At 67.2% G+C, this 56,181-nt stretch carries 53 protein-coding genes (2 of these 53 cut by a window edge); 19 read left to right on the plus strand and 34 right to left on the minus strand.

Annotation, left to right across the window (positions count from 1 at the left end; translation table 11 throughout):
• The 4 genes in view from LDO14_RS16775 to LDO14_RS16790 are tightly spaced (at most 10 nt apart) and all read right to left on the minus strand, a layout consistent with a single transcriptional unit that may run on beyond the window.
• Window positions 1-83, minus strand: partial view of a mandelate racemase/muconate lactonizing enzyme family protein gene (locus LDO14_RS16775; protein WP_018768934.1) — the 5' portion only. The gene continues 1,027 nt to the left of window position 1, outside the view; the window shows 83 of its 1,110 coding nt (coding positions 1-83); the start codon lies at window positions 81-83; its stop codon lies beyond the left edge, outside the window.
• On the minus strand, window positions 83-988 hold the full coding sequence (locus tag LDO14_RS16780) for a 5-dehydro-4-deoxyglucarate dehydratase (RefSeq protein ID WP_018768935.1): 906 nt from the start codon (window positions 986-988) through the stop codon (window positions 83-85). Before LDO14_RS16780 ends, LDO14_RS16775 begins: the two co-directional genes overlap by 1 nt.
• Complete coding sequence (locus tag LDO14_RS16785; protein ID WP_018768936.1) at window positions 985-1,950, minus strand: NAD(P)-dependent oxidoreductase; 966 nt, start codon at window positions 1,948-1,950, stop codon at window positions 985-987. The genes LDO14_RS16780 and LDO14_RS16785 overlap by 4 nt, the downstream gene beginning before the upstream one ends.
• Before the next feature lie 10 nt (window positions 1,951-1,960).
• Window positions 1,961-3,376, minus strand: a complete 1,416-nt coding sequence (locus LDO14_RS16790; RefSeq protein ID WP_223992635.1) for a Gfo/Idh/MocA family oxidoreductase — start codon at window positions 3,374-3,376, stop codon at window positions 1,961-1,963.
• 359 nt (window positions 3,377-3,735) lie between these two features.
• Between LDO14_RS16790 and LDO14_RS16795 the strand changes: the two genes are divergently transcribed.
• On the plus strand, window positions 3,736-4,770 hold the full coding sequence (locus tag LDO14_RS16795; RefSeq protein WP_018768938.1) for a LacI family DNA-binding transcriptional regulator: 1,035 nt from the start codon (window positions 3,736-3,738) through the stop codon (window positions 4,768-4,770).
• A 25-nt stretch (window positions 4,771-4,795) separates the two neighbouring features.
• Here the strand turns inward: LDO14_RS16795 and LDO14_RS16800 are convergent, their stop codons facing one another.
• The gene (locus LDO14_RS16800) at window positions 4,796-5,488 is read right to left on the minus strand and encodes an FCD domain-containing protein (RefSeq protein ID WP_026265711.1); all 693 of its coding nucleotides are present in this window, start codon (window positions 5,486-5,488) and stop codon (window positions 4,796-4,798) included.
• A 66-nt stretch (window positions 5,489-5,554) separates the two neighbouring features.
• Here LDO14_RS16800 and LDO14_RS16805 point away from each other — a divergent pair, with 66 nt between their 5' ends.
• The gene (locus tag LDO14_RS16805) at window positions 5,555-6,892 is read left to right on the plus strand and encodes an alpha-hydroxy acid oxidase (RefSeq protein ID WP_018768940.1); all 1,338 of its coding nucleotides are present in this window, start codon (window positions 5,555-5,557) and stop codon (window positions 6,890-6,892) included.
• 29 nt (window positions 6,893-6,921) lie between these two features.
• Here the strand turns inward: LDO14_RS16805 and LDO14_RS16810 are convergent, their stop codons facing one another.
• Both LDO14_RS16810 and LDO14_RS16815 read right to left on the minus strand, forming a co-directional pair.
• Window positions 6,922-7,566 (minus strand): metalloregulator ArsR/SmtB family transcription factor, encoded by a 645-nt coding sequence (locus LDO14_RS16810; protein WP_018768941.1) that lies wholly within the window; start codon window positions 7,564-7,566, stop codon window positions 6,922-6,924.
• Window positions 7,567-7,626: 60 nt separating this feature from the next.
• Window positions 7,627-8,838 carry an acetoin utilization protein AcuC gene (locus tag LDO14_RS16815; protein WP_026265712.1) on the minus strand — a complete coding sequence of 404 codons (1,212 nt, stop codon included), beginning with the start codon at window positions 8,836-8,838 and terminating at the stop codon, window positions 7,627-7,629.
• A 104-nt stretch (window positions 8,839-8,942) separates the two neighbouring features.
• Between LDO14_RS16815 and LDO14_RS16820 the strand changes: the two genes are divergently transcribed.
• Window positions 8,943-10,376, plus strand: coding sequence for a potassium transporter TrkG (locus tag LDO14_RS16820; RefSeq protein WP_018768943.1), 1,434 nt, complete (start codon window positions 8,943-8,945; stop codon window positions 10,374-10,376).
• Window positions 10,369-11,055, plus strand: coding sequence for a TrkA family potassium uptake protein (locus LDO14_RS16825; protein ID WP_026265713.1), 687 nt, complete (start codon window positions 10,369-10,371; stop codon window positions 11,053-11,055). Before LDO14_RS16820 ends, LDO14_RS16825 begins: the two co-directional genes overlap by 8 nt.
• Here LDO14_RS16825 and proC read toward each other — a convergent pair.
• The 5 genes from proC to LDO14_RS16850 all read right to left on the minus strand — a co-directional run bounded on the left by proC (window position 11,052) and on the right by LDO14_RS16850 (window position 18,112).
• On the minus strand, window positions 11,052-11,885 hold the full coding sequence (gene proC, locus LDO14_RS16830; RefSeq protein ID WP_018768945.1) for a pyrroline-5-carboxylate reductase: 834 nt from the start codon (window positions 11,883-11,885) through the stop codon (window positions 11,052-11,054). The genes LDO14_RS16825 and proC overlap by 4 nt on opposite strands.
• A gap of 235 nt (window positions 11,886-12,120) precedes the next feature.
• Entirely contained in the window at window positions 12,121-13,110 is a 990-nt protein-coding gene (locus LDO14_RS16835) for a Ppx/GppA phosphatase family protein (RefSeq protein ID WP_018768946.1), read from the minus strand.
• Between the two features lie 7 nt (window positions 13,111-13,117).
• Entirely contained in the window at window positions 13,118-13,537 is a 420-nt protein-coding gene (locus LDO14_RS16840; protein ID WP_018768947.1) for an SseB family protein, read from the minus strand.
• Between the two features lie 51 nt (window positions 13,538-13,588).
• Window positions 13,589-16,315, minus strand: a complete 2,727-nt coding sequence (gene topA / locus LDO14_RS16845; protein ID WP_018768948.1) for a type I DNA topoisomerase — start codon at window positions 16,313-16,315, stop codon at window positions 13,589-13,591.
• Window positions 16,316-16,444: 129 nt separating this feature from the next.
• Window positions 16,445-18,112, minus strand: coding sequence for a methyltransferase (locus LDO14_RS16850; RefSeq protein ID WP_018768949.1), 1,668 nt, complete (start codon window positions 18,110-18,112; stop codon window positions 16,445-16,447).
• A 43-nt stretch (window positions 18,113-18,155) separates the two neighbouring features.
• Between LDO14_RS16850 and LDO14_RS16855 the strand changes: the two genes are divergently transcribed.
• Window positions 18,156-18,632: a hypothetical protein gene (locus LDO14_RS16855; protein ID WP_018768950.1), complete on the plus strand. Its 477-nt coding sequence runs from the start codon at window positions 18,156-18,158 to the stop codon at window positions 18,630-18,632.
• A gap of 50 nt (window positions 18,633-18,682) precedes the next feature.
• Entirely contained in the window at window positions 18,683-19,246 is a 564-nt protein-coding gene (locus tag LDO14_RS16860) for a hypothetical protein (RefSeq protein WP_026265714.1), read from the plus strand.
• A 66-nt stretch (window positions 19,247-19,312) separates the two neighbouring features.
• Here the strand turns inward: LDO14_RS16860 and LDO14_RS16865 are convergent, their stop codons facing one another.
• Window positions 19,313-20,209: a rhodanese-related sulfurtransferase gene (locus LDO14_RS16865; protein WP_026265715.1), complete on the minus strand. Its 897-nt coding sequence runs from the start codon at window positions 20,207-20,209 to the stop codon at window positions 19,313-19,315.
• Between the two features lie 132 nt (window positions 20,210-20,341).
• On the opposite strand from LDO14_RS16865, the gene LDO14_RS16870 reads away from it, so the two are divergent.
• Both LDO14_RS16870 and LDO14_RS16875 read left to right on the plus strand, forming a co-directional pair.
• Window positions 20,342-21,034 carry a GNAT family N-acetyltransferase gene (locus LDO14_RS16870; RefSeq protein ID WP_018768953.1) on the plus strand — a complete coding sequence of 231 codons (693 nt, stop codon included), beginning with the start codon at window positions 20,342-20,344 and terminating at the stop codon, window positions 21,032-21,034.
• A gap of 86 nt (window positions 21,035-21,120) precedes the next feature.
• Window positions 21,121-23,496, plus strand: a complete 2,376-nt coding sequence (locus tag LDO14_RS16875) for a DEAD/DEAH box helicase (protein ID WP_018768954.1) — start codon at window positions 21,121-21,123, stop codon at window positions 23,494-23,496.
• A 21-nt stretch (window positions 23,497-23,517) separates the two neighbouring features.
• On the opposite strand, the gene LDO14_RS16880 is transcribed toward LDO14_RS16875, so the two are convergent.
• The 7 genes from LDO14_RS16880 to ssd form a co-directional block, all read right to left on the minus strand.
• Window positions 23,518-23,940, minus strand: coding sequence for an Rv3654c family TadE-like protein (locus LDO14_RS16880; protein WP_018768955.1), 423 nt, complete (start codon window positions 23,938-23,940; stop codon window positions 23,518-23,520).
• Window positions 23,937-24,440: a TadE family type IV pilus minor pilin gene (locus LDO14_RS16885; RefSeq protein ID WP_018768956.1), complete on the minus strand. Its 504-nt coding sequence runs from the start codon at window positions 24,438-24,440 to the stop codon at window positions 23,937-23,939. Before LDO14_RS16885 ends, LDO14_RS16880 begins: the two co-directional genes overlap by 4 nt.
• Window positions 24,437-24,817, minus strand: a complete 381-nt coding sequence (locus LDO14_RS16890; RefSeq protein WP_018768957.1) for a DUF4244 domain-containing protein — start codon at window positions 24,815-24,817, stop codon at window positions 24,437-24,439. Before LDO14_RS16890 ends, LDO14_RS16885 begins: the two co-directional genes overlap by 4 nt.
• A 164-nt stretch (window positions 24,818-24,981) precedes the next feature.
• Window positions 24,982-25,587 carry a type II secretion system F family protein gene (locus LDO14_RS16895; RefSeq protein ID WP_018768958.1) on the minus strand — a complete coding sequence of 202 codons (606 nt, stop codon included), beginning with the start codon at window positions 25,585-25,587 and terminating at the stop codon, window positions 24,982-24,984.
• A complete protein-coding gene (locus LDO14_RS16900; RefSeq protein WP_018768959.1) occupies window positions 25,584-26,381 on the minus strand; it encodes a hypothetical protein in 798 nt (265 codons plus the stop codon). Before LDO14_RS16900 ends, LDO14_RS16895 begins: the two co-directional genes overlap by 4 nt.
• Window positions 26,378-27,682, minus strand: coding sequence for a TadA family conjugal transfer-associated ATPase (locus LDO14_RS16905; protein WP_018768960.1), 1,305 nt, complete (start codon window positions 27,680-27,682; stop codon window positions 26,378-26,380). Before LDO14_RS16905 ends, LDO14_RS16900 begins: the two co-directional genes overlap by 4 nt.
• Window positions 27,679-28,713, minus strand: a complete 1,035-nt coding sequence (ssd, locus tag LDO14_RS16910) for a septum site-determining protein Ssd (protein ID WP_018768961.1) — start codon at window positions 28,711-28,713, stop codon at window positions 27,679-27,681. The genes LDO14_RS16905 and ssd overlap by 4 nt, the downstream gene beginning before the upstream one ends.
• 358 nt (window positions 28,714-29,071) lie before the next feature.
• On the opposite strand from ssd, the gene LDO14_RS16915 reads away from it, so the two are divergent.
• Both LDO14_RS16915 and LDO14_RS16920 read left to right on the plus strand, forming a co-directional pair.
• Window positions 29,072-30,808, plus strand: coding sequence for a bifunctional 3'-5' exonuclease/DNA polymerase (locus tag LDO14_RS16915; protein WP_026265717.1), 1,737 nt, complete (start codon window positions 29,072-29,074; stop codon window positions 30,806-30,808).
• A 165-nt stretch (window positions 30,809-30,973) separates the two neighbouring features.
• On the plus strand, window positions 30,974-31,165 hold the full coding sequence (locus LDO14_RS16920; protein ID WP_018768963.1) for a DUF1508 domain-containing protein: 192 nt from the start codon (window positions 30,974-30,976) through the stop codon (window positions 31,163-31,165).
• Between the two features lie 3 nt (window positions 31,166-31,168).
• On the opposite strand, the gene LDO14_RS16925 is transcribed toward LDO14_RS16920, so the two are convergent.
• Genes LDO14_RS16925 through LDO14_RS16935 form a run of 3 tightly spaced genes read right to left on the minus strand, consistent with a single transcriptional unit; the run spans window position 31,169 to window position 34,087 of the window.
• On the minus strand, window positions 31,169-31,846 hold the full coding sequence (locus tag LDO14_RS16925) for a CoA pyrophosphatase (RefSeq protein WP_056392582.1): 678 nt from the start codon (window positions 31,844-31,846) through the stop codon (window positions 31,169-31,171).
• Window positions 31,843-32,637, minus strand: coding sequence for an endonuclease III (gene nth / locus LDO14_RS16930; protein WP_018768965.1), 795 nt, complete (start codon window positions 32,635-32,637; stop codon window positions 31,843-31,845). Before nth ends, LDO14_RS16925 begins: the two co-directional genes overlap by 4 nt.
• Before the next feature lie 43 nt (window positions 32,638-32,680).
• Entirely contained in the window at window positions 32,681-34,087 is a 1,407-nt protein-coding gene (locus LDO14_RS16935) for a hypothetical protein (protein WP_223992636.1), read from the minus strand.
• A gap of 409 nt (window positions 34,088-34,496) precedes the next feature.
• On the opposite strand from LDO14_RS16935, the gene acs reads away from it, so the two are divergent.
• On the plus strand, window positions 34,497-36,518 hold the full coding sequence (acs, locus tag LDO14_RS16940) for an acetate--CoA ligase (RefSeq protein ID WP_018768966.1): 2,022 nt from the start codon (window positions 34,497-34,499) through the stop codon (window positions 36,516-36,518).
• A gap of 90 nt (window positions 36,519-36,608) precedes the next feature.
• Complete coding sequence (locus LDO14_RS16945; RefSeq protein ID WP_018768967.1) at window positions 36,609-37,406, plus strand: DeoR/GlpR family DNA-binding transcription regulator; 798 nt, start codon at window positions 36,609-36,611, stop codon at window positions 37,404-37,406.
• On the opposite strand, the gene LDO14_RS16950 is transcribed toward LDO14_RS16945, so the two are convergent.
• Both LDO14_RS16950 and LDO14_RS16955 read right to left on the minus strand, forming a co-directional pair.
• On the minus strand, window positions 37,403-38,425 hold the full coding sequence (locus tag LDO14_RS16950; protein WP_018768968.1) for a LacI family DNA-binding transcriptional regulator: 1,023 nt from the start codon (window positions 38,423-38,425) through the stop codon (window positions 37,403-37,405). The genes LDO14_RS16945 and LDO14_RS16950 overlap by 4 nt on opposite strands.
• A 10-nt stretch (window positions 38,426-38,435) precedes the next feature.
• Complete coding sequence (locus tag LDO14_RS16955; protein WP_018768969.1) at window positions 38,436-39,641, minus strand: Gfo/Idh/MocA family oxidoreductase; 1,206 nt, start codon at window positions 39,639-39,641, stop codon at window positions 38,436-38,438.
• 181 nt (window positions 39,642-39,822) lie between these two features.
• On the opposite strand from LDO14_RS16955, the gene LDO14_RS16960 reads away from it, so the two are divergent.
• The 5 genes from LDO14_RS16960 to aroQ all read left to right on the plus strand — a co-directional run bounded on the left by LDO14_RS16960 (window position 39,823) and on the right by aroQ (window position 46,003).
• Complete coding sequence (locus LDO14_RS16960; protein WP_018768970.1) at window positions 39,823-40,755, plus strand: sugar ABC transporter permease; 933 nt, start codon at window positions 39,823-39,825, stop codon at window positions 40,753-40,755.
• A gap of 10 nt (window positions 40,756-40,765) precedes the next feature.
• On the plus strand, window positions 40,766-41,689 hold the full coding sequence (locus LDO14_RS16965) for a carbohydrate ABC transporter permease (protein WP_018768971.1): 924 nt from the start codon (window positions 40,766-40,768) through the stop codon (window positions 41,687-41,689).
• A 76-nt stretch (window positions 41,690-41,765) separates the two neighbouring features.
• Entirely contained in the window at window positions 41,766-43,112 is a 1,347-nt protein-coding gene (locus LDO14_RS16970) for a sugar ABC transporter substrate-binding protein (RefSeq protein WP_134164153.1), read from the plus strand.
• Window positions 43,113-43,264: 152 nt separating this feature from the next.
• Window positions 43,265-45,457: an alpha-galactosidase gene (locus tag LDO14_RS16975; protein WP_018768973.1), complete on the plus strand. Its 2,193-nt coding sequence runs from the start codon at window positions 43,265-43,267 to the stop codon at window positions 45,455-45,457.
• An 81-nt stretch (window positions 45,458-45,538) separates the two neighbouring features.
• Entirely contained in the window at window positions 45,539-46,003 is a 465-nt protein-coding gene (gene aroQ, locus LDO14_RS16980; protein ID WP_018768974.1) for a type II 3-dehydroquinate dehydratase, read from the plus strand.
• A 10-nt stretch (window positions 46,004-46,013) separates the two neighbouring features.
• Here the strand turns inward: aroQ and LDO14_RS16985 are convergent, their stop codons facing one another.
• Window positions 46,014-47,198: a MarP family serine protease gene (locus LDO14_RS16985; protein WP_223992638.1), complete on the minus strand. Its 1,185-nt coding sequence runs from the start codon at window positions 47,196-47,198 to the stop codon at window positions 46,014-46,016.
• A 195-nt stretch (window positions 47,199-47,393) separates the two neighbouring features.
• Between LDO14_RS16985 and LDO14_RS16990 the strand changes: the two genes are divergently transcribed.
• Window positions 47,394-48,071 (plus strand): Crp/Fnr family transcriptional regulator, encoded by a 678-nt coding sequence (locus LDO14_RS16990; protein WP_011775987.1) that lies wholly within the window; start codon window positions 47,394-47,396, stop codon window positions 48,069-48,071.
• Between the two features lie 131 nt (window positions 48,072-48,202).
• Here the strand turns inward: LDO14_RS16990 and LDO14_RS16995 are convergent, their stop codons facing one another.
• From LDO14_RS16995 to LDO14_RS17030, 8 genes are all read right to left on the minus strand, one after another.
• Window positions 48,203-49,741 carry an alpha-N-arabinofuranosidase gene (locus LDO14_RS16995; protein ID WP_018768976.1) on the minus strand — a complete coding sequence of 513 codons (1,539 nt, stop codon included), beginning with the start codon at window positions 49,739-49,741 and terminating at the stop codon, window positions 48,203-48,205.
• 65 nt (window positions 49,742-49,806) lie between these two features.
• Window positions 49,807-50,703: a carbohydrate ABC transporter permease gene (locus LDO14_RS17000; RefSeq protein WP_056392567.1), complete on the minus strand. Its 897-nt coding sequence runs from the start codon at window positions 50,701-50,703 to the stop codon at window positions 49,807-49,809.
• A 2-nt stretch (window positions 50,704-50,705) separates the two neighbouring features.
• Window positions 50,706-51,608, minus strand: a complete 903-nt coding sequence (locus LDO14_RS17005) for a sugar ABC transporter permease (protein ID WP_018768978.1) — start codon at window positions 51,606-51,608, stop codon at window positions 50,706-50,708.
• 26 nt (window positions 51,609-51,634) lie between these two features.
• The gene (locus LDO14_RS17010; RefSeq protein WP_223992640.1) at window positions 51,635-52,969 is read right to left on the minus strand and encodes an extracellular solute-binding protein; all 1,335 of its coding nucleotides are present in this window, start codon (window positions 52,967-52,969) and stop codon (window positions 51,635-51,637) included.
• A gap of 222 nt (window positions 52,970-53,191) precedes the next feature.
• Window positions 53,192-54,190, minus strand: coding sequence for a LacI family DNA-binding transcriptional regulator (locus tag LDO14_RS17015; protein ID WP_134164157.1), 999 nt, complete (start codon window positions 54,188-54,190; stop codon window positions 53,192-53,194).
• Between the two features lie 59 nt (window positions 54,191-54,249).
• Window positions 54,250-55,161 carry an NUDIX hydrolase gene (locus LDO14_RS17020; RefSeq protein WP_018768981.1) on the minus strand — a complete coding sequence of 304 codons (912 nt, stop codon included), beginning with the start codon at window positions 55,159-55,161 and terminating at the stop codon, window positions 54,250-54,252.
• 15 nt (window positions 55,162-55,176) lie between these two features.
• On the minus strand, window positions 55,177-55,710 hold the full coding sequence (locus tag LDO14_RS17025; protein WP_018768982.1) for a RidA family protein: 534 nt from the start codon (window positions 55,708-55,710) through the stop codon (window positions 55,177-55,179).
• Window position 55,711: 1 nt separating this feature from the next.
• Window positions 55,712-55,867: a DUF4177 domain-containing protein gene (locus LDO14_RS17030; RefSeq protein WP_009359196.1), complete on the minus strand. Its 156-nt coding sequence runs from the start codon at window positions 55,865-55,867 to the stop codon at window positions 55,712-55,714.
• A gap of 37 nt (window positions 55,868-55,904) precedes the next feature.
• On the opposite strand from LDO14_RS17030, the gene LDO14_RS17035 reads away from it, so the two are divergent.
• Window positions 55,905-56,181, plus strand: partial view of a transglycosylase domain-containing protein gene (locus LDO14_RS17035; RefSeq protein WP_134164158.1) — the 5' end (the start) only. Its footprint extends 2,045 nt past the window's final position; only the first 277 of its 2,322 coding nucleotides appear in the window; the start codon lies at window positions 55,905-55,907; its stop codon lies beyond the right edge, outside the window.

Consider the following 56,181-nt stretch of genomic DNA (forward strand, 5'->3'; position numbering starts at 1 on the left):
CGCAGCGGAACGGTGAGGAGCCGCGTCGACAGGCCGGTGATGCGCGGAACGGTACGGACGGCTTCGGCCGCCGGTGCGCCCATCAGTGCCCGGCCAGCTCGTAACCCTTGGCCAGGATGGCCTTGAGCTCCACGAGCTGTTCCTCCGTGGGGTCCACCAGCGGCGGGCGGACGGAACCCACCGGCATTCCGCCCAGCCGGAGGCCCGCCTTGATCAGGGAAACGCCGAAGCCGGGGGTCTGGTCCCGCAGGCGTACCAGGGGTGCGTAGAAGCCCTCAAGGAGGGCGTTGCGCCGTTCCTCGTCTCCGGCAGCGTAGGCATCGTAGTAGGCCTTGGCGATCTCCGGGGCCATGGCGAAAGCCGCCGAGGAGTATAGCGGGATGCCCAGACCGCGGTACGCGCCCTGCGTCAGTTCGGCGGTGAGCAGGCCGTTGAAGAAGGCGAAGTCCTTGCGGCCCGTTGCCTTGACCGCGGACACGATTTCCTGGGCGAGGCCCACGTCGCCAAGACCATCCTTGAAACCGATGACCTTGGGGTTGGCGGCGAGCTTGGCCATTGACGCCGCGGTGAATTTGGCGTTGCCGCGGTGGTACACGATGACCGGCAGGCTGCTGGCGTTGGCCACGGCCTCGATGTAGGCCACCAGCCCGTCCGTGGGGCCGGTGACCAGGTACGGCGGAAGCACCAGCAGCGCGTCGGCGCCTGCTTCCTCGGCAGCCCGGGCGGCTGCGAGGGCGTGGCCCAGGGGTCCGCCCGCACCGGCCACCACAGGGACTCGCCCGGCAACGACCTCGACGGCGGCCGCCACCACGGTGCGGACCTCCCCGATGCTGAGGGCGTGGAATTCGCCGGTGCCGCAGGCGGGGAAGACGCCGCCCGGGCCGAAAGGCAGCCGGGAGCTGATGTGTTCCTTGAGCAGTTCCACGTCAACGGCACCTTCGGCCGTGAACGGGGTGACGGGGAAGAACAGTACGCCGTCGAATTTCATGATGTCTCCTTGCCTCCGGCGCTGGCGGTAACCAGCGTGGAAGCCTCGTCGTTGAGGGTTGGGTGGGACTTGAGTTCTGTGCGCCAGCTGCGCTTGGGCTGCCAGCCGAGCAGTTCCCGGGCCTTGGCAATGGAGAACGCCGGGTTGGTTCCGGTCAGGCCGGCGCTGAGCGCTTCGCTTCCCGGCAGGAATTTTGGCATCAGCTCCGCCAGGGGCGCGGTGGCCAGTGCGTCGGCTGCCCCTACGAAGAAGGTTTCCCCGTTCGGAATGTCCGCCATTTTCTGCAGCAGCAGGTCCAGGAAATCAGCCACATCCCGGGCGTCCACGTAGTTGAACAGCGCCGGAGCGGAGAGGGCGGGGTCGGCCAGGCGTTCGGCGAGCGTGTGCCCCTGCTGGGTGGGGGCACCGTCCCATTCCTCCGGCGAGATGACAAAGCAGGGACGAAACGCCGCGTACCGGATCTTCTCTCCCTGCGCCGTGGCGAACATCTGCATGGTCTGCTCGGCGATGAGCTTGGACAGCGCGTAGGCGTTCCAGGGCTTGGGCGGCGTGCGCTCGTCCAACGGGAACGACGGCGGCAGCCACCCCGCCGGGCATCCGTAGCCCAGGACCGTGGGGCTGCTGGCGGTGACGATTTTGCCAACGCCCAGTTCCGTTGCGGCGCTGATGACCGCGAAGGCGAGCCGGGTGTTGGTGGCGAAAATGACGTCCTCGGGTGCGCTGAACGGTACCGCGATCGCCGCAAGGTGGATGACGGCGTCGGGCCTTGCATCCCGAAGGAGGCGCAGTGCCTCGCCCGGCGCCAGGAGGTCCGCGGTCTCCTGGACGACGCCGGCCGGCAGGAGCCCGGCGGGGACGGCGTCACGGTCAACCGAGACCACCTCATGGCCCGCCTGGGCCAGCCCCGCCACCACGCTGCGGCCAAGGCGGCCCGCGCCGCCGGTCACGAATATCCTGCTCATGGTTTTTCCTCTACTTGGCGCGGCGAAGGTCGACGCCGAGGTCCAGGTCCTCGACCCGGACGGGCAGGGACGATTCCAGGGAGAGGTTGCCTGCGATGCCCACGGACACTGAACGCAGGCCGTCCAGGTAACCGGAGGGCCGGCCCAGGGGGTCCTCGCCCGGTCCGTTGAAGAGGTCCGACAGCAGCAGTTCGTCACCGCCGCCGTGCCCGCCTTCGCCGTTGACGATCGGCACCTCGTAGGCGGCCTCCCAGTGGCGCTGGACCACCAGCCGCTCGCCGTTGCGGCGCACGGCGTCCTCTTCCTCCACGGGGGTTGCGGAAGGGTCCACGACGGTTTTCTGGTCGGTGCTGTGCAGGACGGCGGCGCGTTCCACCACTTCAAGCTCCGCCCGGCCCTCGGTGCCGTTGACCGCCACCCGGTAGCCTTCCCAGGGGCTGTGCGCGTTCAGCGAGTAGCTCAGGCGCGGCCCACCCTGGTACTCCACCACCAGGGCCAGGTTGTCCTCAATGGTGATGCCGGCGGTGAAGACATCCTGGTCGCGGCGGTAGCCGTCGTAGTGTTCGTTGTCCAGGAACAGTGCCTTGAGCCGCTCGTCCTCGCGCAGGTCCAGCGCGAAGGGGTCCTTCTCGCCGGCGGGGGCATCGGCGTCGGGCGTTCCCCGTTCCGGGCGTGGGCCAAGGCCGCGCTCGGCAGCGTTCTTGTCGCCATAGAACTTCAGGCCACCGGAAGCGAAGACCCGCTCCGGGACGTCGTCGATCCACCAGTTGACCAAGTCAAAGTGGTGCGACGCCTTGTGGATGAGCAGCCCGCCGGAGTTCTTCTTCTCACGGTGCCAGCGGCGGAAGTAGTCCGCGCCGTGGACGGTGTCCAGGACCCAGCTGAAGTCGACGGACGTGACTTTGCCGATCACGCCGCTCTGGATGATTTCCTTGAGCGCGCTGTTGCGGGGCGAGTAGCGGTAGTTGAACGTGACCACCACGTTCCGGCCGGTTTCCTGGACGGCCTGGGTGATGCGGCGGCAGCCTTCGGCATCGATGGTCAGTGGCTTTTCGACCACGACATCCGCTCCGGCACGAAGACCCTCAACAATATAGTCCGCATGGGTGTAGTCCGGGGTGGTGACAATAATCCGGTCGATGCCGTTGGCCTGGATAAACGCTGTCAGGTCCGCGGGATCAAAGGACGCCACCGGTCCCGGCGCGCCCAGTTCCTGGATGAGCTTCTGGTAAAACTCCACGCGTCCGGGATTCACATCGGAGAACGCCACCAGTTCGGCGGTATCGGCGTGCTTGCCGAAGATGGCCCGGATGTACATCTCGGAGCGGCCACCGGTGCCGATCAGGGCGATGCGGGTCTTCCCGCCGTCCTTGGCAGTGGCCTGGGCGGCAGCTGCGGCCGACGTCGTCTCGGCTGTGTTGACCATGGGGTCCCTTTCGAAAGCTCATTGAACGGCCGTGGGAACGGCGGCTGTGGATCAGCGGCGGCACTCTGCTGCACCGGTTGGAAAAGCAGGCGAGAAAGCGTTTTCTCAGTTGTCTATAAAAGTTCTACCAACCCCGCGGGGCATTCGTCAACCATTTCCCGCGCTGAGGGAAAGCGCTTTCTTCGCTCCCGGCGCAGGACATCTGCCGGCGGTCCGGGAAAACGGCTGGGAAAAGCATAGAAATCGCTTTCCTACGCCCGTATATGCTGTCTTTCAAAGCAGGTTGCCATCACGGCCGGCCGCCCGGGCACCAACCGGTCGCGGCAGCTCCGGCGGATGGCGCAAACGAAGGGTTCCCCATGGCCAGGAAATCGGCAAGCGGCAGGATCGGCATCGCAGATGTCGCCGTGAAGGCGGGAGTCTCCCATGCCACCGTTTCGCGTGTCATGAACGGAAACTTCACCGTGGACCCGGACATTGCCGCCAGGGTCCGTGCAGCGGCCGCCGAACTGAAGTACCAGCCCAATCCCGTGGGCCGCAGCCTGGCCCTGGGCAAGACGGACACCATCGGCATTGTGGTGCCGGACCTGGCCAACCCCACCTTCCAGGCGATCCTCCGCGGCCTGAGCCGGGCAGCCGCCCAGGACGGTTACCGCGTGCTCATCGCGGACTCATTCGAAGTGTCCAGCGAGGAGTCCATCCTCGCGGGCGAGGCGCGCCGGCGCTGCGACGGGCTGGTCCTGTGCGCCCCGCGCATGTCCGATGCGGAACTGGAGGAGATCGCACCCTCGCTGCACCCGCTGGTGCTGATCAACCGCACCACCTCCACTCCGAACGTGCCCAGCCTGGTGGTGGACTACGGCCAGGGCGTCCAGGACATCGCGGGGCACCTTGTGGAATTGGGCCACACCCGCCTGGCCTTCCTCGCGGGCCCGCCCCGCAGCGCCTCCAATGAGATGCGGCTCAAGGGCCTGGAGGCCTTCAGGGCCGCCCACCCCGAGGTGGAGGTGACCATGCTGGAGGGCGGCTCCGACTTCGACACCGGGCACGAAGCGGTGGATGCCGTCCTGGCGAGCGGGGCCACAGGCATCCTGGCATTCAATGACCTGGTGGCAATGGGCCTGATGAGCGGACTGCATGAGCGCGGCCTGGACGTCCCCGGGGACATTTCCGTGACCGGCTTCGATGACATCCCCTTCGCCAGGTACACGACGCCGGCCCTCACCACCGGTGCGGTCCCCATCACCGAACTGGGCGAGCAGGCCTGGCACCAGCTCCGGGCGCTGATCCGGAAGGAAGGCAATGCGTCCACGGGCAGCCGCTACCAGCCGCGGCTGGAAGTGCGGGCCAGCACCGGGCCGGCCAAGGCGCCGCGCAGCACGGTCCACGGCTGAGCCTTTCTGTACGCTCCGCCCAGGCTTATCCCGCGCCCAGCCCGGCCTCTTTGTAGAATCCCTCGATGTGGGCCGCCACGAGTTCCGCGGCCCGGGCGCCGTCCCCATTCCTGACCGCAGCGAGGATGGCGTGGTGTTCGGTGCGCAGGCGCGACGCTGTGGCTTCCCAGTCCGGCAAGGTGGCCGTGAGTTCGGCAGCGTAGCCCTGGATGGCTTCCCGGAGCGACCCCATCATGGCACTGACCACCGCATTGCCGGCGGCGTTGGCCAGGGCCAGGTGGAACCGGACATCGAGGGCCAGGAAATCGCTGGCCGAGAGTCCGTCCGGGGCATCCATGGCCGCCAGGAGCGCGGCAGCCCCGTCAAGTTCGGGTGCGTCCTGCGGGGCTTTCGCCGCAGCCCATGACTCCAGCAGGACCCGCGTTTCCACGATGTCCGCCACGGGCAGGTGCTGGGTGGCCACGTGCAGCCGCAGGGCGGATCCCAGCGCCGCGGTGGGGTCCGAAATCACCACCGTCCCGGCTTCCGGCCCGGACCCGACGCCCGCGCGGACCACTCCCATTGCCTCCAGAATCCGGATCGCCTCGCGGACCGATGTGCGGGAGACCTTGAGCTGTTCGGCCAAGGTGCGCTCCGCCGGCAGCCTTCCACCCACGGCCAACCGGCCGGCCGAGAGTTGGTCCTCGATCCAGGACAGGACCAGCTGATGGGTACGCATAGGCCAATGGTACTTGATGTGGTTGGACCACATCACCTAGAGTGTGGTTGGACCATAGGAGGACCCATGACGCATACCATCCAGCCCAACAACCCTGAGGCGACCCCGGCGCCGGACACCACCGACATCCCCGCAGCGCCGGCACCCGCCCCGGCACCGTCGTCGTCCGCGCTGCCCGCAGCCCTGAAGCGCCGCATTCCCAAGTACTCGGACCTGGCGCCGCTGATGCAGTTCAAGAAGCCGGAGTTCAGCAAGGAGGCGCGGCTGAAGCGGGCCAGCACCATCTGGGAACTCCGCGACATCGCCAAGCGCCGCACCCCCAAGGCGCCTTTCGACTACACCGACGGCGCGGCTGAAGAGGAGATCACGCTCCGCCGCGCCCGCCAGGCCTTCCTGGACATCGAGTTTCGGCCGGGCATCCTGCGGAACGTCTCCGCCATCGACCTCAGTACGGAGATCCTGGGAAAGCCCTCGCGGCTTCCCGTTGGCATCGCACCGACAGGGTTCACCCGGATGATGCAGTCCGAGGGCGAATACGCAGGGTCGCAGGCAGCGGAGGCCGCAGGCATCCCCTACACCCTGTCCACCATGGGCACCGCCTCGATCGAGGACGTCGCCGCTGCCGCACCCAACGGGCGCAACTGGTTCCAGCTGTACCTGTGGACGGACCGGGACCGGTCGCTGGAACTGATCGAGCGCGCAGCCAGGGCGGGCAACGACACCCTCATGGTGACCGTGGACACTGCCGTGGCCGGCGCCCGCCTGCGCGACGTCCGCAACGGCATGACCATCCCGCCGGCGCTCACGGTGAAGACCGTCCTGGATGCCTCCTACCGGCCGGCCTGGTGGTTCAACTTCCTCACCCACGAGCCGCTCACGTTCGCCTCGCTCTCCCGCTACACCGGCACCGTGGCCGATCTCATCAACTCCATGTTCGATCCCACCCTCACGTTCGAGGACCTGGACTGGCTGCGCGAAACCTGGAAAGGCAAGCTGGTGGTCAAGGGCATCCAGACCGTTGAGGACGCCCGCGAGGTAGTGGACCACGGCGCCGACGGCGTGGTCCTGTCCAACCACGGCGGCCGCCAGCTGGACCGGGCCCCCATCCCGTTCCACCTGCTGCCCGGGGTCAAGGAGGCCTTCGCGGCGGACAACACCGATGCCGCCATCATTCTGGACACCGGGATCATGAGCGGCGCGGACATCGTGGCCGCCCTGGCCCTGGGCGCGGACTTCACCCTGATCGGCCGCGCCTACCTCTACGGCCTGATGGCCGGCGGACGGGCGGGAGTGGACCGCACCCTGCAGATCCTCGAGAAGGACATGGCGCGGACCATGGCGCTGCTGGGCGTCAGCAAGGTGTCCGAACTCACCCCGGACCACGTGCGCCTGCTGGCCAAGTAGGCTGCGCTGCGCTTACCGCTCCGCGGGGATTACTTCTTGCGGCCGAACTTAGGGAGGTTGGGCAGGTTCGCCAGCAGGTCGGCGGCCTTGGTGGCGGCGCGGCCAACAGTCCTGCCGATCTGCTGGGGCACGCTGTCATCGCTCAACGGGGCGGCCGTCCCGCCGGGAATCACGACGGCGGGGCTCAGCTCGGCGCCTTCGCGCACCAGGACGGGCGCCGGGACTTCCTCCCGGGTCTGCGACGTGCCTGGCCCGGCAGCGCCGGCGGCCCGGGACAGGGAGGGGGCCGCGGCGGCGACGCCTTCGGTCAGGTGGGCAGCGCCCGCTGTGGCACTGCCCGCCTGGGCCGGGACTGCCTGATCCGGGATTTCCTGATGATGGCCACGCGGTGCCGTGGCGGCTTTGGCTCCAGGGCCGACGTCGAACGTCTCCAGCCAGCTGGCGATGCCCTCCAGCGGCCCGCGGTTCAACGCGTAGTACCGCTTCTGGCCTTGGGCCCGCATGCTGACCAGCTGTGCTTCACGAAGGACTTTCAGGTGCTTGGAAATGGTGGGCTGGCTCGCCGCCAGTTCCTCCACCAGCTCCCCCACGGCCTTGTCTCCTGCCCGGAGGGCCACCAGGATATCCCGCCGGGTGGATTCCGCTATGACGGCAAATACGTCGTCTGTCACCATGCCTCCCACCCTAGCGACATATGCCCCGAAAGGCATCAACTATTTCGGCCGCCAGGGAGCCTAGTCGAACCAGGGGTCCAGCCCGTGCAGCGGGAACACTGCCTTGCGGGTGGCCATGACAGTGCGGTCCACGGCGTCGTTGGGGTCGAAGCCCACTTCCCAGGACCGCCACCACAGCTCCACGTCATCCCCCATGAGGGCCGGCGCCTCCCTGCCGAACTTCTCCGTCACATACTGCCGCCAGTCCCCGGGCACGGGCGTCCGCAGCGGCACGGGCCGTCCGGCGGCGATGGCCACCAGGTGGCTCCAGGCCCGCGGCACCACGTCCAGCACGTTGTAGCCGCCGCCGCCGGTGGCGATCCACCGGCCACCGCAGTAGCGCTCGGCCAGATGCCCGACGGCGTTCGCTGCCTCCCGCTGTCCGTCCACGCTGAGGTTGAGGTGCGTCAGGGGATCGCTGCGGTGTGAATCGCAGCCGTGCTGGCTCACGATCACCTCGGGTTCGAAGGCGCCCACCAGTTGCGGCACCACGGCGTAGAAGGCGCGGAGCCACCCGGCGTCACCGGTGCCCGCAGGCAGGGCAACATTCACTGCGGTTCCTTCTGCCGCCGGGCCGCCGATCTCGTTGGCGAACCCGGTCCCGGGAAAGAGGGTCAGCCCTGTCTCATGCAGCGAGAGGGTGAGGACCCGGGGATCATCCCAGAAGATGTTCTGGGTGCCGTCCCCGTGGTGGGCGTCGACGTCGATGTAGGCCACTTTGCGTACGCCGCCGTCGAGCAGCTTCTGCACCGCAACCGCTGCGTCGTTGTAGATGCAGAATCCGCTGGCACGGTCCCGGGACGCGTGGTGCATGCCGCCGCCGAAGTTGACGGCGTGGACGGCCGACCCCTCCAGCACGCGCGATGCCGCCAGCAGGGAGCCGCCGGCCAGGCGTGCCGCGGCCTCATGCATGCCGGCGAACGCGGGATCGTCCTCAGTTCCCAGCCCCCGGGACTCGTCCGGCCGGGAGGGGTCCGTGCTGACACGGCGGACCGCCGCCACGTATTCCGGCGAGTGAACGGACTGCAGGTCGGCGTCCGAGGCCACCTCCGGCGCCGCGACGTCAACATGGTCCAGGTCGAACAGACCCAGGCTGCGGGCAAGGCGGGCCGTCAGGTCCATCCGCTCCGGCGCCATGGGGTGGCCCGGACCAAAGTTGTAGGCTGTCATGTCAGGACTCCACGCCACCATCGTTGGCGGCGCGGGCTGGCTGAGGCCGGGCATGTATGTCATCAATCACAGGCTACCCGAGCCCGCACGGCCGCCCACCCGGCCATGACGCGGGCTTTAGTGGTTTACTACTGGGGGAAGCCGTTACAACCGAGGAAAAGCCACACATGACCCAGAGCCAGTCGAGGCCCCGGACGCCGGCCACCTGGCACCCCCCGGCGCAGGAGCGGGAGGGCCTCCGGGTCCTCACGCGGCTGCGCGACTTCATTGACGACATTGCCAACACCACACCCGCACGGCTGGCGCTGACGGCGTTCGCCGCCGTCTGCACGGTGTTCACGTTCCTGCTGTCCCTGCCGGTCTCCTCAGCTGACGGAACCCCCACGCCTATCCACCAGGCGCTGTTCACCGCGGTCTCTGCGGTGTGCGTCACGGGGCTCACGGTGGTGTCGACGGCGGTCCACTGGTCCTTCTTCGGCCAGCTGGTGATCCTGGTGGGCATCTTCATCGGCGGCTTGGGCACCTTGACGCTGGCGTCGTTGCTGGCACTGATGGTGAGCAAGCGGCTGGGTGTCCGGGGCAAGATCATCGCGGCGGAGTCCATGAACAACGCCGGGCGCCTGGGCGAGGTGGGCACCCTGCTGCGGATCGTCATCACCACGTCCGTGGTCATCGAGGGTGTCCTGGCGCTCGCGCTGGTCCCCCGGTTCCTCACCCTGGGTGAGCCCTTCTGGCAGTCGGTGTGGCACGGTATTTTCTATGCCATCTCGTCGTTCAACAACGCCGGCTTCACGCCGCACTCGGACGGGATCGTGCCCTACGAGACGGACCTCTGGATCCTGATCCCCCTCATGGTGGGGGTCTTCATGGGCAGCCTGGGATTCCCCGTGGTGATGGTCCTGCAGCAGAACGGCCTGAACTGGAAGAAGTGGAATCTCCACACCAAGCTCACCATCCAGGTTTCCCTGATCCTCCTGGCGGCAGGGGCGTTCCTGTGGGCGCTGATGGAGTGGGACAACGCCCGGACCATCGGCACCATGAGCGTGGGCGACAAGATCACCCACGCGCTCTTCGCGTCCGTGATGACGCGTTCGGGCGGATTCAACCTGGTGGACCAGAACCAAATGGACTCCACCACCATGCTGCTGACCGATGCCCTGATGTTTGCCGGCGGCGGCTCCGCCTCCACGGCCGGCGGCATCAAGGTGACCACCATCGCCGTCATGTTCCTGGCCATCGTCGCCGAGGCCCGTGGCGACGCCGACGTCAAGGTCTACGGCCGGACCATCCCGCAGGGCAGCATGCGGGTGGCCATCTCTGTGATCGTCGCCGGCGCCACCCTGGTTTCCGTGTCGGCTTTCCTGCTGCTGCACATCAGCGGCCAGTCACTTGACCGTGTGTTGTTCGAAACCATCTCCGCGTTCGCCACGGTGGGACTCAGCACCAACCTCAGCGCGGAGGTGCCGCCCGCCGGCGTCTACGTCCTCACGGCGCTGATGTTCGCGGGCCGCGTGGGTACCGTTACCCTCGCCGCTGCCCTGGCCCTGCGCCAGCGCAGCCAGTTGTACCACTATCCCGAAGAGAGGCCGATCATTGGCTAGTTCCACAGACGCCCCCCGGCGCCCCGCCCACAATGCCCCTGTACTGGTGATCGGGCTGGGCCGCTTCGGATCATCCACGGCTGAACAGCTGGTGAAGCAGGGCCGGGAAGTCCTCGCGATCGAACGGGACCGGAACCTGGTGCAGAAATGGGCGCCCCTCCTGACCCACGTGGTGGAGGCGGACGCCACCAACATCGATGCGCTCCGCCAGCTCGGCGCCCAGGAGTTCAGCTCCGCCGTCGTGGGTGTGGGCACCTCCATCGAATCCTCCGTGCTGATTACCGTCAACCTGGTGGACCTCGGCATCGAGCACCTGTGGGTGAAGGCCATTACGCCCTCCCACGGCAAGATCCTGACCCGCATCGGCGCCAACCACGTGATCTACCCGGAAGCCGACGCCGGTGTCCGCGCCGCGCACCTGGTCTCCGGGCGCATGCTGGACTTCATCGAGTTCGACGACGACTTTGCCATCGTGAAAATGTACCCGCCGCGCGAAACCGTGGGTTTCACCCTGGACGAGTCAAAGGTCCGTTCCAAGTACGGCGTGACCATTGTGGGCGTGAAGTCCCCCGGCGAGGACTTCACCTATGCCCGGCCCGAGACCAAGGTGTCCTCCCGCGACATGCTCATCGTCTCCGGCCACGTGGACCTGCTCGAACGGTTCGCCGCGCGGCCCTAGCCGAGCTGCCTGGTAATCTCCGCTGCCCGGTCGGCTGCCGCGCGGGCACCGGCCGCAATGATGGCCGGGATGCCCTGTTCGTCGAAGGTGGCAATGGCGCGTTCGGTGGTGCCGTTGGGGCTGGTCACGGCTTTGCGCAGCGCTGCCGGGTCCGCTCCGGGCTGGGCGAGCATGAGGCCCGCACCGGCAACCGTTTCGCGCGCCAGCAACAGGGACAACTCCCGGTCCAGGCCCAGTTCCTCCCCGGCGGACGCCATGGCCTCGGCGAGGTAGAAAGCGTAGGCCGGGCCGGACCCGCTGATGGCGGAGAGCGCGTCCACCTGCTCCTCCGGGACCTCCACCACGGTGCCTGCGCCCTGGAGGATGTCCTTGACCTTCTGGAGCTGCCCAGGGCTGCAGTGGGTTCCTGGCGAGACGGACACGACGCCGCGCCCCAGTTTTGCCGGCGTGTTGGGCATGGTCCGGATGACCGGCTGCCCTTCCGGGAGGGCTGCCTCGAGTTGGGCGATCGAGACCGCGGCGGCGACGCTGACCACCACGGTGTCCGGCGAAAGTGCCGGGCTGATCTCCCGGGCAAGGTCCGCGATGCCCACCGGCTTGACGCCAAGGATGACGACGGCGGACCCCTTGGTGGCTTGCCTGTTGTTGTCAGGTTCCTCCTCGCCGGCAATGGCAGTGATCCCCGGGTAGCGCTCGGCCAGCTCGGATGCACGCTCCGCGCGGCGGACCGTGGCCACCACATCCCCGGGATCCGTCCCTGCCTCCAGCAGGCCGCCAAGAATGGCCTCGTTCATGGATCCACAGCCAAGGAATGCGATTCGGTTGCTCATGCCTCCATCATTGCAGGAGGCAGGCATTCACAGGCAACTCCCATCTTCACCGCAGGCAGCACACAACTTGCGGTCCTAACGTAGTTATTACCTCATTGAGGGTGCGAGTGATGCGGCAGGCATGGGGATGCCTGCCAGGGCACCGGCGGCGCGGCGACAGGTTTTCCCCCATTTTCCTGTTGCCCGCCCCGGTGCTTCCGCTTTTAACGGCCGCGGCAGCGGGGGCGTCGGGCCCCTAGACCGGTGCTTCCACCGGCCGGGAAGCGGCCACATGCGGTGCCGGCTCCAGCGGACCGGAAAATACCAGCTGGTCCAGGCGCCGGAGGATGAGGCCTTCACGCAGTGCCCAGGGGCAGATGCGGAGCTTCTTGAACTTGAACATCTCAAGCGCGGCTTCGGCCACCAGCGCGCCGGCCAGGAGCTGATGGGCCCGCGCCTCGGAGACGCCGGGAAGGTGCAGCCTGTCCTCCGAGCTCATGGCCGAGATCCGCTGGGTCCAGATCCCCAGGTCCGAGGCGTGCAGTTCCCGTTTGACGTACGGGCCCTCAGCGCTGGGGGCAGCCCCGGCGATCCGGGCCAGGGAGCGGAAGGTCTTGGAGGTGCCGGCCACCACATTGGCCCGGCCCAGGCCGTCGAACCCGCGGACGGCGGGCTTGAGCGTCGCCCTGATATAGCGCCGGAGTTCCTTGACGCTTTTGGCCGACGGCGGATCCTCGGCGAGCCAGTCCCGGGTGAGGCGGCTTGCGCCGAGCGGCACGGACGTGGCCACTTCGGGGAGCTCGTCCTGGCCGAAAGCCATTTCAAAGGAACCGCCGCCGATGTCCAGGTTCAGGATGGGTCCGGCGCCCCACCCGTGCCAGCGCCGCACCGCGAAGAACGTCATGGACGCTTCCTCGCTTCCGGTGAGTTCCTGGAGGGTCACCGTGGTTTCGTGCTTGACCCGGGCCAGCACTGCCGGGCCGTTGGTGGCCTCGCGGATGGCTGACGTACAGAAGGCCAGCAGGTCCTCGGCCTTGTGCCGGGCAGCAAATTCCCACGCTTCCAGCACGAACTCGGTCAGCTCGTGCTGGCCCTCGTCGCTGATGCTGCCGTCCGGCTCCAGGTACTGGACCAGGGACAGCGGCCGCTTGTGGGACGCGAACGGGACCGGCTGCGCGCCGGGGTGGGCATCCACCAGGAGCAGATGGACAGTATTGGAACCGATATCGAGGACGCCTAGACGCATGGGGACATTATTGCTCGTCAGCGCGCTTGAAGTCGCGCCTGATGTTGGCCACGCCTTCGGGGTTGATCTCGAAACCATAGGCAGCACCGGGGTTGATCACCATGCCGAGTTCATCGCCAAGGTTGGCGATGATGGCGGCGCCCTGGGTGCCCAGCACGTTGGGTGCAGCTTCAAGGTACTGCTGGTCCACCCGGCTCGGGTGCGAGAACACGGCAAGGACGGGGTCGCCGTCGGCGTTGGCAAGGACCAGGGGCTCCACCTGGGAGTCGATGCCCTCAACCGTGTCCGAGCTGATGATGTAGACCTCGCTGTTCAGGAACGACAGGATGACGTCCACGGGGTTCGCGTCGGGTTGTCCGCCGGTGGCGAGCTTCTCTTCGAGGTCGTTGAGCGGCTGGAGGTCCGTGTGCGCTGGCTGTTCAGTCATACGACTAGCCGATCACGATCCGGTGGCCGGCGCAAACGCGCCGGCCACGGGCTACTTCTTCGCCGTTGCCTTCTTCTTGGCCGGAGCCTTGCGGGTGGCGGTCCGCTTGACCGGACCCTTGGCGCGTTTCTCGGCCAGGAGTTCCACGGCCTGTTCGCGCGTCAGTTCCTCGAGGGGCGTGGCCCGCGGAACCGTGATGTTGGTGATCCCGTCGGTGATGTAGGGGCCGAACCGGCCTTCCTTCACCACGATGTTCTTCTCGGACACCGGGTCCGGGCCGAACTCTGCCAGCGGCGGAACCGCGGCGCGGGCGCCCCGCTGCTTGGGCTGGGAGTAGATCTCCAGCGCCTGCTCCAGCGTGATGGTGAAGATTTCCTCTTCCGAGCCGATGGACCGGGAGTCGGTTCCCTTCTTCAGGTACGGGCCGAACCGGCCGTTCTGCACCGTGATGAGGTTGCCCTCGGCGTCCTCGCCCAGGACGCGGGGCAGGCTCATGAGCTGCAGCGCCTCGTCCAGCGTGACCGATTCGACGGTCATGGATTTGAACAGCGAACCGGTGCGCGGCTTGGCCTTGACCGGCTTCTTGGGCGGCTTGGGCTTGCCGTTCTTGTAGTACTCCACCGGCTGCGCCGCAATTTGTTCCTCGGTCATCTCCGGGATGATCTCGGTGACGTAGGCGCCGTAGCGGCCGTTCTTGGCAACAACGGTGTGGCCCGTGTGCGGGTCGGTGCCCAGCACGCGTTCCTCCGGCGCCGCCGTCTCCATCAGTTCGATGGCCTTGGCGGCGGTGAGCTCGTCGGGGGCCAGGTCCTCGGGCACATTGGCGCGCGCCGATTCGACGATTTCGCCGGTCTTCGGGTCCACCACTGCCGCCGAGCTTTCCAGGTAGGGGCCAAACTTGCCCACCCGGAGGGTGATGTCGTCGGTGATGGGGATCGAGTTGATTTCCCGGGCATCGATCTCGCCCAGGTTGTTCACGATGCTCAGCAGGCCGGGGTCGGAGTCCTCGCCGAAGTAGAAGTGCCGCAGCCATGACGCGCCGGCTTCCTGGCCGTTGGCGATCTTGTCCAAATCGCCTTCCATGTCGGCGGTGAACTCGTAGTCCACGTAGTCGGAGAAGTGCTGCTCCAGGAGCCGGATGACCGAGAAGGCGATCCAGCTGGGCACCAGCGCGGAGCCCTGCTTCCGGACGTAGCCGCGGTCCTGGATGGTGGAGATGGTGGAGGCGTAGGTGGACGGGCGGCCGATGCCCTTCTTTTCCAGTTCCGCGGTCAGGGATGCTTCGGTGTAGCGCGGAGGCGGGGAGGTCTCATGGCCCACGGCCTGGATGTCCGCAGCGGTGAGGGAGTCGCCCTTGGCCACGTTGGGCAGGCGGCGCGCTTCGTCGGAGTCGTCGTCGCCGCGCGTCTCGTCCTTGCCTTCCTCGTAGGCGGCGAGGAAGCCGGGGAAGGTAATCACGGTGCCGGAGGCGGAGAATTCCGCGTCCCGCCCGTCGGTGGCCACGGCACCCAGGCGGATGGTCGCCGTCGAACCCTTGGCGTCGCCCATCTGGGAGGCGACGGTGCGCTTCCAGATCAGTTCGTACAAACGGAATTCGTCGCCCGACAGCTGCTTGGCCACCTGGGCCGGGGTGCGGAACGAGTCGCCGGCGGGGCGGATGGCCTCGTGTGCCTCCTGCGCGTTCGCTGCCTTGCCGGTGTACACGCGCGGTGACTGCGGGATGTACTCGGGGCCGTACAGCTCCGAAGCCTGCCGGCGGGCAGCGGTGATGGCTTCGTCACTCAGCGCGGAGGAGTCCGTACGCATATAGGTGATGTAGCCGTTTTCATACAGCCGCTGGGCGATCTGCATGGTGCTCTTGGAGGAGAAGCGCAGCTTCCGGCCCGCCTCCTGCTGCAGCGTGGAGGTGGTGAACGGCGCCGCGGGACGCCGGGTGTACGGCTTGGTGTCAACGGAGCGGACCCGGAACTCCGCATCCTGCAGCCCTGCCGCCAGGGACGTTGCCAGTTCCTCGTTGAGGTGGGCCACGTTCCGGGAAGTGAGTTCGCCGTTGTCGTTGAAATCGCGGCCCGTGGCCACCTTGGCGCCGTCAACGGCGGCAAGCTTGGCCTTAAAGGAGCCGGAGTCGGCACCGAACTGGCCGGTCAGGTCCCAGTAGGAGGCTGCCTTGAAGGCCATGCGTTCGCGTTCACGGTCCACCACCATGCGGGTGACCACGGACTGCACGCGCCCGGCGGACAGTCCCCGCGCCACCTTGCGCCACAGCACGGGGGAGATTTCGTAGCCGTAGAGCCGGTCAAGCACGCGGCGGGTTTCCTGGGCATCCACCAGGTCCTGGTCCACGTCGCGCAGGTTGCCCATGGCGCGCTGGATGGCTTCCTTGGTGATTTCGCCGAACGTCATCCGGTACACCGGGACCTTGGGCTTCAGCACTTCCAGCAGGTGCCACGCGATGGCTTCGCCTTCGCGGTCCCCATCGGTTGCGAGATAGAGTTCGTCGGCGTCCTTGAGCGCAGCCTTGAGCTCGGTCACCTTTTTCTTCTTGTCCGGGGACACCACGTAGTACGGCTTGAAGTCGTGCTCAATGTCCACGGCGAACTTGCCCACCGATGTCTTCTTCAGCTCGGCAGGGAGTTCGGACGGCTGCGGCAGGTCGCGGATGTGACCAATGGAGGCCTCAACGATGAAGCCCTCGCCGAGGTACTTGGCGATGGTCTTGCTCTTGGCCGGAGACTCCACAATCACGAGTTTCTTGCCGGTTTTGGCCTTGCTTGGCACTGTGCTCCTACAGAAAAAGGTTGCTGGGGCAGATGAGCCCATGTTCGCCTAGTTCACCATATTTTGGGGAATCGTGCGCATTCATGTGGAAAAGACGGGGTTCCGGCGAGCGTCTTAGGGGGCCTCCCGTCAGGCTGGGCTCCCTGCCGGAATGAGGAAGCCGTCGCGGACCAGGTTGGCCACGTCGGCGAGCAGCGCACCCTGGAAGGATCCGGCGTCGAACCCTTGCTCCCCGTCCCCGCCGGCGTCCAGGGCCCCACCCAGGAGGGCCTCCAGGGCACCGGCGATCTGACCGGCGGTGAGGTCGCCGTCGCACGCGGACACGAAGCCCGCCAGCTCGGTGCTCATCAGGTTGGTGCGCCGAAGCCCGGCACCCTGCCGGAGCAGGATCACGCCCGGGTGTTCGGCGCCGGGGCGCTGGTGGCGCTCCTCGGTGACGTCGTCGGCCACCAGCAGGTGCGTGCCGGCAAGATCATGCGCGGCCAGCCAGTCGCTGCGTTCGACGGCGGCACCCAGGTGGGGTCCGATGGGCTGCTCGATGGGGTAGCTGATTTCCTCGAAACGGCTGATGGCGGCCGGGCCGCCGTGTGCGGGGCGCCGCAGCCACACCATGCCGAAACCGATCCCTGCCACGTTCCGGGAGGCGAAGTCGTCAAGGTAGGCGGCGTACGCGTCCCGGTAGTGCTGCCGGTCCCGGGATTCCGAGGCGTCCTGCAGCCAGGTTTCGGCATATTGTTCCGGGCTGACCTGCTCGCGCTGGATAAACCATGCGTCAGTTCCCGCCCGCACCCACGACTTTGGCCGCTCGTCCCAGCCAGAGCCGGCCGGGACTTCCCAGTTGCCCAGCATCTGTGCCGAACCGCCGGGGGCCAGGATCCCGGGCAGGTCCGCCACCAGGGAGGCGACGATGTCATCGCCCGGGAGGCCGCCGTCGCGGTAGGTGAACTGGTCCGCGGCATCCTCGCCGGAACTGCGCGGGGTGATGACGAACGGCGGATTGGAGACCACCAGGCCGAATTCCTCACCGGTTACAGGCCCCAGGAGGGAACCCAGGCGCAGGCTCACCCGGTCCTCAAGCCGGTCGGGATCGACGGACAGCGCCTCTGCATTGAGCAGGATGTTGAACCGGGCGTAGGCCAGGGCTCGCTCGGAGATGTCGGTGGCGGTCACGTGCTGGCAGTGGTGGAGCAGGTGGAAGGCCTGGATGCCGCAGCCGGTTCCCAGGTCCAGGGCGCGCTCGGTGTGGCGGCGGATGGTGGTCTGCACCAGGGTGGTGGAGGCCTGCCCGATGCCCAGGACGTGGTCGTGCCGCAGCACCCCGGCCTGCTGGTGGGCGGCAAGGTCGCTGGCCACCCACAGCTCGGCGCCGCCGCTGCCGTCGTCATTCCTGTCCCATCCGTACGGCCGCAGGTCGGCCTTGGCGGTGAGCAGGCCCGAGCCGGGAACGGGCTGTACCAGCCCAAGCTCGAGGAGGCCTTCCACGCCTGTGCCCGGCAGGGCGGCGTCGAGCGTTTCCCGTTCCTGGGGCTCGGCAAGGAGCCACAGACGGACGACGGCGGCAAGCGGCGCTGCTTGGTTGTCCTGCCGCACTGCCCGCTCGGCAGCGAGCAGCGCGGGGATGATCTGGTCCCGGTTCAGTGCCGCGGAGGCGGTGGGGCCAAGCAGCCGGGCGACGCCGTCGAGCGTGTAATCGAGGCGGCGGAGGTCTGCGGCTAGCGCCGCCAGCAGGCCGGGAAGGTCGCTGCGGGGAGCGTCGGGGGTGTTGCCGGCGGTGAACTCGTGAGGGGATCTAGGCACCGCTCAAGTTTAGTCCGGCCTGCCTGCGCGGTACGGTGGAGCCATGCCTTCACGTCCTGCCCTCCTTCCGCGCGCCCGCATGGCAGCCGCTGCGGTGCGCCGGCCGCTGCCGGGGACTCTGTTTGCCGCGGTCCTCGCCCTGGCCGTTGCGGGGTGTTCGCCCGGGACCTCCGTGGAGAATGCGGATGTCCCCAAGTGGCGGGCCACGGCCCTGCCCTCCTCCTCAGCGGCCGTTGTGCTCCAGGACTCGGGCAAGATCCTTAACCGCGACCGGATCGTGCAGGCGGCCGCAAGGGTGCCTGCCGGAAGCTACACGCTGACGGCAGTCTGTGACGGGACGGGGAAGGCCTTCTTCGCGGTGACGCTGGACGGCAAGCCCGTGGCGGAAGCCGGGGCCGCCTGCAACGGCCGGCGCGAGACCACGAAAATCAGCCTGCCGGCTGCCGGACGGGTAGAAATCAGCAGCTCCAGCGTGGACGCTCCGCTGCTTTACGCCTACCAGCTGGTACCGGCCCAATAACGCCCGCTCGGGCTATGGTCCGCCGCCCGCTGCGGGCATAAAGTCTGACTATGCCCAGTGTGCGGAGAATCTCCGCGCCCCTTCCCCGAGGGAGAGCACGGGCGCCGCTGGCACCGAAGCCCGCCGCCGCCGTCGCCCTTGGGCTGGTGCTTGCGGCAGGTGCGCTGGCCGGCTGCGAATATACGTACGACGACGCCCGGACCGGCACCGTGCAGGGCACCGCCAGCGCCGCCCCGGCGCCGGCCTTCACCCGTGACCCGTTGCAGCAGGACCCGGTCAGCGAGGCGGAACTGGGCGATTGGGTGTCGCGGGCGCTCCCCGACGGCACCGGTCCGGTGGTCCAGGCCGATGCCGGGCTCCTGGCCCCCGCGGAAGTGCGGACCATCTCCTCACCGGTCCTGAAGACCGGAACCTACACCCTGGCCATCGCCTGCAGGAGCCAGCGCCGGGTGACCTTCACGGTGCGCACTGAGACCCTCACGCTGGTGGACCTGGGCCTGCGGTGCGGCATCAACCGCGAAAACGTCATCTACCTGTCCACGGACAGCGTCCTGACGGTCAGGGTGGAGGCCAGGACCGCGGCCAACTATGCGTTCTGCGTGTACCGGCTCTGACGGCCGGGGTCGTCCCGGCGGGGGCCTCACCCTGGCTTGGCACCTGCGTCCGGAGCGGCACCGTCCTCAGGCGGCGGTGCAGCCTTGGGGGCAGCGCAACGTCTCGGGACTGGCGGCACACTCCGTGCAGTACAGCGTCAGCGTGCGGCAGGTGGGATTGGAACAGTTCTCGAACTTGCTGGTCGGCGCGGAGCAGCGGGCGCACTGGCCAATGGTCTTGGCGTCGTCGCTGAACTCCAGGTGCATACGCTTGTCAAAGACGTAGAGCGAGCCTTCCCACAGTCCCTGGTCCTTGAAGGCTTCGCCGTAGCGCACGATGCCCCCGTCCAGCTGGTACACCTCTTTAAAGCCGCGGTTCACCATCAGGCTGGAGAGCACCTCGCAGCGGATGCCCCCGGTGCAGTAGGTGACCACCGGCTTGTCCTTCAGGGAGTCGTACTTGCCGGAGTCCAGTTCCTTGATGAAGTCGTGGGTGGTGGCCACGTCCGGGACTACAGCGTCCTTGAACCGGCCTATCTCAGCTTCGAACGCGTTGCGGCCGTCGAAGAAGACGACGTCCTCGCCGTCCTTCTTCCTGGCATCCACCAGTTCATGGAGTTCCTCGGGTTTGAGGTGCTTCCCGCCGCCCACCACGCCGTTGGCGTCGACCTTGAGTTCTCCGGGTGCGCCGAAGGAGACGATCTCGTCCCGCACCTTGACGCTGAGCCGGGGGAAGTCCTCTGCTCCGCCGTCGGACCATTTGACGTCGATGCCGCGGAACCCGGCGTATTCGCGCGTGGTCTTGACGTACTGCTTAACGGCGCCGATTTCCCCGCCCACGGTGGCGTTGATTCCGTCCTTGGAGAGGATGATGCGGCCCGTAAGGCCCAGCTTCTCGCAGAGGGCGCGCTGCCAGAGCCGGACGGCGTCCGGATCGGTGATGGGGGTGAAGCCGTAGAAAAGCACAATTTTGTTCAAAGCCACGCATTTAAGGGTACCGGCTGCAGCGGCGGCCTGGTCCTGCTTCACAACGCCCGGAGGAGGGCCTCATTACGATTGCATAAGCGATTCCCTACCCCCTGTTGCTGGCGATCGGGCTGGAATAGTCTTCTTGCCATGAGTCCGGAAACCGCTGTTGAAGACATCACTGGCCTGCTTGAGGTGTGGGTTGCGGGCTGGGCCGGGTGTCGCGGTTACCAGACCGCCAAGGAGGGCCGCTTCCCGGCAGCACTCCGTGCTGATACCAGCGGCGAGTGGGAAGTCTTCGCCTCAGAACCTACTGATGACGAGTTCGCCACGCTGGCCGCCCGAACCGCAGAAACCCCCGCGCGGGTGCTGACCATCCTTACCAATGACCCCTCCCGCTATGCGGCAATGGCAGGCCGGCAGGGCCTGAATGTCACCTCGGATTCGCAGGCGATGATGATCGTTGACATGGAAACCCAGGACGCGGAGGACCCGTGGCTTTCCGATGACGACCTGAGACTTTCCACGTACGAAAGGGACGGCGTGTATTACGCCGAAGTCCTTTCGGGGGACGCGGTCGCGGCGGGCGGCCGGGCCTTCGTGGTGGGTGATACCGCCGTCTTTGACAAGATCATCACCCAGCCGGCATTCCAGCGCAGGGGCCTGGGGAGCCTGATCATGCGGGCGCTGGCGGCGCAGGCGTCCGGCCGCGGCATCCGGACCGGCCTCCTGCTGGCGTCCGTGGACGGGCAGAAGCTCTATTCGCACCTCGGCTGGAGCACCATTGCCCGGGTCCTGATGCTTTCGGCATCGCATGACGGATCGGATCTGTCGCTGAGCTGAGCCGGCCCGTCCGGCGGAGCCGGGCTGCGGGGTTCCCGTTGGTGACCCGTGACCTGCCGCGGTGCATCGGATGAAAGAATGGTGGGGTGAACCCCCATGACTCCCTGATTCCTCTGCTGGGCCGCGGCCCGGACCCGGAACAGCTCCGTCATGTCCGCAGGATCCCGGCGCGGGAGGCAATCCACGCGCCGTGGCCGGCCTGGGTGCACCCGGACATTCTCGGGGCGTACGGGTCGCTTGGCATCCGCGAGCCGTACCGGCACCAGGTGGACGCGGCCAATGCAGCATATGCCGGGGAGCACGTTGTGGTGGCCACCGGAACCGCGTCCGGGAAGTCGCTGGCGTACCAGTTGCCGGCGCTGGATGCGATCCACCGTTCCGAGCTGCGCGTGCTGGCGGAGCCGGGAAAGATTCACGACGACGGTGCCGTCACCCTTTACCTTTCCCCCACCAAAGCGCTGGCGGCCGACCAGCTGAACGCCATCCGGGCCCTGAGGCTGCCCACGGTACGGGCGGAAACGTACGACGGCGACACGGATCCGGCCGCCCGGCGGTGGATCCGGGACCACGCGAATTTCATCCTGGCCAACCCGGACATGCTGCATTTCGGCATCCTTCCCAACCATGCCTGGTGGGCCGGGTTCTTCCGCCGGCTGCGCTACGTCATCGTGGACGAGGCACACAGCTACCGTGGCGTCTTCGGATCGCATGTTGCTAACCTGATGCGCCGGCTCCGCCGGATCTGCGCGTACTATGGCGCGGGCACCTCGTTCCCCGAACCGGTCTTCATCGCGGCTTCCGCCACCGCCTCCGAGCCTGATGTCTCCTTCTCACGCCTCATCGGCGCCCCCGTGAAGGCGGTCTCCGAGGACTGCTCGCCCCACGGGGCCACCACCGTGGCGCTCTGGGAACCGGCGCTGACCGAGGTCCGGGGCGAGAACGGGGCCAAGGAGCGGCGGACGGCAGTGGCCGAAACTTCTGACCTGCTCGCCAACCTGGTGTCCGCCCGGATCCGGACCATTGCCTTCATCAAATCCCGCCGCGGCGCCGAGACCATCTCCGCCATCACCAAGCGGCTCCTTGACGAGGTGGACCCCAGCCTCCCGCAGCGGGTGGCCGCCTACCGCTCCGGATACCTTCCGGAAGAGCGGCGCGCGGTGGAGAAGGCGCTGCGGTCGGGCCAGCTGCTGGGCGTTTCCAGCACGTCCGCCCTGGAGCTGGGAATCGACATTTCCGGTCTCGATGCGGTCTTGGTGGCCGGCTGGCCCGGGACGCGGGCTTCCCTGTTCCAGCAGATTGGCCGCGCCGGCAGGGCGGGCCAGGATGCCATCGCCGCATTTGTGGCCAGCGATGATCCGCTGGACACCTTCCTGGTGAACCACCCGGAGGCGATTTTCGATGTCTCGGTGGAGGCCACGGTCTTCGACCCGTCCAACCCCTATGTGCTGGGACCACACCTCTGCGCCGCGGCAGCGGAACTCCCCCTGGGACCGGCGGAGCTGGACCTTTTTGGCGGAACTGCCGAAAAGCTCCTGGACCGTCTGGTGGCGCAGGGATATTTGCGGCGGCGTCCCGCCGGCTGGTTCTGGACCCACTCGCAAAGCGCCGCGGCCATGGTCAATCTCCGGGCCGACGGCGGCGGTCCGGTCAGCATCGTTGACGCCGAGACCGGCTCGCTGCTGGGGACCATGGACTCGCCCCAGACCCATTACCAGGCCCACACGGGCGCGGTATACGTCCACCAGGGCGACACCTACGTGGTGGAGGACCTGAACGAAGACGACCACTCTGTCATGGTTCGCCGGGCAAACCCCGACTACTACACCACAGCACGGGACGTGACCCAGATCGAGGTCCTGGACACGGTGCGGACCATGCAATGGGGCGATGTAACCGTCCACTTCGGCGATGTGAAGGTCACCACGCAGGTTGTCTCCTTCCAGCGCAAGGCCTTGATTTCCAACGAAGTCCTGGGTGAGGAGCCCCTTGAGCTGGGTGCCCGGGAGCTCTTCACCAAGGCCGTATGGTTCGTGGTGGACAACCGTTCCTTGACGCGGGCCGGCCTCATCGAAGCCCAGTTCCCCGGTGCCCTCCACGCCGCCGAGCACGCCGCGATCGGGCTCCTTCCCCTCGTCGCCTCCAGCGACCGCTGGGACATCGGCGGGGTCTCCACGGCACTGCATGCGGACACCGGGGTGCCCACCATCTTCGTGTATGACGGGCACCCCGGCGGGGCGGGGTTTGCCGAACGGGGCTTCGACAAGGCCATGGTGTGGCTGGCGGCAACCCGGGACGCCATCAAGGCCTGCGAGTGCGAGTCCGGCTGCCCGTCCTGCGTGCAGTCCCCCAAGTGCGGCAACAAGAACAATCCGCTGGACAAGGCCGCCGCGGTGACCCTGCTGGATGTCCTGCTCAAGGATGCCTCCGAGACGTCCCGTGTGGATGTGGAGGCGAGGAGCTGACGCCCGATGCCGGCGTCATCGCTATGGCGGCGGCCCTGCCCGGGCATGTCCGGTTGCGGCTCCCAGCAGCGGGCGCTCGCCGAGCCGGGTCCGCACCTCAATGGTCTGGCCCGCGCCCTCGGTACAGCTAAGGACCGTGGCGGCGTGCCGCGCGGCGACCTCGGCGGCAACACTGCAGGGCTCGCCCGTGGTGATGCCGCGGAGCGCATCCGCTGCGGCAAGGGCCGCCAGGTCCGCAGCCGCTGCCGCCCTGCTGGCCAGCACGGCGGACTGGGCCAGCAGCAGCATGACGGCCATGGCCGTCATGACCACAAGGGCCAGCCCTGCGGCCAGGACTGTGCCCGAACCGCGTTCGCGGCCGTCATGCCTTCCCGCCCCGCGCCTGCCCTTGGTGGTGTGGCGCCTGGCGGCGGCAGTGTGGGGCCGTCCGGCATCGGCCATCATTTGGCGGCCTGGCCATGCGTGGAGCCCCTGAGGGCACCGGCGCCGATGCCGGCTCCCGTCCCGGCTGTTTCGCTCCGCATTGACGCACGCGCGGTGAGGGTCCACGGGATGGATGCTCCCAATGGCCCAGGCACGCGGTCCGTGACCGTGATGTTGAACCACTCGCCGTCTGCAGCAACTGACGCAGCCGCCGTACCGCCGGCGAGCGTCCGGACCGTCCGTTCCACTGCCACGGTGTCATCGCCCCGGGCCAGCGCCCTGGCACCGGCCCTGGCTCCCTCCTCGATGCGCAGTTGCGTCATCCCCGCGGCGGCTGCTGCAAGCAGCATGGCCAGCAATGCCAGTACGGCAGGCAGTGCCACGGCGAACTCTGCGGTAACCGCGCCGCGGGCGTTTGCACCGGCGTCCGCCGTCTTCCGGTCATCGTTGCCGCCGGCGCTGCTGCCGACGACGGCCGTGAGGGGTCCATGAATTCGCAGCCCCGCCGGCAGAGGTGTCACGGCAGCGCCAGCGCGGTGCGGATGAGGTTGAGCAGGAAACCACGTACCTCGTCGCTGCGGAGGATGAACACAAGCAGCCCGGCGAACCCGACGGCGGCCAGGGTAGCAATGGCATATTCCGCGGTGGCCATGCCGGCCTGGGAACCCAGCAGCCCCGTGGGGCGCCATGTCTTGGGCCGGAGACTTCCCGAACCAGGGTGGAGTTCGACGATCCTGCCTGCCTCCGGGAGGGAAGTCTTTGGGCCCAAGGCAGGGGCGGAAGCGGATGGGATGCTGCTGGTGCTGCGCGGGGCGCCGTCCTTTTTCGTGGGCTTCTGGCCGGACGCGGCGAACGCGGAGGTTCCTGCCGTGTAGTGACGGCGGTGGTGGATGGACATGTGGTTTTCCTTTCCATTGGTTTCCGGTGGTTTCCCGGCTGTCTTGACTCTTCCCCGCCCAGCGGGAGCAGGTAAGGGAGGGGATGCGCTAAGTGGAAAAGGTGGGCCGTCCCGGTGTTGTGGAGGAAGGGATCGGCCTTCGCGGTGGCCACGGCAGCGGCAGGTTATCCGGTGGGAACCAGGGCAAGCAGCACGGGGACGACGCCAAGGCAGATAAAGGCAGGGAGTGAACACAGGCCCAGCGGAACTACCAGCTTCACGCCAAGCGAAGCGGCCCGCTTTTCCGCGGCCCGGAACCGTTCCCGGCGAAGCCTTGCTGCCTGGGCGTAGAGGATTGCAGACGATGGCGCCCCCGTGAGCGCGGCGAAGCCCAGCGCATCCCGGAGCTCCAGGATTTCGGGGAGCCGGACGGCGGAGCTGCGCCACGCTGTTTCCCAGTCGGCCCCGATGGCCAGCGCCGAGACCACCGGCCGCAGTGAGTCCCTGTACTGCGGCGCGGCCGAGGCAGCCACCAGTTCGAGCGATCGCCCGATGCCGGCTCCGGCATCCAGCATCGCCGCCACGAGTTCGAGCATCATGGCAGTGTCCTTCAAGCCTTCGCCGCGGCTCCCTGCGGGCCACTCGGCTTCGGCCACCTGCTGCGCCCCCGGGACGGCATGAAACAGGTGGCGGAGCCGGTGACACGACCGGTTAAAGCCGGAACAGGCAAGCCAGGCACTTGCGGCGAGCAGCAGGAACAGTGCAAAGCCTGCAGCCAAACCCGGGGTCATGGCACTCCTGTCCCTGCGGCCGCCGCAACAAGCCTGGCGGACCACGCCCTTCCTGCTGCCGTGAGCACCGCGCCACTGAACAATGCGGCCAGTCCCAGGGGTGTTCCCAGCAGGGTGGCCAATGGATCCACGCCCAGGGCAGCACCCAGTCCAAGACCCATCAATGGAAGCCAGGTCAAGAGACGGACCGTGGCTTTGGGGCCGGCGAGGGCGGTCTGCCTGGCTGCATCCGCATCATCCTCCGCTTCCAGCTGGGCCACGAACCGGGTCAGCACGTCGGCGAGCGGACATCCACTGGCTTCGGCTATGTCAAAGCAGGCAGCAAGCTCAGACCAGGTCCTGGCCTCCCGGTCCCTGTGAGGCAACGCCGTGGAAACCGCACGCCGGATGGCCTCCGAGACAGGGGCTCCGGTTGCCGCGGCCGCGCGTGCGGAAGCCAGGACGGCAGTTGAACCCTCTGACAGCGCTGGGGATGGGAGCGCCGCGTGGTCATGCCATTGCCCGTCCTGCGGCGTGCCGTACACGGACCACAGCTCGTCCCACAGCCGCCCGGGTGTCCGGCCGCCCCTGAGCAGCGCCGCCAGCTGCTGCACCACCAGGGTCAGTCCAGGGCCCCGCATTTTCGCCGAGCCCCGTCCGCCTGCGCTGCCCCAGCGCAGTATCCGGCTCTGCCGGGATCCCGGTGCCTTCTGGCTGCTGCCGCCTGCTGCACGCAACCTGGACGCAGCATCCAGGGGCGGCTTCAGGAGCAGCACCACAGCGGCGCCCAGAACTCCGATGAGGAGGATCGTCACAGGGTGACCCCGGAGTCCATTCCCAAACGGGCAGCCAGCGCCGGCCATGCGGGACCCGCCACCCCCGATTCTTCAACCGCCGGCACCACCGTCAGCCCCTCCGGGCCGTCGCCGATAAGTCCGATGCAAAGGACTTCCCTCCCCCGGGACGTCCTGCCCACGTGGATCACAGCGTCAAGGGCGCTGGCAGCCTGGAGCCGAACAGCCTCGGGTCCCAGCCCGGCGAGCGCGCCCAGGGCGTTGAGCCTGGCGGGGACTGCTGCTGCCGTGTTGGCGTGGATGGTTCCTCCACCGCCGCTGTGCCCGGTGTTCATCGCGGTAAGGAGCTCGCGGACTTCCGCGCCCCGGCACTCGCCCACCACCAACCTGTCCGGACGCATGCGAAGTGCCTGCCTGACGAGTTCCCCCAGGTCCACTGTCCCGCCGCCTTCGAGGTTTCCGTGCCGTGATTCCAACGCGACTACGTGCGGGTGGACAGGATTCAGTTCGGACGCATCCTCGATCAGGACCAGCCGCTCCTCCGCCGCACACAATCCCAGGAGCGTAGACAGCAGCGTGGTCTTCCCGGAACCCGTGGCACCGCTGATCAGGAAGCTCAGCCTCCTGTCCACGACCTTCTCAAGCACCGCCTGCACTCCCGGGCCGAACATGCCCCCGGTGCGCAGCTCCTCCATGCTGAAGACCTTCTCCCTGCGGATCCGGACGCTCAGCAGCGTCCCGGACGTGGAAACCGGCGGCAACACGGCATGGACACGGTAGCCGCCGGCGAGCCTGACATCGACACAGGGCGAGCCGTCATCGAGGCGGCGCCCGCCTGCAGCGACGAGCCTGCAGGCCAGCGCCCGCAGCTGTGCCTCGCCGTCGAACAGGACGGGGACCCGCTCGATGCCGCGGCCCCGGTCCACCCAGACGGAGTGGGGAGCGTTGACGAAGATGTCGGTGACGGCGGGATCCCGGGTGAGCTCCTGCAGCGGCCCCAGCCCGTTGAGTTCGGCACTGATCCGCTCTACGGCGGCAAGGGATCCTGCGGTGCCCAACAGCTTGCCGGTGGCCTGGACTGCCGCGGCAACCCGTGACGGCGTCACGGCACCGGCCTCTGCCATCATCGATTCGCGGACGGATTCCAGCAGCCCTGAATCGATGGTCCTGCCGCTGCCGGCGGTTCCCCTGCTGCGCGTCAGGCGGCCTGCCTGGTTTGCTTCCAGGATGCGGACGCTGCGCCGTGAGCCCAGGCCTCCCGCCCCCGCTGCGCTGCCCGCTTTCCCGGCCGGAGCCGACGGATTACCCGGCGCCGGGCTCATGCCAACTCTCCAGCCGGCAGGTCATCGCCAAGCCAATCGAGCACAGATGCAGCGAAGCGCCGGATGTTCCGGCGCTTCCCCAGGTCCAGCAGCCGGCCGGATTCCATGGCTCCGCCGACGCCGCGGACTTCTGGTATCCGGCCCTGGACCGGCAGTCCCACGGCGTCAGCGATCAGCGAACTGTCCAGCGCGGAGCCCGGCCGGCCCCGCACCAGCAGGGCCGCCTCCACCGGCGGAAGCTCCTGCATCAGGCGTACGGCCGCCACTGCTGCCTTCAGTTGTGCGGGTACCACCATCATGATCCGGTCGCAGTCCCAGGCCACCGTATGGAGCGGCTCTGCCCCCCTTCCCACATCGAGCAGGACCAGTTCATAGCCACGGCGCGCAGCATCAAGCACACCTGCTGCGGCTGCGGCGGCGACGGGAAGGGGTTGCTCCCGTGTGGCAGGCCAGGACAGGAAGGAAAAGCCTCCCGCAACGGGTAGGGAATCCGAGAGCTGCAGGGGGTCGATGCTTCCCCTGGCCTCGGCGAGGTCCGGCCATCGGAGCCCGGGGGTTTCCTCTGCTGCGAGCGCCAGCTCCAGGCCGCCACCCCATGGGTCGCCGTCAACCAGCAGGACCCGTACCCCCAGCCCTGCTGCCGCCTGCGCTATCCAGATGGCGGCGGTGGTGGCTCCTGCACCGCCGCAACCCCCCGTGATGCCAAGGACCATTCCGCCCGGGCCCGGCGACCGCGACCGGCTCAGATGGTCTGCCAGCCAGGCGGCGGCATCCGGCAGTACGGCAACACGCTCTGCCCCGAGGGCCGCCGCCAGGTGCCAGAGGCTGTCGCCCTCGCCGTCGAGGCCCACCATGACCGCAGGCGTGCTGCGCCGGGGCGGCAGTTCACGCACGTCACTGCCCACCAGGACGGCAGCTGCCGCCTCCCAGTAGCGGCCTGCCTCCACTGCGTCCGGGACAACGTGCAGGTGCGCGCCGGCGGCTGCCACAATACGCTCCACTTCGGCACGGAGGACGCCGGAGGAGGTCACCAGCAGAACCTCTCCTGCACCATCCGGCCGAATCCCGGCGGGCATTGAACCCCCAGGCATTGAACCCCTGAGCCCTGAACCGACAGGCCTTGAATGCTCCGGCAGCCAGGCGGCCTCGGACGCTTCCCCGCTGTCCGCAACAGGACCCCCGCGGGATGGTGGCGCCGTGTTCGTTGGCCGCCACGAGGAGCCGGAGGCCTGTCCCGGACCGGATGTGGATGCGTTCAGCTGGTGCCTGCTCATGGAGCCACTCTGCCGCGGCGGTGCGGCCTGGTTAAGGGAGCAAGTCCCGTATGTGGACAACCTGCAGCGCGGACACCTCAACGAGGCACAGCCTCCAACAAGGCACAATGGGAACATGTACCTGCTGCTCGCCGCCCACCCCCGCGGCGCGGCGCTCCAGGAACTGACGCAGGCGGGCCTCGCCCAGCCGGCCAATCCCGAACCCCGCGTTGTGGCACTCACCGACCTTGCCGCCGTCGTCCGCGAACTGGAGGCACGGCGCCCCGGTGGCCAACCGCCCCGCTGGATATGGCACCGGACCCAGGACTGGTACCCGGCGCTGCTCGCATCCGAGGTGGAGGTGGAGCGCTGCTACGACCTCACCCTGTGCGGCAACATCCTGGCCTTCTCGCAGTTCAGCGCGCACACCGACTACGCCCGGAACACGGACAGGGTACCGGTGGAGGATCCCGCTCTTCCGCCAAAGGCGCTGCAGCCGCCGCGTCCCCCTGCAGACCAGGGCGCGCTGTTCGATGATCCCGCAACCGGGCTGCCGCCGGGGGCGCCGCTCGAGGAACTCCGTTCCGAATACGCAGCCCAACAGAGTGCGCTGGCAGGCGTGGGCACGGAGGAAAACCGCCGGAACCGCCTCCAGCTGCTGCTCGCGGCGGAGTCGGCGGCAGCTATTGTGGCCGCCGAGATGCAGCACGCCGGGGTCCCCTGGCGGGAAGACCTGCACGAACAGATCCTGGCCGGCCATCTGGGACCCCGCCCGCCCGCCGGGCAGCGTCCCGTGAAACTGGAGGCGCTGGCGGCGGAGCTGCGCGTCATGCTCAACTCACCCGGGCTCAACCCGGACTCCCCGCAGGACCTGATGCGCGCCCTGCACCGCAACGGGATCGAGGTCAAAAGCACCCGCAAGTGGGAGCTGAGGGAGTCCAGCCACCCCGCCATCGAGCCGTTGCTGGAGTACAAGAGGCTTTCCCGCCTTCACACCGCCAACGGCTGGTCCTGGTTGGACGCGTGGGTGGACGGCGGCCGGTTCCGCCCGGAATACGTGGTGGGAGGCGTGGTGTCGGGCCGCTGGGCATCCCGCGGCGGCGGGGCGCTGCAGATTCCGCGCCAGGTCCGCGGCGCGGTGCACGCCGACCCTGGCCACAAGCTCATCGTTGCGGACGCCTCGCAGCTGGAGCCGCGCGTCCTGGCGGCCCTGGCGCAGGACTCGGCCATGGCTGAGGCGGCGCGGGACCAGGACCTGTACGCCGGGATCGCCGCCAAGGGATTTGGCGGCGACCGGGCCAAGGCGAAGATGGCCCTGCTGGGCGCCATGTACGGCGCCACCTCCGGCGAGGCCGGCCGCCTCATGCCGCAATTGGCCCGCATCTACCCGCGTGCCGTGGACTTTGTGGAGCGGGCGGCGCGGGCGGGCGAAGCGGGCGGGACGGTCACCACCAGGCTGGGCCGCAGCAGCCCTCCGCCGTCCGGGCAGTGGTTCCTCAGCCAGCGCTCGGCCACGGCGGAGGAGCAGCGGAGGGCAGAGTCGATCGCGCGGTCCCGCGGGCGCTTTACCCGGAACTTCGTGGTCCAGGGCTCGGCAGCGGACTGGGCGGCCTGCTGGCTGGCAGAATTGCGACGGCGGCTGCGCGCCTTGCGGCCGGCAGGAACCGGCGGCAGCGGCGGACCTGTGGGGGCCCAACTCGCCTTCTTCCTGCATGACGAAGTCATGGTGCACGCGCCCTCGGACCGCGTCGATGCCTGCATCGCGGCAATCGAGGAATCGGCCAAGGCCGCCAAGGAATTGCTGTTCGGTCCCATCCCGGTGGAGTTCCCCGTCAGCATGGCCGTGGTGGACTCCTACGACCTCGCCAAATAGGGCGGAGCGCCTCCCGTGCTGCCTCTCTTACTGTCGTCGAGACGATAAGTAATCTACCCGGCGGTAGCTATGCGCGCCCGGTGACGGACGTTACAGTCGAAGCGGGGCTGATGCAGACCGGTCCACACGCTGATGCAACGACGCATACCAGGGAGGTCCCCGTCCATGGCGGGAAGATTTGAAATTCACCGTGCAGGCGATGAGTCGTACCGGCTGCGGCTGACCGACGCCGAAGGCAATATCGTTGCGGTGTCACCAACCTTCAGGTCCCTCAGCTTGCTCCGCGACGGGATCAACGCCATGCGCGAGAATGCCGCCACCGGAATCGTGGTGGATTTGCGCCACCAGCAGGCCTGAAAACTAGACCCCGATCGGGTGCAGCCTGGTGCGGTCCCATGGAACGGACCAGCCGAGCTGGTCGAAGAGGCCGCTCAGCACAATGCCGGTGAAGCCCCACACCACCACGCCGTTGACAGTGAAGGCAGGGCTGTCGAACGTGCGGCCTGCGCGGTGGACCGTGGCCATCACCCTGTTGTCCGGGTCCAGGAGGTCCCTGACCGGGACGCGGAATACCTGGGCAGATTCGGCGTAGTCCACCACCCGGACCGGCGACGGCGAGTGCCACCATCCGAGCACCGGCGTCACCAGGAAGTTGCTGTGCGCCAGGCCCAGTTCCTGGAGCGTGCCGAGGACTTCCACCCCGCCGGTGTCCAGTCCGGTTTCCTCCTCGGCTTCCCGAAGCGCAGCCGCCACCGGCGTTTCGCCCCGGTCGATGCTGCCGCCGGGAAACGCCACCTGCCCTGGATGGGAACCCAGGGTGTGGGCGCGCTCCAGGAGCAGGACGTCCAGATCCGCCGGCGCCAGTGGCTTGCCGGACGCGGCCGGGACGTCGTCGAGCACCCCGAAAAGCATCAGGACCGCGGCCCTGCGGGCGCGGGAGGCATCTACTGTCAGTGCAGCCCAGCGTGGATCAGGGGGCCCGGCCGTCCCGGCTTCCGCCCGCTGGACCAGCGCGGCCAGGTCTTCCCTTGCGCTCACGTGGCCCTCGCCTGGGAGGCCATCCGGATCTCCGCAGCCCGCTGCTGTTCAGACAGGTACTGCTCCAGCAACGCCTCGCTGCCGGGCGCAAGTTCATACTTGAGGAGCTTGGCTGCTTTGACGGGGTCGGTCTCCCCCAGGCCATAGCTCGGGCACCAATTAGCCACGGGACAGGCACCACAGGCGGGCTTCCGGGCGTGGCAGACGCGGCGGCCGTGGAAGATCACACGGTGGGACAGCATGGTCCAGTCCCTGCGGTCAAACAACTCCGCCACGTCCTGTTCGATCTGCACAGGGTCCTCGGACTGGGTCCACCCAAACCGCTTGGCCAGCCGGGCGAAATGGGTATCGACGGAAATGCCCGGGATGCCGAAGGCGTTGGCCAGCACCACGTTGGCGGTTTTGCGGCCCACCCCGGGCAAGGTGACCAGGTCTTCCATCCGCCCCGGGACCTCGCCGTCAAAGTCATCCACCAGGCGGGTGCACAGCGCCAGGACGTTCCTCGCTTTGGCGCGGAAGAACCCCGTGGGCTTGAGGATGGTTTCAAGCTCCGTGGGGTCCGCCTCGGCCAGGGACCGGGCATTGGGCCAGCGTGCGAACAGCACTTTGGTGACCTGGTTGACCGTGACGTCGGTGGTCTGGGCGGACAGCACGGTGGCCACCAGCAGTTCGAAGGGGTTGCGGAAGTCCAGTTCCGCGTGGGCGTAGGGATATTTTTCGGCCAGGGCCCGGTGGATGCGCCGTGCCCGCCGTTTCAGCGCCAGGACGGATTCGGACGAAACCACGGGCATCCCCGCGGCCTGCCCGTTCTTGCTGCGTGGCCCGGCCACGGCGTCAGCCGCGCTCGATGTTGCTGAGGTCGCGCAGGACGCCCAGCCGTCCGTCCGTGTGCTGGACCAGGAATTCGTGGCCCCGGTCCTCAAGCGCCAGTACCCAGCCGCCGGGCTCGATCACGAAGGCAGGCGCACCGGTGCGGGGGTCGTAGGCGGTGCGGTGCTGGGCGACGGCGAACCAGAAAGCCTCATGGATGGGCTGCCCGTCGGTCTCGTCATGGCGGGTGGACGGGTCCACTGTCGCGCCGATGGGCTGCTCGGAACGGACCTGCTGGTGGACAGCGGTGGCGGCCGGCGGCTCCCACGCTGCCTGCGGAGCGCCCGCGGCGGGGACGGCACCGTGCTGGGTCTCCTCGGCTGCCGGGGCCGTGGTTGATTCAGGACGGACGACGTCGGCCGCCTGGGTGGGCGGGCCGGCGTCCACATGCGGCGTGCCGGCATCCCGGTCAGCGGCTTCGGGGGTGGATGATACAGGGCTGGTTGATACAGGGGCGGTTGGCGCCGCGGGGGTAGAGGCAGCCGGACCCGCGGCGGTGCCCGCAGCTGGAGCGCCGGCAGCTGCAGCGCCGGTCCCTGCAACGGCAGCCCCGGCATTGGCCACGGGGACGGCGGCAGTGGCGGGCGTGTGGGTGGAACGCGCCGGCGCAGGGTTGGGGCTGGAAGATCCCGGCTCGACGGCGGAGGAACCTGCACCGGCCCCACCGAACAGGGTGGCACCTTTGAAGCCGCCCTTTGACTGGTTGGAGCCGGACTCCGGCTTGGGGGCTTTGGGGGTGCGCGGCTTCCGCAGCGGGACCGCGGCCTCGCGGGCCACAATGTGCGCCGGCGTCTCTGGCCGGTCCTTGAAGTCACCGGAAAGGTACGGCAGGAACCGGCCCAGCACGGTGGCGGCGAAGAGGACGAGCGAGCCGATCAGGCCCACCAGCAGGCTGGTGACGTAGCCGCCTGCAACGGACAGGAAGAAGAAGGCCAGGGCGAAGGAGGCCACAACGGAGGCGAACTGGTCGATCGAGAGCGACCCCACGCGGATCCTTGTGGCGGGTGCCAGGCGGCGCGCCGCGAACAATGCGCTGGCGATCAGCGGCAGGACGATGCCCAGTCCCAGGAAGAACAGGTTGTTGAGGTTCCACAGGTTGTACCGGGCGCCGAAGAGGGGAAGCAGGGACGCGACAAAGAGGATCAGGGTGCCTGCGAAGACGGCCAGGTCGCGCACGGTGAACGGACCGAGGACCGCCTGGTTGGCGTTCGGGTCGATCTTCCCGGAGCCGGCCTTCTGCCCTGCAGCCTGCCCCTTGGCGGCGTTGCCGGCCGGTGTCGCGTGCGCGGATCCTCCCACGGCAGGCCCGGAGGCTCCTGGCCCTGCCTTGGTGTCCGGACCCGTTCGCTGGCCGTAACTCTGCTGGTTCATTCTGCTCTCCTTAGCGTGGCGGCACCGGGCCCGGTCCGGACCCGAAAACTGTGCCGTCTTGACATGCGGTCCGGGCCCGGCAAGGCGCTGTTTGCGCCCGGCCGGAGAGGTCCGAAGTGAAGTCACAATTCCATCTCAGCCTAGTCAACGGCCCGGCCGATCACTAGCTGGGGCAGGCCTCCGGCGGTGCCTGGCGAGTCATGAAGAGACCATTCACCGCATAAAAAATGCCGCTCATGGCCGCGTATGTGACGGGGCACACAGCGGATGCACCGTAAGCATTAGGCTTGGTTGCGGAACAGCTCTTTGCGGTATGCCCGCCCCCGGCTGGAGCCCAATGCCGTGCGATCGGCGGGCCATGCGGTGGCGGCGTCCCGCGCGGCAAAGATCGATGAATGATGAGGTTCACATGTCCCAGGACACTCCCAGCTCCACGGCTACCGTTCCGTCCGCTTCCGCCCAGCCGGCAGGACAGCAAGGCCACCAGGGCGACGCCTTCGCGAACCTGCTGCATGAGACGCGGGCCTTTCCACCCTCCCCGGAATTCGCGGCCGACGCCGTTGTCACCGCCGCCGAGTACGGGGAGGCGAACGCCGACCGGCCCGCGTTTTGGGCGAAGAAGGCCCGGGAGCTGCTGACGTGGTCCAAGGACTTCACACAAGCGCTGGACTGGTCTGATCCGCCGTTCGCCAAGTGGTTCGTTGGCGGCGAAATCAACGCGGCGTACAACGCGCTGGACCGGCATGTGGAGGCCGGCAACGGCGACCGCGTGGCCATCTACTTCGAGGGCGAGCCCGGCGACACCCGCACCTATACCTACGCCCAGCTGACCGAGGAAGTGAAGAAGGCGGCCAACGCTTTCGAGTCCCTGGGCGTTGCCAAGGGTGACCGGGTTGCGGTGTACCTGCCCATGATCCCGGAGGCCGTGATCACGCTGCTGGCATGCGCACGCATCGGCGCGGTCCACTCGGTGGTGTTCGGTGGATTCTCGGCGGAGGCCCTCCGGTCCCGGATCGACGACGCCGAAGCCAAGCTGGTGGTGACCGCCGACGGCACCTACCGCCGAGGCAAGCCGAGCCCCCTGAAGCCGGCCGTCGATGATGCCCTGGCCCACGATGGCCACACGGTCCAGAACGTGGTGGTGGTCAAGCGCAACGGCCAGGACGTGGACTGGCACGAGGGCCGGGACCACTGGTGGGCGGACACGGTGGGGACGGCCAGCGCAGAGCACACCGCAGTGGGCCACGATTCGGAGCACCCGCTCTACATCCTCTACACGTCCGGTACCACCGGGAAGCCCAAGGGCATCCTGCACACCACCGGCGGCTACCTCACCCAGACCGCCTACACCCACAGGGCGGTCTTTGACCTGCATCCGGAAACGGACGTGTACTGGTGCACGGCCGACGTCGGCTGGGTCACCGGCCACTCCTACGTCGCCTACGCCCCGCTCATCAACGGCGCCACGCAGGTCATGTACGAGGGCACGCCGGACTCCCCGCACCAGGGCCGCTGGTGGGAGATCGTGGAAAAGTACAAGGTCTCCATCCTGTACACCGCTCCCACCGCCATCCGCACCTTCATGAAGTGGGGCGCGGAGATCCCGGCGAAGTACGATCTTTCCTCCCTGCGGGTGCTGGGTTCGGTGGGCGAGCCCATCAACCCCGAGGCCTGGATGTGGTACCGCAAGGTAATCGGCGGCGACAAGGCGCCCATCGTGGACACCTGGTGGCAGACCGAAACCGGCGCACAGATGATCGCCCCGCTTCCCGGGGTCACCGCCACCAAGCCCGGCTCCGCCCAGGTGCCGCTGCCCGGTATCGCCGTGGATGTGGTGGATGAAATGGGCGAGTCCGTCCCCAACGGCCACGGCGGTTTCCTGGTGATCCGCGAACCCTGGCCGGCCATGCTGCGCGGCATCTGGGGCGACCCGCAGCGGTTCAAGGACACCTACTGGTCCCGCTTCGAAAACATGTACTTCGCCGGGGACGGCGCCAAGAAGGACGAAGACGGGGACATCTGGCTGCTGGGCCGCGTGGACGACGTCATGAACGTCTCCGGGCACCGGCTCTCCACCACAGAAATCGAATCCGCCCTGGTGAGCCACCCCGCCGTGGCGGAGGCCGCCGTCGTGGGCGCCACGGACGAAACCACCGGCCAGGCCGTGGTTGCGTTCGTGATCCTCCGCGGCGATGCCGTGAACCACGGCGACGCCACCGTACAGGAGCTGCGCAACCACGTGGGCAAGGAAATCGGGCCCATTGCCAAGCCCAAGAACATCCTGGTGGTGCCCGAACTGCCCAAGACCCGGTCCGGCAAGATCATGCGCCGGCTCCTCAAGGACGTGGCGGAAGGCCGCGACCCGGGCGACGCCACCACGCTGTCCGACCCCACGATCATGCAGCAGATCGCGGCCAGCCTCCGGAAGTAGCAATACGGCGACGGCGCTTCCCCAGCCGGGGAGGCGCCGTCGCCGTATGCTGGGAGCACCCTTGCCACCCGCGTTGAAGGATCCGCCTCCATGCTGCCTGCCGCCCGACACCAAGCAATCCTGGATGCCGTCCAGCGGGAGCGGGTGGTCCGGGTCTCGGACCTCGCCACCCAGCTTGGCGTCTCGTTGATGACGGTGAGGCGGGACATCGAGCTGCTCGAGGAGGGCGGCAAGCTGGAACGAATCCACGGCGGCGCCAAGCTGCCGGGGGATGCAAGCACGCATGAGCCCGGTTTCGAGCTGAAGTCCACGCAGTTGACCGCGGAGAAGCGCGCCATCGCCGTGGAGGCGGCCGCCCTGGTCCACGAGGGCATGGCGGTCGGCCTGGGTGCCGGCACCACCACGTGGGCATTGGCCAAGGAACTGGTTGGAGGGCCGCGGATCACGGTGGTCACCAACTCTGTCAGGATCGCGGACCTCTTCCACCACGCTGCCTCGTCCGGCTCGGCCCGTTACTCCTCCACCGTGATCCTGGTGGGCGGCGAGCGCACGCCCTCAGACGCCCTGGTGGGGCCCATCGCAACGGGCGCCCTCAAGCAACTGCACCTGGACGTGCTGTTCCTGGGCGTCCACGGGATGGATGCCGAGGCGGGCTTCACCACACCCAACCTGCTCGAAGCCGAAACCGACCGGGCCTTCATGGCAGCAGCGCGCAAGACAGTGGTGCTGGCCGACCACACCAAATGGGGAATGCTGGGCATCAGTTCCATCGCCGCCCTGGATGACGTGGATGAGGTCATCAGCGATTCCGGACTTGGCCCGGAGGCCCGGCGGGTCCTGCAGGAGCGGACCAGGCTGCGCCTGCCCGCCATGCAGTCGGCCGGCTAGGGGCAGCCGCAGGATTGGCGTACGTGCAGTTTGGTGGGAAAGATCCGGTGCCGCGGGTCCTCCCCCCGGCTGGCTCCAACGAGTGCCGCCACGGCAGCCTCCGCCATGGCCGCCACCGGCTGCTCAACGGTGGTCAGCGGCGGCCAGGAGTATTCAGAGTCGGCCGAGCCGTCAAAAGACGCCACGGCAATGTCGCCCGGAACAGACAGTCCCGCTTCATGGATGGCCCGCAGCAGTCCAATCCCCTGCATATCGGACGTGGCGAAGACGGCCGTTGGCCGGTTCACTGACGCCAGGAGGCGTTGCCCGGCCACGTACCCTCCGGGCCGGGTGAAGGCACTGTAGGCAATGGGCCCCTCGGGCAGACCAGCTTCCTGGAGCGCTTGCCGCCAACCTACTTCACGGCCGTCGGTCTCCCCGGAGACGTTGGTTCCCATGGCCAGGCCGATGTTGGTGTGGCCATGGCTGATCAGGTGTTCCACCGCGATCCTGGCTCCGGCCGCCAGGTCCACACCGATGCTGTTGAAGCCCGGGGCGTCACGTTCCTGGTTGAGCAGCACGGACGGGATGTCCGCCGTTTCCAGCGCCTCGAGATCGGGTTCGAAAAGGACGCTGGCCAGCAGGACGCCGTCCACCTGCCGGGCGGCGAGGTTCCGGATGTTGCGGCGTTCCTTGGCCAGGTTTCCGTCCGAGTTGCTCAACACCAGCGCGTACCCCAGGTCTGCGGCGGCATCCTCCACGGCGTGCGAAAACAGTGAGAAGAACGGGTTCGAGATGTCCGGGACGATAAGCCCCAGGGTCTCGCTTGAGCCGAGCTTCAGCGCCCGCGCGGCGGCGTTGGGCCGGTAGCCCAGGACGCGGATGGCGTCCTGGACCTTGGCTTCGGTTGCCGGCGCCACTTTCTTGGGTCCGCCATTGACCACGTAACTGACGACGGCGGTGCTGACGCCGGCATAGCGCGCCACATCCTTGCGGGTCACCGGGCCGCCGCGGGAGGCCTGCGCGGCCGGGGAAGTCATGCTGTCCATGCTAACCACTCATACCCGGCGCATCCCCAAAGTCACGGATGGGAAGCCGTACGCCGTTTTGCAGGGCGGACTGGTGGGCCACGATGCCCGGGAGGGTGAAGCGGGCGGCCACCCACGCATTCACGGGCGGCAGTGTGCCGTCATTGACCGCCGTGACGAAGTCGTCCACCAGGAAATGGTGGCTTCCCTCGTGCCCGTTCGGTGCGCCGCGGAACTCCTCAGGCAACCGTCCGGCGTCGTGGACGGGAGCGAGTCCCGACACGAATGCGTCCCGGAGTTCCGGGGCCACGTTGGCCAGTGAGGGATCGTCCAGGGACATGCTGGGCCGGGTTTCCATCTGCTCGGAGATGTCGTGGACATTCTGTTTGTCCTGCCAGACGGTGACCCTGGCGAGCTGTTCAAAGCTTGCCTCCGTGCCAAAAAACCGGAAGCGCGATTCGCGGATGTGGGACGGATAGCCCACGCGGCGCATCTCGTTGGTGCGCATCACGCCGCCGTCGTTCAGTTCAAAGAGCGCCGTGGCGTTGGAGAAGTCATTGCCGAACATGCTGACGTCCTTGTCGAATACCCCGTCATCCCGCTGGTCCTTGACGCCCACGCAGCTGACGCTGACGGCGTGCGCCGGGATGGCCCCCAGCACCCCGCCGATCGCATGGGTGGGGTAGAGCATTGGCGGGTAGCTTGCCGTCTCCTTCCACCGCTCGCCCCCGCTGTACTGGTAGGCGTCATAAAAGCCGAGGTCCATGTCGTGGACGTAGTCGCCTTCGGAGTAGAAGACCCGGCCAAACCTGCCGGCCGCCTGCTGTTCGCGGGCATACACGGTGGCGGGGTTGTAGTAGCTGGTCTCACCCATCATGTACACCTTGCCGGTGTCCCGGACGGCCTGGATGATGCGGGCGATCTCCTCTTCGGCAACCGCCATGGGCACGGCTGAGTAGACGTGCTTGCCGGCGCGGAGAGCACGCTCCACCAGGGGTCCGTGCGTCCAGCGCTGGGTGAAGACCGCCACGGCGTCGACGTCGGAGGCCAGAAGGGCGTCAAAGTCGGGCACGACGCCGGCAAGATCCAGCCTTCGGACCACGGATTCAGCCCGCTCCGGCAGCTCGTCCACAACATAGACCGCACTGACGCCGGGATGCAGGTTGAACAGGTGTGCGAACTGGCTGCCGAACTGGCCCGCGCCCACGATGCCGATGGAGAACGTCATTGTTGCCTTCCGATTGAAGTTTATCCGAGTGTTTCATCCGCATCTACTCGAGTCAATATCCAGTCACTGGCGTAATTGCCCTGGTTTTGAAACATTGAAATAAGCCCTTGCCGTCGAATATCTACTCGTGTAGATTTCTTTCCAGCCTGTTACTTCCATCACACTCAGGAAAGGGTCGACGATGACCACCCTTACCAGGAACGCCAGCCCGGCAGTGCACGCAGCGCACCGGCCGCTGAAGCGCCGGGGACAGAGCGACCTGAAGATCGCATTGTTCTTCATAGCCCCGGCGATGATCGGATTTATCGTTTTCTACCTGGTGCCCACCCTGCGGGGCATCTACCTCAGCTTCACCGAATACAGCATCCTCGGCGACCCGACGTGGATCGGTGCCGCCAACTATGAGGCCATCGCCAAGGACCCCCTGTTCTGGAATGCGCTGGCTGTCACCGGGCAGTACGTCCTAATCAACATCCTCCTCCAGACCACGCTCGCGCTGGGGCTTGCCCTGCTGATGCACCGGGTAGCCAAATCAACCGTGATCCGCGGCGCGCTTCTGCTGCCGTACCTGATGGCGAACGTGATCGCCGCCCTCCTCTGGTTCTGGCTCCTGGACTACCAGATCGGCATCGTCAACTACTTCATCGACGCCATCGGCCTGCCCAAGGTGGCATTCTTCGGCAGCGAGGAATGGGCCATCCCCACCCAGGCCCTCATCAACACCTGGCGGCACATGGGCTACACCGCCCTGCTGCTGTTCGCCGGCCTGCAGGCCATTCCCAGCCACGTCTACGAAGTGGCCAACCTGGACGGCGCCTCACCCTGGCAAACATTCCGCAAGATCACCATGCCGCTGCTGCGCCCGGTGCTCGCGCTGGTCCTGATCGTCACCGTCATCGGTTCCTTCCAGGTGTTCGACACCGTTGCCGTCACCACCCTGGGCGGACCCGTCAATGCCAGCCGGGTGCTGCAGTTCTACATCTACCAAAAGGCCTTCACGGAATCGGACTTCGGCTACGGCTCCGCCCTGGCGGTCATCCTCTTCGTCATCCTCGCCCTGGTGGCCTTCATCCAGATGAAGTTCCTCAAGGGCAACGAATCAGACCTGGATTAAGGACACTTCCATGACCACCGCAAAAGTCTCCGCACCCGCCCGGCCCGCCACCCGGCGTCGTCCGTTCAACTGGCGCCGCACCGCCGCCTGGTTCCTTGTGGCCATCGCCGTGGCTGTCTCGGTACTCCCCTTCTACTGGATCCTCCGGACGGCACTGTCCACCAACGGGGCCCTGGCCGGCAACGCCACCAACCTGCTGCCCGCAGAATTCAGCCTGGGCGCATTCCAGCGCGTCTTCGGCCTGCAGTCCCCCGAAGAGGCAGTGGCCCAGGGCGGATCCGGCGCGCAAATCGACTTCTGGATCTACCTGCGCAACTCCGTGCTCTTTGCCTCCATCACCACCACCGGCGCAGTGTTCTTCAGCGCCATGGCCGCCTACGCCTTCGCCCGGCTGCGGTGGCGGGGACGGAACCTGGTCTTCAGCCTGTTCCTGGCCACCATGATGGTGCCGCCGATCTTCACCGCGCTGCCCAACTTCCTCCTGATCAAGAACCTGGGCCTGCTCAACACCATGGCGGGGCTGGTACTCCCCTACATCTTCATGACCCCGTTCGCCATTTTCTTCCTCCGGCAGTTCTTCCTGAACATGTCCCGCGAGGTGGAGGAAGCGGCAATGCTCGACGGCGCCAAGCACCTTCGGATCTTCTTCCAGATCATCCTGCCAAACGCCGCCGCCCCCATCGCCACCCTGGCCCTGCTCACCTTCATCGGCCAGTGGAACGAGTACTTCTGGCCGCTGCTGGTGGGCCAGGAGGAGTCCGTCCGCGTCCTCACGGTGGGCCTGGGCGTGTTCAAGTCCCAATCGCCGCAGGGAGCGCCGGACTGGTCCGGCCTCATGGCAGCCACGCTGGTCTCCGCCCTTCCCGTCCTGATCCTGTTCGCCGTCTTCGGCAAGAAAATCGTCAACTCCATCGGCTTCTCCGGCATCAAGTAATCACCCCTTCCCTCGTAATTCCCCCTCCCGGCGCGCGCCACGGCGGCCTGCCCGGAAGCACCCTGAAAGGACCCCCATGAACCTGAACAAGAAAGCACTCGGCTCCCTCGCAGCAGCCGCGGCAGCAGTCCTGGCCCTCTCCGCCTGCGGAGGCGGCGGCTCCGCGGAAGCCGGCAAGGGCGAGATCAACTACTGGCTCTGGGACGCCAACCAGCTCCCCGCCTACAAGCAGTGCGCCGACGACTTCCACAAGGCCAACCCGGACATCACCGTCAAGGTCACCCAGCGCGGCTGGGACGATTACTGGGGCACCCTGACCAACGGATTCGTGGCAGGCACCGCCCCGGACGTCTTCACCGACCACCTGGGCAAGTACCCCGAATTCATCAAGAACAAGCAGCTGCTCGCCCTGGACGACGCCGTCAAGAAGGACAACATCGACACCGGCATCTACAACTCCGGCCTGGCGGACCTCTGGGTGGGCCAGGACGGCAAGCGCTACGGACTTCCCAAGGACTGGGACACCATCGCGCTGTTCTACAACACCAAACTTGCCGCGGACGCCGGCGTCACCCCGGAGCAGATGGCCAACCTGACGTGGAATCCGAAGGACGGCGGTTCATACGAAAAGACCATCGCCCACCTGACCGTGGACAAGAACGGCAAGCGCGGCGACGAGCCCGGCTTCGACAAGAACAACGTTGCCGTCTACGGGCTCGGCCTCAACGGCTCCGGTTCCGGCCAGGGCCAGACCGAATGGAGCTACCTGACCGGCACCACCGGCTGGACGCACACGGACAAGAACCCGTGGGGCAAGCACTTCAACTACGACGACCCCAAGTTTCAGGAAAGCATCGACTGGTTCGCCGGGCTGGTGGAGAAGGGCTACATGCCCAAGCTCGAAACCACGGTGGGCGCCAGCATGGCCGATACCTTCGCCGCCGGCAAGTCCGTCATCAACGCCAACGGCTCCTGGATGATCGGCCAGTACACCGGCTACAAGGACGTCAAGGTGGGCATCGCCCCCACCCCGGTGGGTGTCAACGGCAAGCGCGCCAGCATGTACAACGGCCTGGCGGACTCCATCTACGCCGGCACCAAGAAGCCCGAAGCCGCCATCAAGTGGGTCGAATACCTCGGCTCCGCCGCCTGCCAGGACGTGGTGGCTTCCAAGGCCGTCGTCTTCCCCGCCATCAAGACCTCCGCAGACAAGGCCGTGGAAGCCTTCAAGGCCAAGGGCGTGGACGTCACCCCCTTCAGCCAGCAGGTCAAGGACGGCACCACGTTCCTCTACCCGATCGCTGACAACGCCGCGAAGGTTGACGGCATCATGAAGCCGGCCATGGACTCCGTGGTCTCCGGCAAATCCAAGGCCAGCTCCCTGACGGCCGCCAACGACCAGGTCAACGCCCTCTTCAAGTAACCCCCGCACGTGGCTGCGTATGTGGTCGCAGCCACCCGGCCGGGTGCCGCCGTCCCCTCCTCGCGGCGGCGGCACCCGGCCTCCCCTTCCCGTGATTTTCCTTTTGCGCGTTCGTGACGACGCAATCCCTGAACACTGAAAGAGACTTCCCTATGGATCCCTTGCACCTCCGTTCCGCCGGCACCAGCCTGGTGATCAGCTTCGACAGCGGAGAGGCCGAAGTCATCCACTGGGGCGCCGAGCTGGGCGCAGACCTGCCGGACCTGGCCATCCTCACGGCTGCGGTGCCGCCCTCGTCGATCGACGTCCGCGTTCCCGCGGGCCTCCTCCCCCAGGCTTCCTCGGCCTGGCGCGGGCGCCCGGCCCTGCGTGGCCACAGGATCACGGACAGCGGCGCCGGCCGGGACTTCTCCTCCCGCCTCCGCGTCACCTCCGTCAGCACCGAAGGATCCTGCGCCACCATCGTGCAGGCCGACGGCGACACGGGCCTGAGCGTCGCCACGTCCCTTGCGCTTCATGCGGGCGGCCTGCTGGAACTGCGCCACACCATCACCAATGAGGGAACCACGCCTTTCCAGGTGGACGAGCTGGCGACCGTCCTGCCCGTGGCACCGGACGCCGTCGAACTCCTTGACCTGACCGGGCGCTGGTGCCGCGAGCGGCATCCCCAGCGCCGCCCCATCCAGCAGGGCACCTGGGTTCGCACCGGCCGACACGGCCGCACCGGCCACGATTCCTCCCTGCTGTTCGCCGCCGGCACCAAGGGCTTCGGCAACCGGCACGGCAGGGTGTGGGCCACCCACCTGGCCTGGAGCGGCAACCATGAACAGTTCGCCGACACCATCGGCGACGGCCGGACCATGATCGGCGGTTCCGAGCTGCTGGGTCCCGCCGAAGTCATCCTTGAACCAGGTGCCCGCTACACCACCCCCGCTTTGTTCGCCGCCTACTCCGACCACGGCCTGGACGGCATTACCGAAGCGTTCTACAGCTGGTTCCGCTCCCGTCCCCACCATGTCCTGCCCGCCGCGTCCACCGGCCTGCCCGCCGGCAAGCCGCGGCCCGTCGTCCTCAACGTCTGGGAGGCCGTCTACTTCAACCACAACCTGGACATCCTGACCGAACTGGCGGAATCGGCCGCCGACCTCGGCGTGGAGCGCTTCGTGCTCGACGACGGCTGGTTCCGCGGCCGCCGGGACGACCATGCAGGCCTGGGCGACTGGTACGTGGACGAAACCCTGTGGCCCAACGGCCTGGCCCCCCTCATCGACGCCGTCACCTCCCGCGGCATGGAGTTTGGGCTGTGGGTTGAACCGGAGATGGTCAACCTTGACTCGGACATCGCGCGCGCCCACCCTGACTGGATCGTGGGCCCGTCGGCGAAGGCACACAAGGACGGCGGCCGGCTGCCCCTGGAGTGGCGCAACCAGCACGTCATCGACCTGGTGAACCCGGACGCGTGGCAGTACATCTACGACCGGATCGACGGGCTCCTGTCCGGCAACAACATCAGCTACCTGAAGTGGGACCAGAACCGCGACCTCGTGGAACACGGCCACGCCGGCGCCCCTTCCGTCCACGCGCAGACCCTCGCCGCGTACCGGTTGTTCGACGAGCTCCGCAAGGCACACCCCGGCGTGGAGATTGAAAGCTGCTCCTCCGGCGGCGCGCGCGTGGACCTGGGCATCCTGGAGCGGACCGACCGGATCTGGGCCTCGGACTGCAACGATGCGCTGGAACGGCAGACCATCCAGCGCTGGACCGGCGCGGTGGTCCCGCCCGAGCTGGTGGGCAGCCACATCGGCCCCACCACGTCGCACACCACCGCCCGCACGCACGACCTGTCCTTCCGGGCCATCACCGCCCTGTTCGGCCACTTTGGCATGGAATGGGACGTCCGGAGCGTCCAGGGCAAGGAGCGCGACGAACTTCGGCGCATCGTGGGCCTGTACAAGGAACACCGGGACCTGATCCACAGCGGCCGCCGGGTCCACGCGGACGTCGCCGATGATGCCTTCCTGCTGCACGGCGTGGTGGCGGACGGGTCCATCGCGGACAGCACGACGGCGGCCCTGTTCGCCGTCGTGGGCACGCGCACCTCTGCCGCGGAGCAGCCCGGACGCATGGGCCTCCCCGGCCTGGAGCCGGAGCGGAATTACCGGGTTGCGGTCCTCGCCCCCGTCCAGGAGGACGCCGACTACGCGCACACCTTCACCCAGGCGCAACCGCCGGCGTGGCTTGCCGGTGGAGCCGTGGCCAACGGCCGTTTCCTCGCGGAGGTAGGGCTGCCGATGCCGGTGCTGAACCCCGAGCATGCCCTGCTGCTGAAGGCGACGGCCCTCTAAACAGCCATCGGACCCCCTGCCCGCCGCGCATCCGGACGTAAGAATGCGCGGCGGGCAGGGCCAACCGATAGATTTGCAGGCATGACTGAAGCCTCCTCCACTGTCGAAGCCGGCCGCGGCACCATCCTGGTCATCAATGGCCCCAACCTGAACCTGCTGGGTACGCGGGAGCCGGAGAAGTACGGCACCTCCACCCTTGCCGATGTGGAGCGGCTGGCCGCTTCCGCCGGAGAGCGGCACGGTTTCGCAGTGGAGTGCGTCCAGTCCAACCACGAAGGCGTCCTGCTGGACACCATCCACGCCGCCCGGGGCACCGCGGTGGGCATTGTCCTGAACGCCGGCGCCTTCACGCACACGTCCGTGGCTCTTCGTGACGCCCTGGCCGCCGTGCAGGTGCCCACCGTCGAGGTGCACATCACCAACGTGCACCAGCGCGAGGAATTCCGGCACCACTCCTACCTGTCGCCGGTCTGCGCGGCGGTGATCGTTGGTGCCGGGGTGTTCGGCTACAAACTTGCCATCGACTACCTGGCCGAGGTCCTGTAGCCGGGAGCCGCTACTTCTGGATGCACTGCCCGGAGGAGACGGGTGTGGACAATGCGGGTGCCTGCTCCGCGACCGGGTCAAGATCGTTCATGGTGATGGCGAACCCCACCTCGGCGTCAGAGGTTGCCTTGGCAAAGACCACCCCGGCCACCTGGCCGTCAGTGGTCAGCAGCGGGCCGCCCGAGTTTCCCGGCTGCACGTCCCCGGCAAGGCGGTAGATGTCCTCCGGGGACGGGTTGTTCCCGTAGATGTCCGGGACCAGGACCGTGGCAATGTCCTGCACGGTGGCGGGCTTGGACTGGAAAGGCCCGCCGTGCGGGTACCCGGCGAACGCGGCCTGGCTGCCGCCGGGCAGGTCGCGGCTCAGCGGCAGCGGCCGGGACGGCAGGTTGTCCACCGCCAGGACCGCCAGATCCCGCTTGGTGTCGAAGTAGACCACGCGGCCGGGCATCGCACCGCCGTCGGGCATCTCCACTACCGGCTGCGACACGCCCGCAACGACGTGGGCGTTGGTCACCACGCGGTCCGGGGAAACCACGAAGCCGCTGCCGGTCTGGTTCTGGCCGCATTCGTAGGCAGTGCCGGCGATCCTCAGGACGGACTGCGCCGCTTTGTTCAGCGCCGGAGTGTTGGTGCTGGTGTTGGGCACCTGGACCGCCTGGCCCTGGTCCAGCCCTTCGATCAACGTGGGAATGCCGTTGCCGATCACGGTGGACCGCAGCTGCGCCATGGTGGCCTTGACGGGGGTGGGGGTGAGCCCGTCGATGAAGCGGATCACCTTGGACTCGGCCAGCTGCCGGGACACGAAAGGCACGCCCAGGGAGCTGACGCTGAACGCCAGCATGGACATGACCAGCGCGGAGACCACCAGGTTCAGCGCCCCGCCCACCAGCCGGTCCACCGCCCGCAAGGGACGGATCCGCACCACGCCGCGCAGTTGCCGCCCGGCCATGGTGCCCAGGCCATGTCCCACGGCCATCAGCACGACGGCGGCGGCGATGATGGCGGTAAGCCTCCACCCGGAGTCCTCGACAAAGGTGCTGACGAGGGGGACGGCAAAGAATGCGGCGATGGCACCGGCAGCAAACCCGGCGAGGCCGCCGACAGTGACCAGGAACCCGTTGCGGAGGCCATAGATCAGGTATGACAGCAGCGCCAGGATCAGGACGATGTCCAGGACAGTCAGGCCGACCACAAAGGCTCCTTATTTACAGTTGAACCCCCATTCTAGTGGCGGACGCTGACAATCTTCTGTGGCGTGCACCGCCCTCCGGCAGACCTGCATTCGGCTGCCCGCAGGCGTTTCGGCTGCCAAGTTCGTCACAGAACGTTGAAAATTCTGAAACAATGGCACAAGCGCCACAGCCGATACTTTTACTCAGGAGATTTCATGGACATCGAGGTACTGCGCCGAGCACCCCTTTTCGCCACGCTCGACGACGACGCATTCCGGCTGCTGACGGACGAGCTCACCGAGGTGGACCTGTCCCGCGGCGCTTCGGTGTTCCGCGAAGGTGACCAGGGTGACCAGCTGTACTTCATCGTCTCCGGCAAGGTAAAGCTTGGCCGCACCTCGCCCGACGGCCGTGAATCGCTCCTGGCCATCCTCGGCCCGGGCGAGCTCTTTGGTGAGATGGCGCTGTTCGACCCCAGCCCCCGCACCGCCACCGCCACCGCGGTCTCCGAAACCCGGCTGGCCGGGCTGAAGAACGAGAGCCTGAACGCCCTGCTGCGCACCCGCCCGGAGGTTTCGGCCCAGCTGCTGCAGGCCCTGGCCCGCCGCCTGCGCCGCACCAACGACTCCCTCTCGGACCTTGTGTTCTCCGACGTCCCCGGCCGCGTGGCAAAGGCGCTGCTGGACCTGGCGGACCGCTTCGGCCGGCCGGCTACCGACGGCGTCCTGGTGGCCCACGAGCTCACGCAGGAAGAACTGGCGCAGCTGGTGGGCGCCTCCCGCGAAACGGTCAACAAGGCCCTGGCCGAGTTCGTCCAGCGCGGCTGGCTGCGCCTCGAAGCCCGCGCGGTGGTCATCCTGGACATGCAGCGCCTCCGCCAGCGCTCCCGCTAGGACCAACAAAAACCAGAACCAAGAAATACCAAGCCCAACAAAAACCAGGCCCAACAGGAAAGGCCGCCCCTCGGGGCGGCCTTTCCTGTGCCTGACCTTTTGTGCCTGACCTTTTGTGCCTGGAACGTGGGTCAGTTCTTCGCCACGTCCAGTTCCACCACAGCCCACGACAGGGCGGGAAGTCCCAGCCGGAGCTCAGATCCTGTTGCCTTGGCTCCCTCAAGCGGCTTCAGGCCCACCCGGTCGGGTTTTTCCTGGTTGTTGATGGTGAAGCGGTCGCCGCCTTCCGGGATCTCGAGCACCTCCGCCCTGACCACCCGCCGTGCGTCGAAGCCCCGCAGGCTGACCTCCACGTCCGCGGCCTCTTCCAGGCCGCGGTTGGCCAGGAACAGGGCCACGCGGCCGGTTTCCTCGTTCCAGGTGGCGCTGACATCCACCAGGTCCGTGTCACCAAACCGGCTGTTGGCGTACTGGTCCGAGTCCACGGACAACCGCAGGATCTGGCCCTTGGCCAGCTCTGCCATCCGGGCGAACGGGTGGAAGATGGTCTGGCGCCAGGCCGGGCCGTTCTCCTCGCTGAAGATCGGGGCGATGACGTTGACCAGCTGCGCCTGGTTGGCGATTTTGACGCGGTCGCCGTGGCGGAGCAGCGAGTTCAGCAGGGTTCCCACCACCACGGCATCCGTCACGTTGTACTTGTCCTCGATAAGCCGGGGGTGCTCGCGCCAGCCGGCCTTGGCGACGTTGCGCAGCTGGTCCTCGGTGTCCCGGCCGCGCTGGTACCAGACATTCCATTCGTCGAAGGAAAGGTTGATGTGTTTCTTGTGCTTTCCCTTCGCCCGGACGGCGTCGGCGGTTGCGATGACTGACTCGATGAAATAGTCGGTGTCGACTGCGCTGGCGAGGAAGCTGCCCACGTCGCCGTCGTGCTCCTGGTAGTAGGCGTGGAGGGAGACGTAGTCCACCTCGTCGTAGGCATGGGTCAGGACAGTCTGCTCCCAGGCGCCGAAGGTGGGCATGCCGGAGTTGGAACTTCCGCAGGCCACCAGTTCAATGTCCGGGTCCACGAAACGCATGGCCTTGGCGGCTTCCTGGGCCAGACGGCCGTATTCCTCTGCGGTCTTGTGGCCGATCTGCCACGGCCCGTCCATCTCGTTGCCCAGGCACCAGAGCTTGATGTTGAACGGATCCTTGTGGCCGTTCTTCGCGCGGAGGTCGGACCAGTAGCTGCCGCCGGGGTGGTTGGCGTACTCGACGATCTCGCGGGCCGCGTCCACTCCCCCGGTGCCCAGGTTGATGGCTTCCATGATTTCTGTGCCGGCCTGGCGGGACCAGTCCACGAATTCGTGGAGGCCGAACGCATTGGTCTCCACGGTGTGCCAGGCGCCGTCCAGCCGGCGGGGCCGGTTTTCGCGGGGGCCGATGCCGTCTTCCCAGTTGTAGCCGGAGACGAAGTTGCCGCCCGGGTAGCGGATGACGGTGGCGCCGAGTTCCTTGACGAGTTTGAGGACGTCCTGCCGGAAGCCGTTTTCATCCGCTTCAGGGTGGCCCGGTTCGTAGATGCCGGTGTAGACGCAGCGGCCCATGTGCTCCACGAAGGAGCCAAAGAGGCGTCGGGGGACTTCGCCGATGGTGAAGTCGCGGTCGAGGGTGATCCGTGCGCGGGACATGTGAGACATCTCCTTGGTTGTGGTTGGTTCGCAGGTGTGGGTCTGGATGGGCGGAAGGTGCCGGCTCAGGTTCCGGCGAGGCCCGTCGTCGCGACGCCCTTGATGATCTGGCGCTGGAAGAAAAGGAACACGAGGATGAGCGGCAGCGCCGCGAGCAGGGCGGACGCCATGTTCTGCGCGTACTGGATGCCGTAGGCGCTCTTGATGGTTTGCAGGCCCACCGGGAGGGTGAGCAGCGAGGCGTCGTTGGTGGCGATGAACGGCCACAGGAAGTTGTTCCATGCGCCGATGAACACAAAGATGGCGACGGCGGCCAGGATGGGCCGGGACAACGGCAGGATGATCTGGGTGAAGATCCTCATGCGGCTGGCACCGTCCATCACCGCGGCTTCCTCAAGTTCGCGGGGAATCTGGTCGAAGAACTTCTTGAGTACGAACACCATGGCCGGGTGGATGACCTGGGGCAGGATGATGGCCCATGAGGTGTCCACCATGTGCAGGGCGAGCATCTGGTAGAAGAGCGGAATGATCAGGACCGGCGGCGGGACGATGATGGAGGCGATGATTACCGTCATCAGCACCTTCTTGCCCTTGAAGTCGATCCGGGACAGGGCGTAGGCCACGAGCGCCGAGATCACCAGGGTGATGGCCGTGATGGCGGCCGAAGTATAGAGGGAATTCCACGTCCAAAGCGGGATGTTTCCGTCCTGGAAGACCTTGACGAATGCGTCGGCAGTAAAGCCCGACGGCGGCAGCCAGCTGACCTTCGGAGCTGCGGCATCCGTCTCGCTCTTGAAGGCGGTGGCGGTGGCCCAGGCGAACGGGATCAGCCACAGGACCGCGATGGCCGCGGCCACCACCAGGGTGGCGATCTTGCCCGGGGTCATCGTCTTGCGGGGCTGGCGGGTTTCCTGGCTGGTGTTGGTGCCTGGCCGGGGCCGGCTGATGGTCTGGGTTGCCATGGTTATGCACTCCTGCGGCGCGTGATGACGAACTGCATGACCGAGACGACCACGATCAGTCCGAAGAAGATGTAGGAGATGGCTGCGGAATAGCCCAGCCGGTAGCCGGTGAACCCGGTTTCGAAGATGTACTGCACCACCGGCCTGGTGGACCCTCCGGGCCCGCCGGCGGTCATCTGGTACACCTGGTCGAAGATCTTGAGCGAGGCAAGGACCTGGAGGAGCACGATCATCACGGTGGTGGGGCCCAGTTGCGGCAAGGTGATCGAGAAGAGCTGGCGCCAGGCTCCGGCGCCGTCGAGGGATGCCGCCTCATAGTGCTGCTGCGGGATGTTCTGCATGGCCGCCAGGTACAGCAGGAAGTTGAACCCCACCGTCCACCACAGCGTGGCAATGACGATGGCCCACATGGCCACGTTGGGGTCGTTGAGCCAGGCGACTTTGGGGATGCCGATCCTGGACAGGGAATCGTTGATGAGGCCCAGCTGCGGGTTGTACATCCAGCTGAAGAACAGCGAAACCACGGTGGACGCGAGCAGGTACGGGGCAAAGTAGGACAGGCGCCAAAGCCACTGCGCCGGCAGGCCGGCGTTGAGCAGTGCCGCCATCACCAAAGCGACCAGCACCAGCGGGACCGTGCTGATGACGGTGAAGTAGAGGGTGTTGCCGAGCGAACGCCACATGTCGGCATCGGCGAAGGCTTCGGCGTAGTTCGCGAAACCGATCACGCTGTCGTTGGCTCCGGTAAGGGATTTGCCGGTGAGGCTCATATAGATGCCGTAAAGAACCGGCCACACCAGGAAGACGACGAAGAAAGCCAGGAAGGGCGCCGCAAACCCCCAGCCGCTGAGGTTGCTCCTGGCGAGGCTCCCGGTCCTGCGCCGGGCTGCTGGTGAAGAACTCATGAAGGACTCCTTTGTCGCTCGGGCGGTTAGACCGGATTTGGCCGGGAAAGAAGGGTGTTGGTGCGCTTTTCGAAGGCGTCCCATCCGGCCGCTGCCTTGTCGCGGCCTAGGAGGACGTTTTGGACGTTTTCGGCAAAGTAGGTCTGCCAGTCGGAACCGGAGCCGCTGAACCAGGCTTCGGGATCGTAGGCAATGACGTCTGCGGCGTTGGCGTAATGCACCTGCGGTGTGAGGGCCTTATACGCCTGGGACTGGACCACGGGCTGGTAGGCGGGGATGTGTCCTGCCTCCGCCCAGGACAGCGATCCTTTGAGGATGTCGCTGACGAACTTGTAGACATCGCGCCGCTTCGTATCGTCCACGTTCAATTGCCGTGGCAGGACGAAGGAATGCGAGTCCGCGTACGCGGCCGGGGTGCCAAAGAGCGTGGGGATCGTTGCAGCGTCCACCGGGAGGCCTGCCTTCTTCATGGTCGGCAGTTCCCAGACGCCGCTGAACAGCATGCCCGAGCCGCCGCGGGCGAATTCCGCGATGCCGGTGCTGATGTCGCCGCTCTTTGCCGCAATGGTGTCGTCGAAAAGCGATGCCATGAATTCCAGCGACTCAATGGCGGCGTCCCGGTCAACCTTCATCGGCTGGCCCGGCGTCAGCGTCATGTCCGCGCCGTGCTGCTTGTAGAGCGTGTAGAACAGCCGCCACATCTGGGATCCGCTGCCGAGGTAGCCAAAGGACAACCCGTGGGCCTGCGTGACCTTCTGCATTTCCTTGGCCATGGCCATGAACCCCTGCGGGGACGTGACCTCCTGCAGCTGCCCGTTACCACCCAGGACGCCGGCCTTGCGGGCAATGTCCGTGTTGTAGAACATGATGAACGGGTGCGAATCCAGGGCGATGGAAAACACCTTGCCGTCCTGCTGGCTCTTCTGCCAGATCCGCGGGGCAAAGTCGGCGCCGGTGACGCCGTGCTCTGCCAGCAGCGAGAGGTCCCAGGGCTCAATCAGGCCGCCCGGGGCGTAGCCCGGGACACGGCTGGCGTGCATGATGGCCAACTCCGGCGGCCGGCCGCCGGCCGAGGCCATGGCGAGCTTGGTGTAGTAGGGCGGGCCCCACGCAAGGACGGTCGGGTGCACCTTGAACCCGGGGTTGGCTTCGTTCGCCTTGTTGATCATGGCCTGCATCTTGATGCCGTCGCCGCCGGACAACAGATGCCAGAACTGGATGTCCCTGGCGGCCGCTGCGGAGGCATTCCCACCGCACCCTGCCAGGCCCGCCGCAGCAATGACGCTGCCCATTGCTGCGGTTCCCGACAACAGCTGCCGTCTCGACAGCTGCCTGCCTGCGAAAAAATCAAACTGCTTCACCCGTCACTCCTTTGGATGGGTCCGCTGAAAGTCATTCCCGCGCCACAAACCGTTGCTGCCGCATGCTGGGCAGCCATGCCCCGCGGGGCCCCCGGTGTGACGCACGCCTCACATTACATCGATGTAATGGCCACCGCAATGGATAATTGTTAGCGTTCGCAAAGTGACCCGCCACTCTCGATTAGGGCTCCCGCGCCAGGATCCCGGTCGGAGGGCAGGAGCCTAGGAGGTACTCTGCCGTTCCACGATCCGGTAATCGATGGCCACTACCTTCTGCGGGCCCTCACGGTCGGCCATGCGCTCGGTCAGGAGGCGCAAGGCCTCCCTGGCCACCTGGCGCTTGTCAAAGGAAACGGTGGTCAGCGACGGCACTGCATACCTGGCGTCGGCGATGTCGTCGAAGCCGGCTACGGCCACGTCGTCGGGCACCCTGATGCCCCGCTTCCACAGCACACTGAGGGCCCCGATGGCCATGGAGTCGGTGAAGCAGAACAAGGCCTCGGGCAGGGGATGCGAGTCAAGGTAGGTGGACAGCGCTTTCGCCGCCGTATCCGGGCTCCACTTTTCGCAGGGGATGATCAGTGAGTCATCCCAGCCAATGCCAAGTTCTTCGAGTGCAGCCTGGTACCCACGGGTGCGGAGGACGGCCGCCGCCGAGCCCCTGCCTTCCGCGGCCCCCAGCACGGCAATACGGCGCCTCCCGGTCCTGCCCAGCGCCAGCGTCATGTCCCGTGCGGCGGCAACACTGTCCACCCATACACGGTCAGCCAGTTTCTGCGTCACCTCACCCAGCAGGACCACCGGAGGCAGGGCAACCCCCACCTTCACGGCACTCTCGTCCAAAACCACGGGGTTGAGGATGAGCCCGTCGATGAGGTTGGACCGCGCCCGCGACATCAGCTCGTATTCGCGCGTGGGATCGGACCCCGTCTCCTCGATCTGCACGCTCCACCCCTGCTCGTGGGCCACCTCCACCACGCTGTGTGCGATCTCGGCGGAGTACGGCGTGGCCAGATCGGGCAGGGCCAGGGCGATGACGCCCGACCTTCCGTTGCGCAGTCCCCGGGCAGAGAGGTTGGGAACGTAGTCCAGTTCCGCCATGGCCTGCTCCACCTTGATCCTGGTGGGGCCGCTGACCGGAACAATGCCGTTCATGACGTTCGAGACGGTCTTTGGCGAAACCCCTGCGAGGCGCGCTACGTCCTTGACCGTTGCGCGCAAAGGCGCCCCCTTGCTCCCGGTGTGGCTTTGGTGAAGATTTTACCCGGCTCCGTGGAGCGTCAGCGTTCGCGCTGGTGGTCCCCCGCCACGGTCTTGGCAGCCTCGACTTCGAGCATGAGCCTGCCGTCCTCTTCAACCAGGGTTGGCTGGTAAACGTGGGGCTTGCGCTTGTAGCTCAGGTAGGCAATGCAGCCGTTGGCCGCGGCCATCTTCTCGAGCATGATTTCGGAACCCGGGACCAGCAGTTCGCCCAGCGGGCGGCCCACCGTGTTCTCCTGGCCTGCCTCGTCGCCCAGCGCCGTGGAGTTCCGCTCCTGGATCACCTGCGCGGCGTTGACCCACCTGCCCCACACGCCCTTGCCGTCCAGCAGCGAAGGTTCCTGGCCCAGCGGCACCGTGGCGGCGAAGTAGCGGGTGTCGAAGCGGCGGTGCGCGAAGTCGGGGCTGCGCCAGTTGACGAGGGACTTGAGCAGGTCGGTGCGCAGGGAGAGCCCGCGCTTGCCCAGCACCTGGGCAAGCGTCTTCTCCTGGTCGGCCACCGCCACGCGTGCCCGCATCCACTCGGACGTGGACGTGGCCTCCACCGTGCTGGACATGTCGGGACCGGCCAGGAGCACGCCGGTCTCCTCGAAGAGTTCCCGGATGGCGCCCACCACGTGGCGGCGGGCCAGCCCGACGTCGTCCGTTCCCATCTGCTCGGCCCAATGCTGCGGTGAGGGTCCCAGCCAACCCATGGCGTCGTCGTCGGCCGGGTCAAGGGACCCGCCGGGGAACGCCAGGACGCCCAGCGGCGAGGAGCCGGGCCGGTAACCCAGCCAAGTCTCCAGGCCGGTGGGTGAATCACGCAGGAGGACTACGGATGAGGCGTAGCGCGCGGCCCGGGGGGTGCGCTCGCCGTGTTCGAGCCAGCTTTGCGCCGCCCCTTCAAGGTCTTGGGGAAGTGCAAAAAGGCGTCGTGCGAGGTGCGGCAAGGGAAGTGTCCGGTCTTAGCTGAATTCGGCAATGAGCTCGACTTCTACGGGAGAGTCGAGCGGAAGAACGGCAACGCCGACGGCGGAACGTGCGTGCTGCCCGGCGTCACCGAGGACGCGGCCCAGCAGTTCCGAGGCACCGTTGACGACGGCGGGCTGGCCCGTGAACGAGGGATCCGAAGCGACGAATCCCACCACCTTCACGATCCGGGTGATCCGGTCCAGGTCCCCGATGACGCTCTTGACGGCGGCCAGGGCGTTGACGGCGCAGACCGCTGCGAAGCGCTGCGCGTCCTCCGGGGAAACGGTGGGCTCGTCGGCGTACCCTTCGGTGCCCGCGGACACCTTGCCCGTAGCTTCGAGTTTGCCGTTAATAAACGGCAACTGGCCCGAGGTGTAGACATGGCTCCCTGAGACTACGGCGGGAACGTAGGAGGCCACCGGGGCGGCGACCTCGGGCAGGGTGATGCCGAGTTCCGCGAGGCGCTGCTCGACGGCGGATACGGGCGCCGCTGCGGCGCTGGACTGGGCTTCTGCGGGGGTGCTCATGCTACTGCTTCTCCCTTTTGAGGTAGGCGACAAGGCCGTTGCCGTCAGGTCCGGGGACTACCTGGACGAGCTCCCAGCCGTCCTCTCCCCACTGGTCCAGGATCTGCTTTGTGGCGTGGATAATGAGCGGAATCGTCGCGTACTCCCATTTGGTCATGAAAGAAAGCGTAGCCCTTGCCGGTAAAGTGGAAAACATGGCGACTCGCAAGAACCCCTTATTCGACACTGCCACCACACTGGGTAAGATCCTTCTTTTCCTTGGTGTGAGCGCAATTTGCGGTGTCCTCGTGGCAGGCCTCCTGGTGCCTGCCGCGGCCGTCTCCGGCAGCGCGGCAAGCGGTTCCATCGACTTTTTCGATTCCCTTCCGGCGGAGCTGAAGGTAGATCCCCCCAGCCAGACCACCCGGATCCTGGCTGCCGACGGCAGCGAGATCGCCAGCGTCTATACCGAGAACCGCACCAAGGTTCCGC

This window comes from Arthrobacter sp. NicSoilB11 (assembly GCF_019977375.1).
Lineage (GTDB): Bacteria > Actinomycetota > Actinomycetes > Actinomycetales > Micrococcaceae > Arthrobacter.

Bases quoted from the DNA above. Each gene is read 5' to 3' on its own strand.
- LDO14_RS16880 (WP_018768955.1), bottom strand. From the start codon at position 23,940: ATGATGGCCGATGCCGGACGGCCCCACACTGCCGCCGCCAGGCGCCAC.
- LDO14_RS16820 (WP_018768943.1), top strand. From the start codon at position 8,943: ATGACCCAGAGCCAGTCGAGGCCCCGGACGCCGGCCACCTGGCACCCC.
- LDO14_RS16955 (WP_018768969.1), bottom strand. From the start codon at position 39,641: ATGACGTTCTCCATCGGCATCGTGGGCGCGGGCCAGTTCGGCAGCCAG.
- LDO14_RS16835 (WP_018768946.1), bottom strand. From the start codon at position 13,110: ATGCGTCTAGGCGTCCTCGATATCGGTTCCAATACTGTCCATCTGCTC.
- LDO14_RS16915 (WP_026265717.1), top strand. From the start codon at position 29,072: ATGTACCTGCTGCTCGCCGCCCACCCCCGCGGCGCGGCGCTCCAGGAA.
- LDO14_RS16810 (WP_018768941.1), bottom strand. From the start codon at position 7,566: ATGGTGACAGACGACGTATTTGCCGTCATAGCGGAATCCACCCGGCGG.
- LDO14_RS16920 (WP_018768963.1), top strand. From the start codon at position 30,974: ATGGCGGGAAGATTTGAAATTCACCGTGCAGGCGATGAGTCGTACCGG.
- LDO14_RS16895 (WP_018768958.1), bottom strand. From the start codon at position 25,587: ATGACCCCGGGTTTGGCTGCAGGCTTTGCACTGTTCCTGCTGCTCGCC.
- LDO14_RS16945 (WP_018768967.1), top strand. From the start codon at position 36,609: ATGCTGCCTGCCGCCCGACACCAAGCAATCCTGGATGCCGTCCAGCGG.
- LDO14_RS16805 (WP_018768940.1), top strand. From the start codon at position 5,555: ATGACGCATACCATCCAGCCCAACAACCCTGAGGCGACCCCGGCGCCG.
- LDO14_RS17000 (WP_056392567.1), bottom strand. From the start codon at position 50,703: ATGGCAACCCAGACCATCAGCCGGCCCCGGCCAGGCACCAACACCAGC.
- LDO14_RS16870 (WP_018768953.1), top strand. From the start codon at position 20,342: ATGAGTCCGGAAACCGCTGTTGAAGACATCACTGGCCTGCTTGAGGTG.
- LDO14_RS16965 (WP_018768971.1), top strand. From the start codon at position 40,766: ATGACCACCGCAAAAGTCTCCGCACCCGCCCGGCCCGCCACCCGGCGT.
- LDO14_RS16935 (WP_223992636.1), bottom strand. From the start codon at position 34,087: ATGAACCAGCAGAGTTACGGCCAGCGAACGGGTCCGGACACCAAGGCA.
- LDO14_RS16855 (WP_018768950.1), top strand. From the start codon at position 18,156: ATGCCTTCACGTCCTGCCCTCCTTCCGCGCGCCCGCATGGCAGCCGCT.
- LDO14_RS16905 (WP_018768960.1), bottom strand. From the start codon at position 27,682: ATGAGCCCGGCGCCGGGTAATCCGTCGGCTCCGGCCGGGAAAGCGGGC.
- nth (WP_018768965.1), bottom strand. From the start codon at position 32,637: ATGCCCGTGGTTTCGTCCGAATCCGTCCTGGCGCTGAAACGGCGGGCA.
- LDO14_RS16950 (WP_018768968.1), bottom strand. From the start codon at position 38,425: ATGACTTCCCCGGCCGCGCAGGCCTCCCGCGGCGGCCCGGTGACCCGC.
- LDO14_RS17025 (WP_018768982.1), bottom strand. From the start codon at position 55,710: ATGAGCACCCCCGCAGAAGCCCAGTCCAGCGCCGCAGCGGCGCCCGTA.
- LDO14_RS16795 (WP_018768938.1), top strand. From the start codon at position 3,736: ATGGCCAGGAAATCGGCAAGCGGCAGGATCGGCATCGCAGATGTCGCC.
- LDO14_RS16840 (WP_018768947.1), bottom strand. From the start codon at position 13,537: ATGACTGAACAGCCAGCGCACACGGACCTCCAGCCGCTCAACGACCTC.
- LDO14_RS16995 (WP_018768976.1), bottom strand. From the start codon at position 49,741: ATGTCCCGCGCACGGATCACCCTCGACCGCGACTTCACCATCGGCGAA.
- LDO14_RS16780 (WP_018768935.1), bottom strand. From the start codon at position 988: ATGAAATTCGACGGCGTACTGTTCTTCCCCGTCACCCCGTTCACGGCC.
- LDO14_RS16800 (WP_026265711.1), bottom strand. From the start codon at position 5,488: ATGCGTACCCATCAGCTGGTCCTGTCCTGGATCGAGGACCAACTCTCG.
- LDO14_RS16790 (WP_223992635.1), bottom strand. From the start codon at position 3,376: ATGGTCAACACAGCCGAGACGACGTCGGCCGCAGCTGCCGCCCAGGCC.
- LDO14_RS16970 (WP_134164153.1), top strand. From the start codon at position 41,766: ATGAACCTGAACAAGAAAGCACTCGGCTCCCTCGCAGCAGCCGCGGCA.
- LDO14_RS17030 (WP_009359196.1), bottom strand. From the start codon at position 55,867: ATGACCAAATGGGAGTACGCGACGATTCCGCTCATTATCCACGCCACA.
- LDO14_RS16960 (WP_018768970.1), top strand. From the start codon at position 39,823: ATGACCACCCTTACCAGGAACGCCAGCCCGGCAGTGCACGCAGCGCAC.
- proC (WP_018768945.1), bottom strand. From the start codon at position 11,885: ATGAGCAACCGAATCGCATTCCTTGGCTGTGGATCCATGAACGAGGCC.
- LDO14_RS16990 (WP_011775987.1), top strand. From the start codon at position 47,394: ATGGACATCGAGGTACTGCGCCGAGCACCCCTTTTCGCCACGCTCGAC.
- LDO14_RS16975 (WP_018768973.1), top strand. From the start codon at position 43,265: ATGGATCCCTTGCACCTCCGTTCCGCCGGCACCAGCCTGGTGATCAGC.
- LDO14_RS16860 (WP_026265714.1), top strand. From the start codon at position 18,683: ATGCCCAGTGTGCGGAGAATCTCCGCGCCCCTTCCCCGAGGGAGAGCA.
- acs (WP_018768966.1), top strand. From the start codon at position 34,497: ATGTCCCAGGACACTCCCAGCTCCACGGCTACCGTTCCGTCCGCTTCC.
- LDO14_RS16815 (WP_026265712.1), bottom strand. From the start codon at position 8,838: ATGACATACATGCCCGGCCTCAGCCAGCCCGCGCCGCCAACGATGGTG.
- aroQ (WP_018768974.1), top strand. From the start codon at position 45,539: ATGACTGAAGCCTCCTCCACTGTCGAAGCCGGCCGCGGCACCATCCTG.
- LDO14_RS16785 (WP_018768936.1), bottom strand. From the start codon at position 1,950: ATGAGCAGGATATTCGTGACCGGCGGCGCGGGCCGCCTTGGCCGCAGC.
- LDO14_RS16890 (WP_018768957.1), bottom strand. From the start codon at position 24,817: ATGTCCATCCACCACCGCCGTCACTACACGGCAGGAACCTCCGCGTTC.
- LDO14_RS17005 (WP_018768978.1), bottom strand. From the start codon at position 51,608: ATGAGTTCTTCACCAGCAGCCCGGCGCAGGACCGGGAGCCTCGCCAGG.